This window comes from Streptomyces sp. NBC_01381, from assembly GCF_026340305.1.
Classification (GTDB): domain Bacteria; phylum Actinomycetota; class Actinomycetes; order Streptomycetales; family Streptomycetaceae; genus Streptomyces.
This window is the reverse complement of sequence record NZ_JAPEPI010000003.1, coordinates 273,572-330,794: the sequence shown is the minus strand read 5'-3', so window position 1 is coordinate 330,794 and position 57,223 is coordinate 273,572. Positions and strand designations below refer to the sequence as shown.

The window sequence follows — 57,223 nt, the reverse complement described above, 5'->3', positions numbered from 1 at the left end:
CGGCGACCAGCTGTACGAGGCGATGCGCCAGGTCAAGCGGCTCTTCGACCCGCACGGCGTACTCAACCCCGGAAAGATCGTGGACGCGCCGCCGATGACCCAGAGCCTGCGCGACGCGGCCCTGCCACCCGCCGAACCCCTGCGCACCCGGCTCTCCTTCGAGGTCGTCGGCGGGGGCGGCATGCGCGCGGCGGCCGACCGGTGCATGAACATCGGCCTGTGCCGCAAGAGCGGAAGCGGCGCCATGTGCCCCTCGTACATGGCCACCCGCAAGGAAGAGGACTCCACCCGCGGCCGGGCCGGCGCCCTGGTCAAGGCCCTGTCCGAGCCCGACCCGAAGGCCGCGCTCGGCGACGAACGCCTGCACGAGATCCTCGACCTGTGCCTGATGTGCAAGGCGTGCAAGAGCGAATGCCCGCTCGGCGTCGACATGGCCACCCTCAAGAGCGAGACCCTCTCGCACTACCACGACGTCCACGGAGTGCCGCTGCGCTCCCGCCTCTTCGGAGCGATCCGTACGCTGAACCGCCTGGGCTCGGCGACCGCGCCGCTGTCCAATCTGCCCGGGCGCATCGCACCGGTGCGCCGCCTCATGGACCGCGTGGCCGGCATCGCACCGGCACGGCCGCTGCCGGTCTTCGTGCGCCACAACCTGCTGCGCTGGTTCCGCCGCCGCACACCGGCCACGCACCCCGTCACCCACCAGGGCACCGTCACCTATCTCGCCGACTCCTTCACCACGTTCACGGAGCCGGACATCGGCAGGGCGGCCATCGAGCTCCTCGAACGGGCCGGTTTTCAGGTCAGGTTGGAGAGCGGCGGCTGCTGCGGCAGATCCAGCCTCTCCAAGGGCCTGGTGGACGACGCCAAGAACAAAGCAAGCCACCTGGCCCGCACCCTCGCCGACACGACCGACCCCGGCTCGCCGATCGTGGGGTGCGAGCCCTCCTGCCTGATGACCCTGCGCGACGAGCACCGGGCGCTGCTGCCGGACGACACGGCCGTCAAGGATGTCGCGGGCCGGGTGCGCCAGGTCGAGGAACTCCTGGTGGAGGCCATCGACGAGGGGCGCCTGCGGCTGCGCGAGGACTCCTGGCTCGCGGGCCGCAGGCTCCTCTACCACGGCCACTGCCACCAGAAGGCCGAGGTCGGCACGGCCGCGACCGTCGCCCTGCTCAGCCGCATCCCGGGCGTGACGGTGAGCGAACTGGACGCCGGATGCTGCGGAATGGCGGGATCCTTCGGCTTCGAATCCGAGCACTACGACGTGTCCATGACGGTCGGGCAGGACCGTCTCTTCCCCGCGATCGCAGCGGAATCCCCGGACACGGTGGTGGTCGCCACCGGCGTCTCCTGCCGCCAGCAGATCTTCCACGGCACGGAGCGCAACGCCTGGCACCCGGTCCAGCTCCTGCGGGAGGCGGCTACAACAGTCAGCTAGTGCGGGTGTAGGTGAGGAACGCGGTCCCGCCGTCCAGGATGGTGTGGTCCGTGAGGTTCCAGACGTGCGGGTCGAAGGCGGTCGAGCGGCCGAACAGGGGAATGCCGGCGCCGGTCGTCAACGGGGCCAGTTTGACGATCAGTTGGTCGATCTCGGCGTACAGGGCGCCCGCCAGTTCGCCGCCGCCGATCAGCCAGATGTCCTTGCCCTCCTCCTGCTTCAGCTCCCGTACCTTCGCCACCGCGTCGCCGGTGACCAGCTCGACGGACGGGTCGGGGCTCTCGGTGAGCTTGGTGGAGAACAGCAGGTGGCGCAGGTGCGGGTAGGCGTTGGTGGTGCCGGCGGCCAAACCGATCTCGTACGTCTTGCGCCCCTCGATGACCGTGTCGAAGTGGGTGCCCTCTGCCGTGATGGACAGTGCTGCCCTGGCCGGGGCGGGCAGGGTCTCCGGATACTCCGCGGCCAGGTGCTGCACGTAGTCGGCGGGGATCGGCCAGAAGCCGTCGGGGCCCGTGGGGTCGGCGCCGTCGGGCCCGGCGATGAATCCGTCAAGGGTGACGGCTATGAAGTACACGAGCTTGCGCATGAGGCCTCCTGTGAAGTGGCAGGTCGGTCAGCCCGCCGACCAGTCGGCCGACGGGCGCGTCGAAGATCGACTGACCAGGCACAGTACCCGGCCGCCGTCATGCACGGGCTGCTCCGGCCGCGGGGATGCGCTCAAGGACGCCGCTCGCGAAGACGTCGTACAGCGGCAGCGTCTCCAGATGGCGCATCACGCGGAAGCCGGTCGCCCTTCCCCGCTGACGATGTCGATCAGCAGCTTCGCGGTGACCGTCGCCCCGTCGGTGCGGAACATGCCGGCCACGGCAGTTGCCCGTGCGCCGGTCTCGGGAGCCAAGGCCGTCTTGAGCGCCGTCGACAGGGACTCGAAGGTCGGCGTCGGACCGTCGTGCGCCGCGCCGATGCCCAACTCGGCCACCCGGCCCGCGAAGTACGGCTGGTCGCCGAACTGGGGGACCACGACCTGAGGCGTGCCGGCCCAGGTGGCCGTCGTCGTGGTGCCCGCGCCGCCGTGGTGGACGACGGCGCCCACGCGGCGGAACAGCGCCTGATGGTTGACCTCGTCGACGACGAAGCAGTCGTCCGCGTCGTCGATCAGGGCGAGGCCGGCCCAGCCCCGCCCGACGACCGCGCGGCGGCCCTGCGCACGGATCGCCTCGATGGCAGCCCGGGCGACGTCCTCCGGATCGCGCATCGGAATGCTGCCGAAGCCCACGTACACCGGCGGTGCGCCCGCGTCCAGGAATGCCACCAGGTCGGCGGGCAGCGGCCGTTCGTCCGGCAGGACCCACGCGCCGGTCTGCACGACTTCGAGGTCCGCCGGCTGCGGCCACGGCGCCAGGACCGGGTCCGTGGCCAGCCACGGGCGGTCGGTGAAGACATGTTCGCGGACGTTGTCCACCAGCGGCAGGCCGACCGACGCCCGGTGCGTGTTGACCGCTTCGCCGAACACCGCCTGAGCGTCCAGGGCTTCTTGGTCCCACAGCGCTTGGTTGTCGGTCACATCCTCCGGGAGCGGATGGCCCGGCCGCGCGAGCGGCGGGTGGTGCGGCGACGGAAGGGTGACGGGCTGATGGCTCGCGTACACGTAGCGGATGCCCAGCTTCTCGGCGGCCGACTTCACACCGGCCACAGCGGGCACGATGCCCGTCGCCACCACTACATCGACATCGCACCCCTCGGCCGCGGCGATGGCGTTGTCATAGAACGCGACGACCAGTTCGGCCGCGCGCCGGGGAACGCCTGCCGCCGTCGGCCGCGTCTTACCGGTCGCCAGTGCGCGCACCGACTTGCCCGTAGGCACCATCTCCACGCCGACTCCGGCAAGCCGCTGCGTGAACTCCTCGTCCGGCGGCGCACACACCAGCACGTCCGCGCCGAGTTCCCGCAACCGCACCGCGAGCCCCACCAGCGGTTCGACGCCCCCGCGTGAATCATAGGCGGCCAACAACACGCGCATTCGTACTCCCATTTGCCGTTCCCGCGGAATCTTGCTCAGGGCGCAGAATCTTGCCCAGGCCGGAGATTCTGCGGTACGACCGGGGCCTTGCCGCAAGCCCCATGGGGCGGTATAAGTTGAGAGTGGCAAGGAGCGAGTGCTCTCCTTGCCTTTTTCCGTTCTCAGAGGGCTCAGAGGCCCACGTACCCTGGCGACGTGACCATGCACAGAAGCGCCGATGTGAGTGTCGACGCGATGATCGATGACCTCAGGACACTCGTCGAGATCGAGTCTCCGTCGCGCGATCTGGAGGCCTTGACGGCATCGGCCAAAGCTGTCGCCGCCGTCATCGAGCACCGCATCGGCGGGCAGGCCGTCCTCGTCGAGAGTGAAGCCGGGCCGCATGTCCACTGGTCGGGCGGCGGCGATCCGCGCGTGCTGATCCTCGGTCACCACGACACGGTGTTTCCGCTCGGCACCCTCGCACGCCGTCCGTTCAGGGTCGAGGACGGGAAGGCGACAGGACCCGGGGTCTTTGACATGCTCGGCGGCCTCGTACAGGCCATTCATGGTCTGGCGGCGCTCGATGACCGGTCGGGCGTCGAGATTCTGGTGACCGCCGACGAAGAGGTCGGCTCCCATTCCTCTCGCGCTCTGATCGAGGAACGAGCCCTTGCCTGCGGCGCGGTCCTCGTCTTCGAAGGTGCCGCCGACGGCGGGGCCCTGAAGACCGGTCGCAAGGGCTGCGGCACCTTCCAGGTCTCCGTCACTGGCCGGGCCTCGCACGCGGGCCTCGAGCCCGAGGCCGGGGTCAACGCCCTGATCGAGGCGGCGCATCAGGTACTGGACATCGCGGCGCTCGGCCGGCCCGAGATCGGTACGACCGTCACCCCGACCGTCGCGTCGGCGGGAACCCTGGACAACGTCGTGCCCGCGGAGGCGACCGTCGTCGTCGACGTCCGCGTCGAGTCGGCCGACGAGACGGAACGGATCGAGTCCGCCTTCGCGTCACTGGTCCCGCATCTCGACGAGGCGGAGATCGCGGTTGAGGGCGCCGTCGGCCGGCCCCCGATGCCCGAGTCCGCGTCGACCGAACTCATCGCCCTGGCGCGGGAGTTGATTCCCGGCATCGAGGGCAGGGCGGTCGGCGGCGGCAGCGACGGCAACTTCACCGCCGCGCTTGGCGTGCCGACACTCGACGGCCTCGGCGCGGTCGGGGGCGGCGCGCACGCCGACCACGAATACCTGGTGATCGACGCCATGACCGAGCGGGCGAACCTTGTCACCGGCCTGGTGAAGGCACTGCGCTGCGGTTCGGGCCCGGCGAGCACCGCCTAGCGGTTCGACGGCCTCCCGCTAGCATGCCGACATGTCTGGAGAAACCGACCTGGCGAAGCTGCTGAGCGGCATGCGGCCCCAACTCAATCCGGGACGCTACGTCTTCACCCTCGGCCCGGGGCGCACGGTTCCCCCGGGTGTCGAGCCGGTGGTCACGGTCTTGGAAGAGGAGGGGCTGACGCTGGTGCTGCGGCAGGAGGAAGCGGACGGCGCAGGGCTCCCGTACGACTACGTCGCGGGCTGGATCACCCTGCGCGTCCACTCCGCCCTGGAGGCCGTCGGCCTCACCGCCGCCATCGCCGGTGAACTCGCCGGGGCCGGGCTGAGCTGCAATGTCGTGGCCGGTTTCCACCACGATCATCTCTTCGTGCCCCACGAGCGGGCGGCGGAAGCCGTGCGTCTGCTCCAGGGCATGGCCCTGCGTGGCCGATCTGGAACCTGATCACAGTGTCGTGCGTCGTTGCAGGCATGCAGCGGGTGGAGAGCGGTGCGGCGCCGCGGGAACGGCGTACAGACGGTGCGGCGCCGCAGGAACGGCGTGCAGACAGCGGGGCGTGGCTGCGGCGCATCGGCCGGCCGCGTTGGGGAACGGACGCGGCAGGCAGGTCGTCCTGGCAGCGCGGCCGGGTGCTCGCCGGCCTCGCCGTGCTCACCGCCGGGCTGCTGGCGTTCCCCTCCGCCGTGCCCAACGCCGTCGGCCGTGTCGGAAGCCTGCTGGAGACGTTTCTTCCCTGGCTCGGTCTCGCCGTTCCGCTGCTGTTCGTGCTGGCGCTGCTGCGGCGCTCGGCCACCGCGCTGGTGGCGCTGCTGCTTCCCGTCGCCGTCTGGGGCAGCCTGTTCGGCGGGCTGCTGTTGCCGGCGGACCGCGGCGCCCACGACATCACGGCGGTCCAGCACAACGTCAGCGACGTGAACGCCGACCCGGCGGGCACCGCACGCGCCCTGATCGAGGCCGAACCGGAACTCGTCGCCCTGGAGGAGCTGACACCGTCCGCCCTGCCGCTCTACGAGAGGGCGCTGGCAGCGACGTATCCCTACCGTGCGGTCGAGGGCACGGTCGGCCTGTGGTCGAAGTACCCGCTGTCGGACGTCCGGCCGCTGGACATCAAGCCGAAGGGGATAGGGGAGGGCTGGCAGCGCGGGATGCGGGCGAGGATGGGGACGAAACAGGGCGATGTCGCCGTGTACGTCGCCCACTTGCCCTCGGTCCGCGTCGGCTGGAGCGGGTTCACTTCCGGGCGGCGGGACGAGAGCGCCGGGCTGCTGGGCGCGGCCCTCGCCGCGGAGCGCCTTGACCGGGTGATCCTGCTGGGTGACCTCAACAGCACGGCGGACGACCGGGGGCTGGACCCGGTCACCTCACGGATGGACCCGGTGGGGCGGGACTTCGCCTTCAGCTGGCCCACGGCCTTCCCCGTGTCCCGGATCGACCACGTCATGACCCGGGCGGCGACCGTCACCCACGTCAGGACGCTGCCCGCCACGGGCAGCGACCACCTGCCGATCGCCGCCGACATCAGGCTTCAACCCTGATGCCTCCGGGGGCGGTCGGCTCTCCCCCCGGAGGATTCCCTATCGCCCGGCCCTGCTGCGAAACAGCAGATGCATGAAGTACGGCGTTCCGACGACCGCCGTCATGAGGCCGGCGCCCAGCTGCGCGGGTGCGATCAGCGTGCGCCCCAGCAGATCCGCGACGCCGACGAGAGCCGCCCCGAGGAGCATGGCCACCGGCAGCACCCGCACATGCCGGCGTCCCACGAGCGCACGCGCCGCATGTGGTGCCACAAGGCCGACGAAGCCGATGGTGCCCGCGGCGGCGACGGCGGTCGCGCTCAGGAGCACGCTCAGCAGGAGGAACCCGAGACGTCCGCGGGACAGTTGCAGCCCGAGGAGCCGGGGGGTGTCGTCGTCGAGGGAGACGAGGTCGAGTTCCGTGCGCCGTGCGAACGCCACGGCCACACCGACGGCGAGCACGACGGCGAGCGGGGCTATGTCGGTCAGGCTCCGCCCGTAGGTCGAACCCGACAGCCAGGTGAGCGCCTTGGTCGCGTTGAACGGGTCGGTGAGGACGATGAGCAGGCTGATGAGCGCCGTCGTCCCGGTGGACACGGCCATGCCGACGAGGACGAGACGGTTCTGCTGGAATCCACCCCGGGCGGCCAGGCCGAAGACGAAGGCGGAGGCGAGCAGGGCGCCGGTGAACGCCGCTCCCGCGATGCCCCACGAACCGGCGAGCGGCACGGTGGTGACGAGCAGTACGGCGCCGAGCGCCGCCCCGCCCGACACACCGAGAATGCCGGGCTCGGCCAGCGGATTACGGGTCACCGCCTGCACGAGCGTCCCCGACAGGGCGAGCGCCGCGCCCGCGGAGAGTGCGGCGAGCACCCGCGGAATCCTGGTGTCGAGCACGAAGGTGATGGTCTGACCCGCCCGGCCCTGGGCCCAGTTGACCACGTCGCCAAGGAGCAGCTTGGCGTCGCCGAGGAGCACGGAGGCGACGGCCAGGCCGATGAGTACGGCGACCAGCACGACCAGGGTGATCAGGAAGGCGGCCCGGCTCGGGATGCGCAGCCGGTCCATCGTGTCGGCGGCTCCCGTGTCCCGCACCCGCACGGCCATCACCATGAGGAAAACGGCTCCCACCAGGCTGGTGACGACTCCCGTGGGCACCGAGACTGCGATCTGGGCGGTGATCAGGGCCCGCAGGAGCACGTCCGAACCGAGGACGAGAGCGGCGCCGACGAGGCCGGCGACCGGGATGGTCCCGCGCGCCCGCACGAAGCCCTTGAACCTGCGGCCGAGTGGCCGCACCAGCGCGGGGGCGCAGAGCCCCACGAACCCGATGGGCCCGGCGAGCGTCACCGCCGCGGCGGAGAGCAGCGCCGCGAGCACCACCACCGTGACGCGGGTGGAGCGGACCGGGACGCCGAGGCCGCGGGCGGCGTCGTCCCCCAGGGCCAGGGCGTCGACACGGCGGGCGAGCAGCAGAAGACCGACGAGTCCTGCCACGGCGATGGGCGCCATCTGGAGTACGCCGTCGAAGCCGTTCTGCCCGATGCTGCCCTGGTTCCACTGGTAGAGGCCGTCCGTCTCCTCGGGGTACAGCAGGAGCAGCGCTTCGGTGATGGAGCCGAGGCCGAGGGTGAGGGCGCTTCCGGCGAGGACGAGGCGAACGGTGCCGGTGCCGAGCCCGGACAGGCTGAGCACGACCGCCGCGGCAGCGAGCCCGCCGATGAACGCGACCCCGGAGGAGGCGAGCAGCGGCAGCGACGTACCGGTGATGGCGAGCAGGCCGAGCCCCAGGTACGAACCGGCGTTCACCGCGAGGGTGTCCGGCGAGGCGAGCACGTTGCGGCTGACGGCCTGCAGTGCCGCGCCCGCCATGCCCAGGCAGATGCCGACGAGCAGACCGGCGGCCATCCGGGGCAGGCGCGATGCGATGACGACCGAGGAGTCGCCCGCGTCGGCCTGCCCGGTGAGCGCCTTGACCACTTCGTGCGCGCCGACGTCGGCCGTGCCCTGCGTGATGTCGACGACGGCGAGGACGGCGACCACGAGCAGTAGTCCGGCCGTCACCGCGGCCGCGCCCGTCCTGGACGCCGTCGACGCGCGGGTCGCGGTGGTGGGTGCGGTGACGGCCATGGCGCTACTTCGTCAGGGCGTCGGTGAGGGCGTCGATGTACGCGCCCATCGACTCGGGTCCGCCGAACATCCAGATGCCGTCGGGCAGTTGGTGGACGTCGCCGGCCTTCACGAACGGCAGGGACTTCCAGACGGCGTTCTTGGTGAGGTCCTTTGCGAACGGGTCGCGGTCGCCGCTGCTCTCGCCCCCGATGTAGGCGAACTGGACGTCCTTGCCGAGGCCGGTGAGGCCTTCGACGTCGGTGGTGGCGAGCCCGTAGTCCTTGTCGCCCTTGACCTTCCAGGCGTTCTTCAGGCCGAGCCGCTTGTTGACGTCGCCGATGAGGGAGCCGTCGGTGTAGGGGCGGATCGAGACCTGGTTGGAGGCGACGTAGCCGTCGGCGAAGGCGATCTTCGTCCCGGCGAGGCCGGCCTTGTCGAGCTTCTTCTTGCCGGCGGCGATCTTCGCCTCGAACTGCTTGTTGAGGCCGGCCGCCTGCTTCTCCTTGCCGGTCGCCTTGGCGATGAGGTCGAGGTTCTCCGTCATCTGCCCGATCGGGTCGGACGCGTCGGCGGGGCGCACCGTGAGGACGGTACCGACCTTCTTCAGCTGCTTCACCGCGGAGGCCGGCAGGTCGGTCGTGGCGAGGATGAGGTCCGGCTTGAGCGAGGCGATCGTGTCCATGCTCGGCTCGCCACGGGTGCCGATGTCCTTGGGGGTGTTCTTGAGCGGGACGACGGTGTCCCACGTCTTGTAGCCCTTGACGTCGGAGACGCCGACGGGGTCGACGCCGAGGGAGACGAGGCTCTCGACGACGTTCCACTCGGTGCCCACGACCTTCTTCGCGGGGCCGTCGAGGGTCACCTTCGCGCCGGTCGCGTCGGTGAGCGTGATCTGCTCGGAGGCCTTGTCCGAGCCGTCGGACGCGGGCTCGGTCGTTCCGCAGGCGGCCAGCGAGAGGGCGGCGGCGGTGACGACGGCCGCGGTGCTGATGAGGCGTCTCATGAGGTGGTGCGGAGCCTTTCGGTGCGAGTGTGGTGGCGGCCGATGGCGCGGGTGCGCAGACGGCCGGTCAGCGGGTCGGTGTCGACATCGATGCGGATGCCGTACGTGTCGGTGAGGCGTTCCGGCGTCAGTACGTCCTCGGGGGCGCCGTCGGCGATGATCCGCCCCGCGTGGAGCAGGGCGATCCGGTCGGCGACGGCCGCCGCCTGGTCGAGGTCGTGCAGGACGACACCGACGGCGATCGCGTGGTCGTCCGCCAAGTCGCGGATGAGATCGAGGAGTTCGACCTGGTAACGCAGGTCGAGATAGGTCGTGGGCTCGTCCAGGAGGAGTACGCCGGTCTCCTGGGCGAGGCAGCTCGCGAGCCAGACGCGCTGGAGCTGCCCTCCGGAGAGCTGGTCGGCGCCGCGCCCCGCGAGGTCCTCGACGCCCGTCATGCGCAGCGCCCGGTCCACCGCGTCGGGTCCTTCGGGATCGGCCCGGCCCCACCGGCCGCGGTAGGGATACCGCCCGAACTCGACGACGTCCCGCACGGTCAGCCCGCTGGGCGTGGGCCGCGCCTGGGTCAGCAGGGCGACGTGCCGGGCGAACTGCCGGGAGGTGAGGGCGAGCCCGTCGGTGTCGCCGTCGAACGTCAGCGTGCCGGTCCGGGCGCTCTGCAGCCGCGCCAAGGCGCGCAGCAGCGTCGACTTGCCACTGCCGTTGGGCCCCGCGAGCGCGGTCACTTCACCGGGCCTGAGGGAGACGGCGGCATCGTGCACGACGTCCACGCCGTCGTACGCCACGGTCACATCTTCGGCGGCCAGTTCATGCCCACGCGAACGTGCGGAACCGACTCCTTGCTCACCAGCTTTCACGGGCAGAAGGTTAGCCTAACCTAAGTGGCTTGAATGTCATGGGTTCAGAACCCGGTTCTGGGGACCGACCGCGCTGGCCGGCCCCCAGGAAGCGGGGTTCAGCGGCAGAGGGCCGTGTCCACGACGTTCTCCGCGTGGCGCATCGTCGCCTTGTCGGGTGGCTGGATGGTCACCGCGACGTTGGCGGCGCGGCCGTCGCCGGTGGCGCCGCCCCGGGTCTCGTAGCCCGTGGTGCTGCCGCCGTGGCCCCAGTAGACGCCGCCGCACGACAGCGGTTTGCTCACCAGGCCAAGGCCGTAGCGGGCTCCCGGGCCGAAGTACTCGGCGGGGACGGTGGTGCGCATCTCGGCGAGCTGGGCCGCCGGGAGGAGGCGGCCTGCCAGGAGCGCGGAGAGGAACTTGTTGAGGTCGGAGCTGGTGGAGACCATCTGGCCCGCGGCCCAGCCCCAGGAGGGGTCGAATTCCGTGACGTCGAGCGGGGCGCCCGTCGCATCCCGGTCGTAGCCCTTGGGGTGGGGTTCCCGGATGGTCGCGTCACCGGGGGCGGGGAAGTAGGTGTGGCGCAGCCCGATGCGTTTGATGACGCGCCGGTCGATCTCCTCGGCGACGGAGTGGCCGGTGACCTTCTCGACGATCAGGCCGGCCAGCACGTAATTCGTGTTGCTGTACTCCCATTTCTTCCCGGGAGCGAAGTCCGCCTTGTGCTGGAGGGCGAGGTCGAGGAGCTCGTGGGGCGCGTAGTACCGGGGTTCGTCGGCGAGGTACTTGACGTAGTTGGGAAGTCCGCTGGTGTGCTGCAGGAGCTGACGGACGGTGATGCGACGTCCGTCGATCCCCTCCCCGCGGACGAGGCCGGGCAGATGGGTGTCGACCCGGTCGTCGAGGCCGATCTTTCCTTCGCCGACCAGTTGCAGCACGACCACCGCGGTGAACGTCTTGGTGTTGCTGCCGATCCGCACCTGTCCGTCCCTGGGCACCTTCGCGCCGGTGGCCAGGTCGCCGACCCCCGCGGTGTACGTACGGGTGTGGCCCTCGCGGTCCGTGACGCTCGCCAGCGCGGCCGGTACGCCGTCGGACCCGACCAGCGCGTTCAGACCCTGCCGTACCTCGTCCGGCCTCGCCGCAGCGGACGCCGCCGGCGACGCGAGGACACCCGCCGCCAAGGCGCCGACGGCCACCGCGGCCGCGGCCCGCACGGCTCTGCGCCGGCCACCGCGCTGCCGCTCGGAAGGCGGCTCGGAAGGCCCCTCGGAAGGTCCAAACCTCTGCCATGTCTGCTCACGCACGGGCCAACTCCTACGGAATCGTCGGGACATCAGCGGCATATGCCGGGACCCAGCATTTCCGGCGACGGCAGCCCGGGACGATCCCGCTGGCAGCCCACTCCGGGGTAGGGGTAACCCCCCATTGCCGACCTGCGAAGACGGTGAGGACTGGCGGGCGCGGCGAGCGGAGGGATGATGGAGTGGAACCCGGCCCCTGAGGGAGGCAGAGCACGAGGTGGACGAAGAGATCCTGCCCTTCGCTCCGGTGCACCCCGGGCTGCCGTTCGCCGATGGGGCCGCCGGGGCGCTGCTCGACGCAAAGGGCCGGATCATCGGGTGGACCCCGACGGCGGAGGAACTCTTCTCCCTGCCCGCCGCCAGGGTCTACGGTCGTCGCCTCCGTGAGCTGCTCAAGGATCCCGGCGCCGAGCCCGGGCCATCGTCCGAGCTACGGTCGGGACCTTGGTCCGGAGAGGCCGTGGTGCGTACCGGCGAAGGCAGGGAGCTGAAGGTCGAGTTCCAGGTCCTGCCGCTCAGCGACCTCGGCCCGAGCGCCGGGGCTTCCACGGGGCAGCCGGCCCGGTACTTCGTGCTGGCCGCCCCCGCGAGGACCGCGGACCGGTGGCGGCAGGACCGGGCGTTCACCAGGGAGCTGTTCCTGCAGGACCGGCTTGGCCTGGCCGTCTTCGACGAGGAGCTGCGGCTGGTCAGGACGAACACCCATCTGCTCCCGTACACGGGCCTCCCGCAGGACCTGCGAGGGCATCGCCTTGGGGACTTCCTGCAGGCCAAGGACGCCGCGGCCGTCGAGCAGCGGTTGCGGGATGTGCTGCGGACAGGGCTGCCGCTCGTCCGGGTGGAGGAGACCGTCCGGACCATCGAGGACCCCGGGCGCGGCGCGGTGATGGCCATCTCGGCGTTCCGGCTGCAGGCCCCCGACGGGCAGGTGTTCGGCGTGACCGCGCTGTTCACGGACGTCACCGAGGTGCGCCGCGCGGGCGAGCGCCTGGCCGTGCTGCAGCGTGCGACCGCGGCCGTCGGCGCCTCGCTGTCGGTGGCCGGCACCGCCGAGGACCTGGCCGCCGCACTGGTGCCCGCGCTGGCCGACTTCGCCGTGGTGGAGATCGCGGAGGCCGTGTTCACCGGGGAGGAGCCGGCCCCCGCCCCGGACGGCAGCATGCCCCTGCGCCGCACCGCCGTGGCCGGGCGGACATCGGCGGAGGCCCCCCTCGACAGTCCGGCCGGGGATCCCCTCGGCAGTCCGGCCGGTGCTCCCACCGACAACTCGGCCGCGGCTCCCCTCGACAGCGTCGTCCTGGCCAGGCCCGACGATCCGGCGAAGCCCGCCGATCCGCTCACCTCGATGACCGTCCCGCTGAGCGCTCGGGGCAGCGTGCTCGGACGCGTGGCCGTCCACCGCGAGACAGGCGAAACCCCGTACGAGGAAGCCGACTTGGACCTGCTGCGGGAGATCGCCGGACATGCCGCCCTGGCCCTGGACAACGCCCGCCGCTACACCCGCGAACACCGCGCGTCCGTGGGCCTGCAACGCAGCCTGCTGCCGCCCTCACAGGCCGAGACCGTCGCCGTCACCACCGCGGGCGTGTATCTGCCGGCGGACACGGGCACCGGCGTCGGCGGCGACTGGTTCGACGTGATCCCCCTGTCGTCCGCCCGTGTCGCCCTGGTCGCGGGCGACGTCGTCGGCCACGGCCTCGCGGCCACGGCCACGATGGGACGACTGCACACCGCGGTCCGTACCCTCGCCGACCTCGATCTCGAACCGGACGAACTGCTCGAGCACCTCGACGATCTCGTCTCCCAACTCCGCGTGGAGACCGACGAACCCGAGCAGTCCGATGACGCGGCGGAACGCACCCGCCCCCGGCCCGACCCGATCGGCGCCACCTGCCTGTACGCCGTCTACGACCCGGTGTCCCGGCGGTGCAGCGTGGCCTCCGCCGGGCACCCACCGCCCGCCGTCGCCGCGCAGGACGGGACCGTCACCTTCGTCCCCGTGAACCCCGGCCCGCCCCTGGGCGTCAGCGGCCTGCCCTTCGAAGTGGCCGAGGTCGACGTGGAGCCGGAGAGCATCATCGCCCTCTACACCGACGGCCTGATCGAGAGCCGGGAGCGCGACCTCGACGAAGGCATGGCCGAGCTGACCCGCCGTCTTTCACGGCCCGGCGTCTTCGACACCCCGCTGCGGGAACTCGGCCTGGACATCGTCTCCGCACGCCCCTCGCACCATCTGACCGACGACATCACCCTGCTGCTCGCGCGCACCCACGTGCTGCCGCCCGAGGACCAGGTGGTCTGGCCGGTGGCCGCCGACCCGGCCGCCGTCGCCGACGTACGCGAGGCCACCGCCCGGCAACTGGACGTCTGGGGCCTGACGGACCTCGCCTTCACCACCGAACTCGTGCTGAGCGAGCTCGTCACCAACGCCATCACCTACGCCGGCGGCCCGGTCGAGGTACGCCTCATCCGCGCGGGCCACCTGATCTGCGAGGTCTCCGACCCGAGCGCCACCCAGCCGCGCATGCGCCGCGCCCTGCTGACCGACGAGGGCGGCCGGGGCCTGTACCTGGTCGCCCAGCTCACCACGCGGTGGGGCTGCCGCTACACCCGGCAGGGCAAGACGATCTGGGCCGAGCAGGAGATCCCCGACGGGGAGGGCGGCGGCTTCTCCCGCTGATCCATCAGTTGCCTTCCGTGGAGTCACGGCGCCGCAGCAGCTGAGCGGTGACGAAGGCGGTGACCGAGGCGGTGACGATCAGCGGCATCTGGTCGTACGCGTCGCCGCCGAGCAGCAGGACCGCGAGGACGGCGCTGGTGAGCGGCAGTCCGGTGATGCTCGCGGCCGCGGCCGCGAGACCGAGGGCCAGGCCCGGTGTCGTACCGAGTCCGGGGAGCCCGGAGCAGGCGATGCCGAACGCGGCGCCGATGAGCGTGGCGGGGAAGATGGCGCCGCCGCGCATGCTGCCGAGGCTGATCCCCCAGGCGAGAGCCTTGCACACGACGAGTGCGAGCAGTGCCGCCACCGACCAGTCGTGCGGCTCGGCGGCCAGCCGGCCGAGGGTTGCCTGCCCCGACAGGGCGGCTTCCTCGGGCGAGCGGCCGGTCAGCAGGGCGTACGCGCTCAGGCAGCAGCCGACGGCCAGCGCGCACAGGATCGTCCGGCGGACGGTGTGCTTCGACGTCCATGTCGCCGTGCGGTAGCCGAGGCCACGGCCGACGGTGAGCACGGCGGCGATCAGGACGGCGGCGGGGACGCCCCACAGGAAGTCGCCCGCGTCCGGGTTGACGTTCGGTGGCAGATGGGGGAGCCGCAGTCCGCCGACCGACAGGCCGGTCCAGTGGCCGAAACCGGTGAAGACGAGCGCGCCCGTCGCGGTGGCGAGCAGGCAGGGCAGCAACAGGACGACCAGCTGGGTGCCGCCGAGCCCGGCGGCCTCGACGACCATCACGGCGGCCACCACCGGACCGCCGAGGATTGTCGCGATCGCCGCGGTGGAGCCGCTGGTGGCGAGTACGGCGGAGGCCCTGGGGTCGGGCGCGTGCCGGAAGGCGCGTACGGAGAGGAGGGCCAGCGCACTGCCGAGCGCCATGAGCGGCGCCTCGGGACCGAGCACGATGCCGAGCGGGAGGGTCGCGAGCGCCGCGATGGCGACGCCCGGCAGTTCAGCGGGCCCGATGGGCGCACCGCCCGCCAGACCACGGACCGGAAGATGGCCGCCGCCTCCCCGCATGCGGGTCACGACGGGCGCGAGGATCAGCCCGGCGAGCAGCAGCGCGGGCAGCGGCCACCACCACGGGGCGCGGTCGTATCCGAGGGCCTCGGGCAGCGCCTCCCACACGGCCTGCTGCAACTCCTGCTGCAGGCTCACGAAGAAGAAGCAGGCAAGCGAGATCGGCACCCCGAGCAGCACACAGAGCAGCAGCAGGCTCCGATAGCCGCGGCTGAGCAGCGTGGCGCGCAAGGTGGCGACGGGCTGATCGGGCTCGGCGGCCGCGGGGGTGCTCGTCCGACCGACGGCGTCACCCATGCAAGGCCCCCTGGACTTCGCCGTACGGCGGTTGGCAGCAGATGGGCCTCAGTAAAGAATGAGAGCGCGACCCGCGCATCTCGGGGAGCTCCTCAGTGCGCCGCCCCCGGCCAGCCGTTGCCGCACGGCCCGCCGCCCGTCGCCGCGGCCACGGTGACGTCGGACCCGTCCGGTGCCACCAACGGCAGGTACCACTGGGCGATCTCCACGGAGGTCTGCGGTACGTAGTGGAAGATCAGCGACATGCGGAAGCGGTCCTCCGTGGTGTTGGGCAGCGAGCCGTGCACCAAGCTGCCGTGGAAGAACAGGACATCGCCGGCGCGCATCACCGTCTGCACGGTCGTCAGGCCTGCCGGGGGACGCACCAGACCGGTGGTGAACGACTCCTGGTCGTCGGCCGTCTCGGGGCACACCACCTCCATGGTGTGCGAGCCGGGGACCACGGACAGCGCGCCGTTGGCCGCGTCGCAGTCGTCGATCGCGATCCAGGCGGCGATGCACGTCTCCGGATGGGCCCGGAGGAAGTAGTTGTCCTGGTGCAGCGCCTGGCCGCGTGCGGAGGGCGGCTTGAAGTAGAACATCGACTGCGCGCCGAAGGCCGGGCCGATGAGTTCGGTGACGATGCCCAGGAGGCGGGGGTCGGTCATCAGCCGGCGGGCGATCGACCCGACTTCCAGGTCCGGGTGCCGGTGCGGCTGCATGAAGCGCGGGAAGCGGGCCAGGACGTCGTCATCGGCAAGGCCGTCCCGCGCGCCCAGGCGGTGCCGGTCCCGTACGACCTGATCCATGAACGCCGAGCGGATCGTCTCGGCCTCGCCGGAGTCGAGCAGGCCGTCGACCTGGACCATGCCGTCGGCGGCGTAGCGCTCGGCCCGTTGCGACGCCGGTGCTGTATCGAGTGTCATGTTCTCCATCGTGTGCACCGGCCCTGTGGCCGGGAATCGGACTTCGAGGACTTCACATGGAAGATGCTGCCGCGGGGGGTGACGCCAGGAGGTGTCCGAGTGGCGCGCGGATGCGTCCGCAGGTCGTCGCCACGTCCGAGAACCGGGTCGTCGCGGGCCGGCTCGCGGCAGGACGCGACTACCGGACCGTGCGGCACGCCGGTACGGACGACTGGCTGCTGCTGTTCACCTGCCGGGGGCGGGGCCGGATCAGGAACGAGGGGGCGGCCGACGTACCCGCCGACGGCAGGTCCTTCGTCGCGATCGCGCCCCGCACGCCCCACGATTACGGCACCGACCCCGCGGCCGGGGACTGGCTCCTGCTCTGGGCCCATGTCCAGCCGCAGCCCGAGTGGCTCGCCCTGCTCGACTGGCCGCGGGCCGCGCCCGGCGTGGGACGCGTGCTGCTGCCCGACCCGCTCGCCGACCGCGTGGCCGCCGCGCTGACCCGGGCCGTGTCCCTGAGCAACAGCGCGCTGGCGAACTCCGCGCTCTTCGGCGTCAACGCGGTGGAAGAGGCGCTGTTGTGGTGCGACACGCAGAATCCCCGAGGCGAGCGGCTTGACCCACGCCTGCTGGCCGTCCTTGAGCACCTGAGCACCTGCCTGGCCGCCCCGCACACCGTCCGCTCCCTGGCGCGCGTCGCCGGCCTCTCGGAGTCCCGCCTCTCCCGGCTGTTCACCGCCCAGTTCGGTACGAGTGTCATGGCGCACGTCGAAGAGCGCCGCATGGACGTGGCGTGCCGGCTGCTGCGCCTTTCGTCCCTGCCGGTGCGCGATGTCGCCCGGCAGGTCGGGTACAACGACCCGCTCTACTTCTCCACGCGGTTCCGGCGTGCCCTGGGGTGCTCGCCGTCGGCGTACCGCGATGCCGTCTGAACCCTCGGCGTTGCGTCTGCGGGCCGGCCTCACGCCGGAAATTCGGGTGCCCCCGCGATCCGGGCGCGTTACCGTCGGCCCTATGAACGTCACCGGCCCAGGCACCACCGCGACCGCGCGAGCGACCAGCTCGCCGGTTGCCGCCGTCTGACGTACTTCCCCCTCTCCACCGGCGACCGGAAACGGTCCACCGGTGCTTCCGTGGCCCTCCCGCCCCGTGCCGTCGTGCGGACCGTCCTCCGGCGCCTCCCCGCTGCGCACGCGAAGGAGCCACCCCATGAACACCGAACAGATCGTCCGTACGTTCGTCGAGTACTTCGAGGACCGCGGTCACCGCCGGATCACCGGCTCGACGCTGCTGCCACCGACCGGTGACCCGGTCCTGTTCACCACCTCGGGCATGCATCCCCTCACCCCGTACCTGGAGGGGCGCCCGCATCCGCTGGGCAGGCGGCTGGTCAATGTGCAGCGCTGTCTGCGCACCACGGACCTGGACGAGGTCGGCGACTCCACCCATCTGACGGTCTTCGAGATGCTCGGCACCTGGTCCCTTGGCGACTACGAGGGCCCCATGAGCCTCGACTGGGGCTATGGGCTGCTCACCGAGGGATTCGGCATCGATCCCGGTCTGCTGTACGCCACGGTCTTCGGCGGCGACGATCAAATCGGCCTGGACACCGCCTCCTTGGAGCTGTGGCAGGAGCGCGGGGTGCCGGTGGAGCTCACCGTCGAGGACAACTGGTGGTCCAACGGGCCGACCGGCCCGTGCGGCCCCGACTCGGAGATCTTCATCTGGACCGGCGCCACCCCGCCCGAGTCGACGCCGACGGGCGACGACCGCTGGGTGGAACTGTGGAACCACGTGATGATGCGTCATCGCCGGCTCGCCGACGGCTCGCTCGTGCCGCTCCCGCAGCGCAACATCGACACCGGGCTCGGCCTGGAACGGCTTGCCTCCCTGCTCCAGGGCCGGACATCGGTGTTCGAGTGCGACCTCTTCGACCCGTGGCGGCGTCTCGTGCCGACCCTGTGGCGACTGGACGAACCGTCGCTGCGGCTGGTCTGCGACCACCTGCGCTCGGCCATGGTGGTGATCGGCGACGGGGTGCGTCCGGCCAACACCGGCCGCGGCTATGTGCTGCGCCGGCTGGTACGCCGCGTACTCACCGTGCTGTGGCGGGACGACCCTTCGCGCGGCCTCGGAGACCTGCCGGACGAACTCGTCCCGCACACCCTCGACCACTTCCGCCAGGAGATGGACACGCACGAGGTGCGCCGCGTGCTGCTCGAGGAGGAGCGCCGCTTCAGGCGGCTTCTGGAGCGCGGCCGGCAGGTGCTGGCCCGGCCCCGGTTCCGCGGCCCGCTGGACGAGGAGGACCTCCACTACCTTCACGACACCCACGGACTGCCGCGCGACCTCGTCCTGAGCCTGCGCCCGGAGTGATGCGGGGGGGTATCCGGAAGGAGCGTACTGGGGCTGTCCCCAAGGGAGTTCGGCCCGGTAGCCCGATGGTCGGGTGCGGTGCGCGTTCCTAGCGTAGTGATCGATTTCTTCGGCCGGTTCGGCCGAGCCGATCGGTCCAGTCGATCCAAGGAGCACGATGCGAGCCGCCTCAGCAGTCACCGCAGGCCTGGCCCTGGCCGGATTACTCGCCGGAGGAGTGGCCGCCGCCACCCTCCCCGATTCCTCCGAACAGCCCCGCCAGAAGCTCAGTTGGGGCCGCTGCTCCGCCGACCAGAAGGCGTTGAACGAGGCGGGCGCGCAGTGCGCGAAGGTGACCGTCCCGCTCGACTACGCCGACCCCGGCGGTCGTACGATCAAGATCGCGATCTCCCGCATCAAGGCGAAGTCGCCGGGCGAGCGGCGCGGCATCCTGCTCTCGAACCCCGGCGGCCCCGGCGGGACCGGCTTGGCCAACACCCTCGCCCTGCGCCCCGCGCTGAAGGATGTGGCGGACCGCTACGACCTGATCGGCTTCGACCCGCGCTTCCTCGGCGAGAGCACCCCCGTCACCTGCGGCAAAACCCCGCGCCCGACGCCGCCCCCGGAATCCACAAGACCCCGCAAGGACTTCGAGGCAGCGGTGCGTTCCGCGCGCGACACCGCACGCCGCTGCCAAGAGCACGGCGACAACGCCCGGTTGCTGCCCCATGCCTCGACCCGCAACGTCGCCCGCGACATGGACGCGATCCGCGCGGCACTCGGCGAGCGCACGCTCTCGTACTACGGCATCTCGTACGGCGCCGACCTGGGCGCCGTCTACACCCAGCTCTTCCCGCGCCGGGCCGACCGGTTCGTCCTGGACTCCTCGACCGATCCGGCGGCCACGCAGTACGAGCTGTTCCAGCGGTCGGGCGCGCCCGCGGAGGCGGCCTTGGACGGTCAGGCGGGTCAGGTCAGGTCGGACGTACGGAAGTTGCTCGACCGGGCCGAGCGCCGTCCCATCGCGGTAGACGGTCAACGGCTCAACGCTGCGTTGCTGCGCATCGTGTTCAAGCAGCTAGTCCAGCACGAGGAGAGCGACCCTCAACTGGCCGGTGTCGTCGGCGACTTGAAGAAGGCCGCCGCGGGCGAGCTCGACAAGCCGGGGCCCGCGCTCGCCGCGCTCCTGGAGCTCCTTGTCTCGCCCGATCTTGAGAGCAGCATGGTCGGCGGCGCGATCTTCATGTGCGGCGACGGGGGCTGGCCCGCGGGCGGCTGGCCGAAGAACCCGGAGACGTACTGGAAGAACATGCAGCGCAGCCGCGCCACGGAGCCGGTCTTCGGTCCGTACGTCAACGGAATGATCGCCCCGTGTGCGTTCTGGGGAGCCGCGCCGCGCGAACCCGGCACAAAGATCGGCAACGCCGTCCCCGTCCTGATGCTCCAGGCCCGCTACGACAACAACGTTCCGTACGACGGCGCCCTCGCCCTGCACCGCAAGCTCACCGGCTCGCGGCTGCTGACGGCCGACATCCGTTCGCACGGCGTCTACGGGCGCGGCAACGACGGCCTCACGCCCGTCGCGTGCGCCGACCGGACCGTCAACGCCTATCTGCGCGACGGAAAGCTGCCCGCCGCCGACTTCACCTGCCCCCGCCCGACGGACGAGGCAGCGAAGAACGAGGGGGAGCGATGAAGGCGAACACCCCGATGGCCCCGACGGCCCCGATGGTCAGCAGGCGCACCGGCCTGACGGCCACCGCGGCCGCCCTGCTCACGGGAGTGGCCGGCGCCCCCGCGGCCACGGCGGCGCGGCGCACGCCCCACGCGGCTTCTTCGCTCCAGAAGGACGTCGACGCGATCCTGGCCACCGGGGTGTCCGGCATCCTCGCCGAGGTGCAGGGCGCGCACGGCCGGACGACCGCCCGTGCGGGCGTCGCCGATCTCGCGGCGAAGGGGCCCGTGCCCTGGGACGCGTACTACCGCATCGGCAGCGACACCAAGACCTTCACCGCCACCGTCGTACTCCAACTCGTCGGCGAGGGACGGCTGAAGCTCACCGATACGGTCGACCGATGGCTGCCCGGAGCGGTCCGTGGCCACGGCAACGACGGCCGCCGCATCACCGTCGCCAACCTGCTGCGGCAGACCAGCGGCCTGAACGACTACTTCGCCGCGGACGCCGGTGACCTCACCGCGGAGAGCTACCGCCGCCACCGCTTCCGCCCGCAGACGCCTGCGGAACAGCTGGCCGCGGCGCTGAGCAAGCCGCCGCAGTGGCTGCCCGACGCGAACGATCCGGCGCAGGAACGGCGTTGGGGGTACTCCAACACCAACTACGTCGTTGCCGGAATGCTCATCGAGCAGGTCACCGGACACCCCTGGGCGCAGGAGGTCCACGAGCGGATCATCGAACCCCTCGGCCTGCGCCACACGCTCACCCCGGGCACCTCCTCGTATGTGCCCGGGCCGACGGCCACCGCGTACACGCACTTCCCCGGCGACCCGCGGCCGACCGACACGACCCTCAACTTCGGCGGGGGAGCGGACGGCGGAATCATCGCGACGGCACGCGACCACGGTGTCTTCCTGCGCGCCCTGATGAGCGGCCGGCTGCTGCGTCCCGCCCAGCTGGCGGCGATGAGACAGACCGTGCCGGCCGCCGATCTGAGCCCCGTGCCCGGTGTCCGCTACGGCCTGGGCATCGCCTGGCGGCCGGTGGCGGGGCGTGGCGACGGCATCTGGTTCCACGGCGGGACCAGTCTCGGCTGTGTCTCCGAGTGCGGTGTGACGCCGGACGGCTCCACGGCCGTGACCAGCGCGGCCTTCACCCTCAGGCTCGGCGGGCCGCAGGCGGATGCGCAGGCCGCGCGGACCCTCCGGATGGTCGATGCGGCGCTGCGTGCCGACTCCGGGGGAGGCTGGGTGAACCGGCGGCTATCTTGCTCGGGCAAGGACCGAGCCCGGCAGGGCAGCGTCGCAAGGAGTTGAAAAACGTGGACGCACCGGACGCACTGGACGCACCGGACGCGCAGGACACGGCCAAGAGGCTGCGGACGGTCTGCGACGAGTTGTCGGACCGTTTCTACGAGCGGGCCGACGTGGTGCGGACCCTGGTGGTGACGCTCCTTGCCGGGCAGCACTCGTTGGTGCTCGGCCCTCCCGGGACGGCGAAGTCCGAGCTGGCCCGGGAGCTCACGGGCCGGGTCGACGGCGCGTCCTACTGGGAGATCCTCCTGTCGAAGTTCACCGCGCCGACGAGGATGTTCGGTCCCGTCGACGTCGCCGCGCTGGCCAGGGGCGAGTACCGCCAGGTCTACGACGGCCGCGCCACGACCGCGCACGTCGCGTTCATCGACGAGATATTCAAGTGCTCCACGGCGGCGCTGAACGAGACGCTGGGCTACCTCAACGAGCGGATCTACCACCCCGAGAGCGGCGGCGAGCCGATCCGCTGCCCCCTGATCGGCGCCATCACGGCGAGCAACGAACTGCCTGCCGGGGAGGACACGGCCGCGATCTACGACCGGCTCCTTGTCCGGATCGAGGTCGGATACCTGGCCGACCCGTCCAACTTCGCCGCGCTGGTCCGCTCCGCCGTCGGCCGCCCGGCGGCACCGCATCGCACCACCGTCGAGCTGGCCGCGCTGCAGCACGCCGTGACCGAGGCCGTCCCTTCCGTGGACGTCCCCGACGGGATCGTGGATGCGGTGTGTACGCTGCGGGCCGCGCTGCGCCGCAAGGAACTCGTCGCATCGGACCGCCGCTGGCGGCAGGCGGTGGGCCTGCTCCAGGCGTCCGCGTACCTCGACGGCCGCCCGGCGGTCGCCGAGACCGACCTGTCGGTCCTTACGCACGTGCTGTGGGACTCACCGGCCGAGCGCCCGACCGTCGAGCGCGAGGTGCTGCAACTGGTCAACCCCGACGCCAAGGAGGCGCTCGAACTGGCCGATGCCATCGAGGAGTTGGAGGCCCAGCTCGACGCCATGGCCGGGCAGTCCCGCGAGGCGCTGAGCGAGTGGGTCATCAAGAAGGCCCACAACAAGCTCGCCATGGCGGGGAAGCGGTTGGAGAAGCTGCGCGATGAGGCGGTGGGCGCCGGCCGCTCCACCGCCGCCATAGACAGGGTCACCGGCCGCCAGCGCGCCGTCCGCGCCCGGGTCCTCACCGAAGCCCTCGGCATGGACGCGAGCATGGTGCAGGCTCAGCTCTGACCACCGGGGGGATCAAGCCGTGGGCGAAACGCCGGGCAGGCTCGACGAGTTGGCGGGCAGGGCAGGGAAGTGGCTCGGCCTGTCCGCCGCCGCTCCCGATCGGCACACCGCGGCCGTGGTCGCGGACCGGTTCGAGCAGATCGCCTGGCGCGACACCTACGCGCAGTCGGCCGGACTGCGCGACCTCGCCGAGGAGCTGAACGAGCGTCACCCCTACGCCACCGACCTCCTCACCGACGCGTTCCTGGCCGCGTACAAGGTCAGCCCGCGGCTGCGCGAGCGCGCGGACATGGACCCGTCCCGGCTGCTCAACCACCAGGTCATCTCCTCACTGCTGGAGTCGATGGAGTTCGCCGAGCTGCGCCGGGAGACGGCCGGCGACCCCTACGCCGCCGCCATGGCCGTGCTCGCCCAGGCCCCCGCGCTGCGCCGAATCCTTGAGAGCTCCCGGGATGCCCAGGACCAGGCCGAGCGGGCGAAGAAGGCACAGGAGGACGCCGAAGGCGCGGCGACCGCCGTGGCCGAGGCGCTCCGGCGGTTCGCCGACGAGGACGGCACCTTGCCGGCTCCGTCCGCCGACGAGGATGGCACCGTGCCGGCCCCGTCCGCCGACACCGTCCACCAGGCGATCGCCGCGGCCGAGGCCGCAGAGGCCGCCGCTCAGCGGGCCGCTCGGGACGCCGGGCAGGTCCTCGCGGTGGCCGCCCCTGGTATCGGCGCCGCCGCGCGGAACTCGGCGGCGAAGGCGGCCAGGGCTGCGCGTGAGGAGGCCGCCCTGATGCGGGCGTGGGGCGTCGGTCCCGGCGATCTCGAGCGGCTGGCGTTCGGCCGGCGCGCCCGGCTCGCCGAGCGGCTGCGCACCGGCCGGCTCGCACAGTGGGCCGAACTGATCGGCCGCTTCCGGCAGATGGCCGGAGCCGAGCGCGCCCGCAAGGTGGAGAACACCGCCGGGGAACTGGTCGGCGTGACGCTCGGCAACGACCTCTCCCGCGTCATCCCCTCCGAACTGGCCAACCTCGGCCTGCCCGAGCTGCGTGCGGTGTTCGCCGCGCGTTACGCCGCCGGGGAGCTGATGCTCTACGACAGCCAGGGAGAGCAGGCCACCGGCAAGGGCGCCGTCATCGCCTGCGTGGACACCTCGCACTCCATGTACGTGGAAGGGCCCGGCGGAGTCACCCGGGAGGCGTGGGCCAAGGCGTGCGCCCTGGCGCTCCTCGACCAGGCCCGCGACGCCGGGCGTGACTTCGTCGGCATCCTGTTCTCCGCTGCCGACAAGCTCCAGGTCTTCCGCTTCCCGGCCGACCGCCCCGCCGGCATCGACCGGACGCTCGACTTCGCGGAGACCTTCCTCGGCGGCGGCACCAGCTACCAGACGCCCCTGACGGCGGCCGCCGAGCTCCTGGGGGACGAGTTCAACGACGCCGCCCGCAAGCGCGGCGACATCGTGCTCCTCACCGACGACGAATGCGGCGTCACCGAGGAGTGGATGCGCGGCTGGAACGAAGCCAAGCACCTCCTGGGCTTCCGCGTCTTCGGCGTGGCCATCGGCGCCCCGCCCGCCGCCGAAGCAGGCTCGGTCCTGGACGCCCTGTGCGACAACCTCCGCTCCATCGAGGACCTCACCGACGTCCACGCCGCCGCCGACCTCTTCCGCGTGATCTGACCCGGCCTTCGCGACGCGGGCAGGTCAGCCGACCCCGTACGTCCTGGCGAGTACGTCGACCGTGTCGGCCATGGCCCGGCGCAGTTCCGAGGGCGCGACGACCTCGACGTCGACACCGAGCCGCAGCAGCTCGACGAACCGGACCGCTTCGTCTGGCTGCGCGGATTCCGGGACATGGCGGCACGGCAGCGCGCGCTGGCGGCCTTCTACGACGGCCCCGTCTGGGCCAAACACGGCCCCCAGGCCAACGCCACCATGCTCGACTCCGACGACGTACTCCTCCTGCGTCCCCTGTCGGAGGGGAGCGGCTTCGCCATCTCCCCTTCCCGACGGCCCCAGGTCGGCGCTCCGGCACCGGATCGCTTCGTGGCCGCCACGGTGTGGTCCTTCCCTCCCGGCCGCCAGGACGGCATCGCACTGATCCGGGACGGGACTTCTCCCCGTGCTGCACAGGACGGGCCCCGCGCCACTGGCCGCCCTCACCACCGAGGCGGCGCCCAACACATTCCCCCGACTGCCCGTCCGCACCGGGGAGAACGTCGCCGTGGTCGTCACGGCCTACCCCGACGAGAGCACGTACCGAGCGCACCTGGCCGCTGTGCAGGCGGACCCCCTCGCCCGGGACGAGATCTTGCCGGGCATCGAGCGGGCACAGACGACAGTGGCCAGGACCCTGCGGCTGGCGCCGACGGGCCGATCGGGCAGCTGATCGGGCAGCCGTGTCACATTTCGCGGAGCTGTTCCGTCGGAAGGGTGTAGGCACCCGCAACGACACTGGAGCGCATCATGGAAGCCCGCCTGAACTTCTTCACCAGCCCGGTCGCAGCCAAGTTCGGCAAGCACCTGGTCGCCGCCGGCAAGGTGCTCGCGGAGTCCACGCTGCCGGCCGCGACGCAGGAGCTGGTGAAGCTCCGCGCCAGCCAGATCAACGGCTGCGGATTCTGCACCGACATGCACACCAAGGACGCTGCCGCCGCCGGTGAGACGTCCCTGCGCCTCAACCTGGTCGCGGCCTGGCGCGAGGCGAAGGTCTTCAGCGACGCCGAGCGCGCGGCGTTGGAGCTGACGGAGCAGGGCACCCGTATCGCGGACGCGGCCGGCGGGGTCACCGATGAGGCCTGGGCGAACGCCGCCAAGCACTACGACGAGGAGCAGTTGGCCGCCCTGGTGTCGACCATCGCGCTGATCAACGCCTTCAACCGGGGAAACGTCATCGTCCAGCAGCCCGCGGGCGACTACCAGCCCGGCCAGTTCGCATAGCCAGGGCTGTGGTCAAACGGAGGTCCCTAGCCATGGAAGGCCGTGGTTGACGCGAGCGAGGACCGCTCGGTGGTGATCCGGTTCACCGGGGCGGCCTCGTCGGCATAGCCGAACGAGATGCCCAGGAGCAGCTTTCCTTCGGTCACGCCGAGTTCGGCGCGGACGGTGTCGGCGTAGAAGCTGAGCAGCCCCTGCGGGCAACTGTCCACGCCGTACGCGGTCATCGCCAGGAGCAGCGTCTGCATGTAGGCGCCGACATCCGCGGCAAGGCGGGCCCCGCCGTCTCCGGTGACAAACAGGAACGCGGCGTGTGGCGCGCCGTAGAAGCGCAGGCTCTGCGCGTCGTAGGCCGCGCGTGCCGCGTGGTCGTCGGGACCGATGCCCAGCGCTCCGTACAGCTCGCCGCCGAACGCCGCCCGGCGCGCCTGGTGAGTCGGCGAGTACATCCCTTCGGAATACGGGAAGTCCGCCGAGACGCGCTTCTCGGCATGGGCCGCCCGCAAGGCGTCCGCCAGTCGCTCACGCGCCGCGCCGCTCACCACTTCCACCTGCCATGGTTGTGCGTTGGAATTGGACGGCGCGGCGCCGGCCAGCGAGAAGATCGCATGCATCGTGTCCTCGGGCACGGCTCCCGGACGGAACGCCCGGGTCGCGTGACGGCCACGGACCAGCTTCTCCGCGCAGCCACTCAGCTCTGTGGGCACCGGCTTGCTCATAGGGACTCCTCCTCAAGGCCGTTCATTTATGTAAACGGGTGCGTTTACTTGGGAGGGACCGTAGCAGTGCGCACCTTGGGAAGTAAACGCGTACGTATACTTGCCTCATGAGTGCGACGGCTACGACATCTCAACGGCGGGGGCGCGGAGGGCGGGAGCGGATTCTGGCTGCCGCCGCACAGCTGTTCGCGGCCCAGGGGATCAACGCGACCGGCATGGAGCAGGTCGCGGAGGAAGCGCCGGTGTCCAAGCGGACGCTCTACGCGCACTTTCGGACCAAGAACGACCTGGTCATCGCCCACCTGCAGGACCTCGCGTCGTCGGGTGCCACGCTGGAAAGCGTGCTGACCCGCGAGGACATCCCCCCGCGGGAACGGATCCTCAAGCTGTTCGAGCAGCCCGCGGGGGACGCGAATCCGGTACGGGGGTGTCCGTTCATCGATGCCGCCGCGGAGTTCCCCGACCCGGAGAGCGCGGCCCACTCCTACGCCCGTGAACAGAAGCTGCGGATGGTGCAGCTGATCGCCGCACTGGTGACGGAGCTGGGCTGCCGCGAACCGGTCGCCCTCGCCGAACAGCTGGCCACCCTCGCGGACGGGGCGGCCAGTCGCGCGATGGTGCTGGGTGACGCGGACTACGGCCGACACGCACGGGCGGCGGCGGAGGTTCTCCTCGAGCGGGCGGAGCGAGTGGGCTCGCCGGGCTGAGCCGCGGTGCGGCGACTACCGTTATGGCCCATGAGCGCCATTTTGCCCAGTTCCGCGGTCCCGCGGCTGAGCAGCGCGGTGGTCGTCGGGGCTGTCGCCGGCGTGGTCGTGGGCATCGCGAGCGGCATTCCCCTTGGCGTGCTCGCCGGCATCGCCGTGACGGAACTGGCCTTTGTCGTGGCGGGCTGGATGGTGCTGTGGCCGATGGATGCCAAGGCCACGCGCGACAATGCCCGCCGCGAGGACTTCCGGCCCGTCATCGAGGAGCTCGTGGTCGTGGCCACCGCCCTGTGCGGACTCGTCGCCATCGTGCTGTTGCTTCTGCTCGGTGACACCGACAGCGGCCATGCCGGGGCCGCGGTCGCACTCGGCGGCGTGTTCATGTCCTGGGCGGCGCTCCATCTGATGTACGCGGCCCGTTACGCGTACATGTACTACACCGCATCGGGCGGGATCGACTTCAACTCCGGTGACCCGCCCGCGTACCGGGACTTCCTCTACTTCAGTTACAACCTCGGCATGACCTACCAGGTGTCCGACACCGACGTGTCGAGTCCGACGATCCGCTCGGTCGTCCTGCGGCACTCGGTGCTGGCCTACGTCTTCGGCACCAGCATCCTCGCCACGACCATCAACCTCGTCACGGGAATCGTCACCGGTTGATCGTCACCGGCTGATCGTCCCGCCGGCCAGAGCCGCCGTGTTCCTTGTGGTCACCATCAGATCGGGCGGTGAGGACACGGTCTGTGGCCTGCTGGAGGACGTATCGGCTCTGAAGCGCTCGGTGGCCTTCCGTGCGCCCGAACGACCGGCTGAGCTGCGTCGTCGGCATCGGCTCTGAGGCCTGGGACCAGCTCTTCAGCGGACCGCGACCCCAAGACCTGCATCCCTTCGTGGAGTTGGCCGGTCAGCGCCACCGCGCTCCGGCCACCGCCGACGACCTCCTCTTTCACGTACGCGCCCAACGCATGGACCTCTGCTTCGAACTGGCCCGTCCGATCACCGCGATCTGCTCGGCTTCGTCGACGGCAGCGAGAACCCCGAGGGGAATGCCGCCGACGCGGGTGGCCGGCCGGGGCTGCACGACCGGATCCTCGAATTCTCCACGGCGGTCACCGGATGCCTGTTTCATGTGCCGACCGCTGATTTCCTCGATGACCTCCCCGCCGCGCCGGGCGATGTGATGTCCACCGATGGCTCCCTGGGGATCGGCAGCCTGAAAGGAGTCCGATCATGACCACGCCCACCGGCATGAACAACCTGAACCGCGAGCTCGCCCCGATCACCCCCAGTGGTGACGCTCAGCCCGGATACGAGCGGCTGAGCAGCCCCTCAATTCTCGTTCCCGCCTGCATTTATCTCCGCTTGCAGAGCAGTGGACATCGCGTTTCAGTTGTACAGATCCCCCTCGGTACCAGGAGCTGCGATGTCGATGTCCTTCGGTTCAGGGTTCGGTTCCTCTGACCCCTTCAGCGAGATGTTGAATCGGTTTTTCGGAATGTCCCCGGCATCGTCGCCACCGGCCGTTCAGCGCGTTCCCATCGGGCGGCTCCTGACCGATTCCTCGCAGGAACTCCTGAATCTGGCCGCGCAGCGAGCGGTCAAGGACGGAACCCCCGACCTCGACACGGAGCACCTGCTCTGGGCGTCCGCACAGGTCGACCCCGCGCGCAAATTGCTCTCCCAGGTCGGCGTGAATCCCGACAAGCTCGCCTCGGAACTCGACGCGGTCCTGCCAAGGGAGTCCGGTGAGCCGTCCGCGGAACCAGGACTGACACCGGCGGCCAAGCGCACCCTGGCAACCGCCTACGCCCACTCGCAGGCCGCCGGGGTTTCGTACATCGGGCCCGAGCACATTCTCAGCGCGCTCCTCGACGGCGCCGACTCGGGCGCCAACCGGCTGCTGCGCGCGGAGGGCCTTGACCCGGAGCGGCTGTCGGGCCTCGCGGACCAGGCGGCCCGCTCGGACGGATTCCCGGCCGACGCGAAGAAGGAGAAGCCGGCCACGACCCTGGACGAGTTCGGGCGGGACCTGACGGAGGAAGCGAAGGCCGGAAAGCTCGACCCGGTCGTCGGGCGGTCCGATGAGATCGAGCAGACCGTCGAGATCCTCTCGCGGCGATCCAAGAACAACCCTGTGCTCATCGGCGAGCCCGGCGTCGGCAAGACCGCCATCGTCGAAGGCCTGGCGCAGCGGATCGTGGCCGGCGAAGTCCCGGCGACCCTGAAGGACAAGAGGGTCGTCTCGCTCGACCTCTCCGGCATGGTGGCCGGCGCACAGTACCGAGGCCAGTTCGAGGAGCGCCTGAAGAAGGTCATCGAGGACGTCCAGGAAGCCAGCGGCGACATCATCCTGTTCATCGACGAACTCCATACGGTCGTGGGCGCGGGCGCCACCGGCGAGGGGTCGATGGACGCGGGCAACATGCTCAAGCCCGCGCTGGCACGCGGAGAGCTGCACGTCGTCGGCGCGACGACCATCGACGAGTACCGCAAGCACATCGAGAAGGACGCCGCCCTGGAGCGCCGCTTCCAGCCCGTACTGATCCCGGAGCCGACCGTGGAGCAGACGGTGCAGATCCTGGAGGGGCTGCGGGACGCCTACGAAGCCCACCACCAGGTCCGCTTCGCCGACGGCGCCCTGGCGGCGGCGGCCGAGCTGTCCGACCGGTACATCAGCGACCGGTTCCTGCCGGACAAGGCCATCGACCTGATGGACCAGGCGGGCGCCCGTGTCCGCCTGCGCAGTACGGGTCGCTCCACCGAGGTCGTCAGCCGCGAGGACCGCATCGCCAAACTCCGCCGCGAGCAGGCTCATGCGGTGGCCGGTGAGGACTTCGAGAAGGCCTCCGACCTCAAGCGGCAGATCGCCGAGGCGGAAGGCGAACTCGCGGGCATCGAGGAGCGCCGCGAGGGCGTCGTCTCCGTCACCGCCGACGACATCGCCGATGTCGTCTCCCGCCGCACCGGGATCCCGGTCTCCCAGCTCACCGCGAGCGAGAAGGAGAAGCTCCTCAAGCTCGAAGAGGAGATGCACGCCAGGATCGTCGGCCAGGACGAGGCGGTCACCGCCGTCTCGGAGGCCGTACGCCGCAACCGTGCGGGCATGGGCGACCCCAACCGCCCCGTCGGCTCGTTCCTCTTCCTCGGCCCCACCGGCGTGGGCAAGACCGAACTCGCCAAGACGCTCGCCGAGTTGCTGTTCGGCGACGAGGATCACATGATCCGCTTCGACATGAGCGAGTTCCAGGAGAAGCACACCGTCGCCCGGCTCGTCGGCGCCCCGCCCGGATACGTCGGTTACGAAGAGGCCGGCCAGCTCACGGAGAAGGTCCGCCGGCAGCCCTACAGCGTGGTGCTGTTCGACGAGGTGGAAAAGGCCCACCCCGACGTCTTCAACACGCTGCTGCAGATCCTCGACGACGGACGTCTTACCGACGCCCAGGGACGCACCGTCGACTTCCGGCACTGCGTCGTCATCATGACGTCAAATATCGGCGCCCATCGCATTCTCGCGCACGAAGGCGATGTGTCCGAGATCAAGGACGAGTTGATGGGGGAACTGCGGACGCGGTTCCTGCCCGAATTCCTCAACCGCATCGACGACATCATCATCTTCCACAGCCTCACCGAGGACGACCTGTCGCAGATCGTGGATCACCTCCTCGACCAGAGCAAGCACCGGGTGCACGCCCAGGGCATCAATCTGGAAGTCACCGACGCGGCCAAGAAGTTGCTCGTCGCCCATGGCCACCAGCCGGAATTCGGTGCCCGTCCGCTGCGCCGCACGATTCAGGCCGAGCTCGACAACCGCATCGCCTCCTTCCTGCTCGGCGGTGAGGCGGACCCGGGCGACACCATCGTCGCCGACGTGGAGAACGACACGCTCCATTGCACCGTACGCAAGGGAGCCGCCGCGGATCCCACGGAATCCACCGACGGCGACCGGTAAGAACACTCAGGCAAGGAGGACACATGGCGGGTCACCACAAGTCCAACCGGAAAGTCGAAGGCAACCCGGACACGGACCACAGCCGAGGAATGCCCCTGCGACCCGACGAGGAGCAACTGGAGCGTCGCACGCGGGAAGACGAGCGGGACGCGGGAATTCCCGTGAAGAAGCGGGAGAGTTCCGAGGCACAGTACGAAGATGCGCAGGCCGAAGTCGACCGCGAAGTCGACCAAGGCGACATGCCGACGGGCAAGAAGACCCGTGCGCAGCGTGATGCCTTTCCGCCGAGTGACTACGAAAGCTGACAGTTCACGGGAGCAGTGATGAACGGAGATCCCCGACCGATCGGTGCCGGCGCTCGTCGCGCGCTCGAGAAGGAGCTCGCAGACCTGCGCGCCGAACGGAAAGCGGATGCCGCGACGCTGCAGGACACCAACGAAACGGGCGACCGCGCCGACCAGGCCGACGAGTTGCGGCGGCTGGCCGTCATCGGACGCCTCGACGACCGCATCACCGAGATCACCCTGCGGCTCCGCCAGGCGGACGACGCGGGTCCGCCATCGACCGACGAGGTCGGGATGGGCAGCACGGTCACCGTGCGGTTCTCGGACGGCACGGAGGGGACCGTCGAGATCGGTGAGGTCGCGGAGCCGCTGGACCCGACGATGGTCACGTACGACAGTCCCATGGGTTGTGCGCTGCTCGGCCACCGCGCGGGTGACAGCGTCAGCTACAAGACGCCCGGTGGAGAGTCGGCCGTGACGATCGTGTCGCTGGGCGGGACGGGCGCTGCGGGGGAGGGCTGAGGCACCAGCCACTCCGGCTGCCACGGCGAGCCGCCGATTGCGACGAGGACCGTCACCCCGGCTGCGGCACCATCCGGTGCAGGCCCTTGCGGTCGTAATAGCGGGTCATGGCGAAGCCGAACACGAGCGCGGCGACGAAACCGACCGCGATCATGATCCAGCCCCGGGTGAGTCCGGCGTCGGCGCGGGCGTCGAAGTAGACGATCGCCCGGACGCCGGCGACGAGTTGGCGCATGGGTTCGAACGTGGCGAGGAAGCGGTAGAAGCCCGGCGTGGCTTCCAGCGGGACCGTGGCGCCGGACGACGGGAGCGCGAGCGCGATGAAGACGAACATGGCGACCAGCTGGCCGATGCTGCCGAAGGCGGCGTTGATCGCCTGAACCCCGAGGCCGACGGAGAGACTCGCACAGCAGGAGAACACCCACAGCAGCGCCGGGTGCGGCGCGTCCATGCCCAGGATCGAGACCGTCGCCACCATGAGAAGCGTGGTCGTCAGGAGCGAGAGACCCGCGGTCATGACCATTTTCAGGAGCAGCATCTGGGTGCGGCTGATGGGAACGGTGGGTTGCCGGGAGTGCCAGGGGCCGATCTCGCTGTCCGCGTAGCCGAGTGAGCTGTCGACGGTGTTGTGGATGAGGTTGGCGGCGAGGAATCCGGTCAGGACCAGCAGCAGGGTGTAGTAGAAGGCGCTCAGGCCCAGACCGGTGTGCGTACCGATCGGGTGGCCGACCTTGGTGCTCACCGCGACCGGGTCGGCGAGCAGCACCCGCGTGGTGGAACTCGCCTTGGCGACTTCCGGTGACGACACCAGCTGCTTGCCGATGCCCGTGGAAGCCTGGTGCGCCGCCCGTTGGGTGATCTGCCCGGCCAGGGACGAGCCGAGGCTGCCCATTCCGGGATTGGTGAGCGTCGTCAGGGTCGGCTGGGCAGTGGCTTTCCCGGAGGCCAGCGATCCCACGGCGGACGTGAAGCCGGAGGGAATCTCCAGCGCTCCGTAGACCTTGCCGGAGGCCAGCTCGTCCTGAGCCTCTGCGCGGCTGATCCTGCGCCAGTCGACATCCCCACGCGGAGTGGAGGAGACGATGCCGGCACTCACCTGGGAGCCGAGATTCTCCTGCTGACCCGGCAGCGGCTTGTCCGTGTCCGAATTCACCAGGGCGATGGGCAGCCGGTCCAGATGGTCGGCGGGCGTGAGGATGCCGCCCATGTACAGCAGGGAAAGGGCGAGTGCGACAAAGCCACTGAGCACACCCGGAACGATCCACAACTTCCAACGACGCAGCAGCAGCCCCGCCTTCACGTCCTGGGCGGAAGCGTCGCGCGGCGGAATCCCGGTGGCCATAAATATCCCCTTTGACTCCCGAATGACCATAGGGCGCGGATGAAGAAGGGGGGCGCCACGACACCTGGTTCCGGCATACCTTCGCGTTCGTTCCCTCCTGATTCGTACGAGACGCAGAGGCTGACCCCATGGGCTTCATAAAACCCCGGCTGGTGCCCGTCGATGCCGGCGCCTTCCGCTCCCTGCCGCGCCGTGAGCGCCTGGAGATCCTGACCCGGCACTGGGTCGAGCACGGCTTCGGCAGCCCCTACGGCGTGTTCCTGTTCTATTTGGTCAAGTGCGTGCTCTACGTCGGCGGCGTGGCCCTCGTGATCTCGCTGACGCCCGGCCTGGGTACCGTCGGCGACGTGGGCTCCTGGTGGTCCGAGCCGATCGTCTACCAGAAGCTGATCGTCTTCACGATCCTGTGGGAGATCGTGGGCCTTGGCTGCGGATCCGGCCCGCTCTCCTCCCGCTTCAACCCGCCGATCGGCTCCATCCTCTACTGGCTGCGGCCCGGCACCATCCGGCTGCCCCCGTGGCCGGACAAGGTGCCGCTGACCCGCGGCGACCGGCGCACCGCCGTCGACGTCCTGCTGTACGCCGCCGTACTCGCCTCCGGCGGCTGGCTGCTGAGCCGCCCCGGCGACGGCACCGGCATCGCGGACTTCGGTCACATCGGCCTCGTCGAACCCCTTGCCGCCTTACCGCTCATCGCGGGCCTGGCGGTGCTCGGCCTGCGCGACAAGACCGTGTTCCTCGCGGCGCGCGCCGAACAGTACGGTCTTTCGCTGCTGCTCTTCTTCTTCCCGTACAACGACCAGTTCATCGGCTTCGAGCTCGTCATGCTGGCGCTCTGGTGGGGCGCCGCGACGTCCAAGCTCAACCACCATTTCCCGTTCGTGGTGGCGACGATGATGAGCAACGCGCCCCTGATCCCCTCGGGCCGCATCAAGCGGATCTTCTACCGCGACCATCCGGAGGACCTGCGCCCTTCACGCCTGTCGTTCCTGCTCGCCCATGTCGGCACCGCCACCGAGTACGCCGTCCCGCTCTACCTGGTCTTCTTCGGCGACGGCGGCTGGTGGACGTGGGCGGCGCTGCTCTATATGGCCGTCTTCCACCTCCACATCCTCTCGACCATCCCGATGGGGGTGCCGCTGGAGTGGAACATCTTCTTCATCTTCTCGCTGTTCTACCTGTTCGGTGCCCACAGCGACCTCACCGTCCGGGACCTGGACTCGCCCTGGCTGCTCGCCGTGATCCTGCCGAGCCTGCTGTTGCTCCCCGCCCTCGGCAACATACGGCCCGACCTCGTCTCCTTCCTGCCCGCGATGCGCTATTACGCGGGCAACTGGGCCACCAGCGTCTGGGTGTTCACCGGTGACGCGGCGCAGCGCCTGGAAGCGGGTCTGACCACCGCGACGCGGCTCGCCTCCAACCAGCTGGCGCAGCTCTACGACGCCGACACCGCCCTGCTCATGGCCGCCAAGGTGGAGGGCTGGCGGGCCATGCACTCCCACGGGCGCGCCCACAACGGACTGATCGCCCGCCTCACCGACGGCCAGGACGACGCCATGGTGATCGACGGAGAGATGGTCGCCGGGTTCGCGATCGGCTGGAACTTCGGCGAGGGCCACCTCCACGACGACCAGCTGCTGCGCGCCGTCCAGGCCCGCTGTGGCTTCGCCCCCGGCGAGGTCCGGGTGATCTGCCTGGAAGCCCAGCCCATTCACCGGCAGACTCAGGACTATGAGATCCACGACGCGGCGCTTGGCCTGCTCGAGCGGGGCCACGTCAAGGTGCGGGACATGCTGATCCGCCAGCCCTGGCCGACCGACGGGCCGGACTACCCCGTCCACGACGTGGAGTCGCTGCATCCGTTGCGGCCCCTGTCCGCGGACACCGAGTCATGACGTCCGCGGTCGTCGTGGGCGGCGGGCCCAACGGGCTCGCCGCCGCGGCACTCCTCGCCAAGGCGGGGCTCGACGTCACCCTCCTGGAAGCCGCCCACGAGGTCGGCGGCGGCACCCGCAGCCATGAGGCCATCGTGCCCGGACTGCTGCACGACCACTGCTCGGCCATCCACCCCATGGCCGTGGCCTCACCGGCGCTGCGCGCGCTGGGCCTCGAACAGCACGGGCTGCGCTGGCGCTCGGCCGACATCGACTGCGTACACCCGCTGGACGACGACACGGCCGGCGTACTGCTGCGCTCCGTGGCGGAGACCAGCCGCATGCTCGGAGCGGACGGCGACCGCTACCGGGCGCTCTTCGCACCTTCGGTACGCCACTGGGACGCGCTTGCCCCGGACACGATGGGCCCCCTGCTGCGCGTCCCGGCGCACCCGCTGCTGCTCGCGCGCTTCGGCCTGCCGACCGCCCTGCCCGCGACCGCCCTCGCACGCCTCTTCAAGACTCCTCAGGCGCAGGCCCTGTGGGCCGGTGTCGCGGCCCACAACTTCCGCCCGCTGTCCCGTCCCTTCACCTCCGCGATCCCCCTCGGCATCCTCACCGCGGGCCACGCGGCAGGGTGGGTCGTCGCCGAAGGCGGTTCGCAGTCCATCGCCCGCAGCATGGAGCGGGTGCTGCGGACGCACGGCGGCACGATCGAGACCGGGGTTCGCGTCACGGACCGCGCACAGATCCCGCCCGCCGACGTGACCCTCCTCGACCTCGACCCGGCCCAAGTCGCCGCCCTCTACGGCGACTTGCTGCCGAGCCGGGTACGGGCGGCCTACAAACGCTTCCGCCGCGGACCCGGCGCCTTCAAGCTCGACCTGGCCGTCGAAGGCGGCGTGCCCTGGACGAACGAGCACGCCCGCCGCGCCGCCACCGTGCACCTCGGCGGCCCGCTCGCCGAAGTCGCGCACACGGAGCGGGAAGTGACCCGCGGGAGAATGCCGGGGCGCCCCTTCGTCCTGGTCGGCCAGCAGTATCTGGCCGACCCGTCGCGGTCGGCCGGTGACGTCCACCCCGTGTGGACGTACGCCCATGTCCCGTACGGCTACGACGGCGACGCCACCGAGGCGATCCTCCGGCAACTGGAGCGCTTCGCCCCCGGGGTGCGCGAACGCATCGTGGGCCGGCAGGTCACCCGGCCCGCCGACTTCGCCGCCGCCAACCCCAACTTCCGTGGCGGCGACATCCTCACCGGGGCCAAGACCGTCCCGCAGCTGCTCCTCGGGCCGCGCCTCGCACTAGACCCGTACGCCACCGGCCTGCCCGGGGTGTTCCTGTGCTCGGCGGCCACCCCGCCAGGCCCCGGAGCGCACGGCATGTGCGGGGCAGGGGCGGTGGCGTCGGCCCTGCGCCATCTCGGCATCCGGGCTGCCTGATGCACCGTCACCAGCCGTGCGGGTGACGGGCATTCACTGGGGACCCGGGTCTCCGGGAAGGCGTTCCAGGGCGGCGGCCACATCGGTCTGCCGGGCGGTTTCCGTGAGGGCCTCCTGGCGGTGCGCGACACCCCGCTCTCCCTGGAGGAGGTGGACGCGGCCGTCGGCGACGACACCGCGGGCGGCACCGCCGTCTTCGTCGCAGGTCGGCTCGCTCAAGCAGCCGGGCCGATGGTGACCTTGACGTGCTTCATGATCGGCTGGTCGCTCTGGGTGCTGTAGTCGACCAGCGCGCACAGGATGTTCATCTCGGGCATGTAGCCGGCCGCGCAGCCGCGCGGGATGTCGTAGGGGATGGCGAGATAGCCGTTGAGATGACGCTTGCTGCCGTCCTTGGCGGTACTGGTGATGTCGACCGGGTCGAACTCCTCGATGCCGCGTTCGCGCATGTCGTCCGCGTTCATGAAGACGAGCGTGCGCAGGTTCTTGATGCCGCGGTACCGGTCGTTGTCGGAGTAGATCGTGGTGTTCCACTGGTCGTGGGAGCGCATCGTGCCGAGCGCCAGGGTTCCGGCGGCGGGCACGACGTCGGGCAGCGGGGCCGAGGAGAACTCGGCCGCTCCGGACGGCGTGAGGAAGACCAGCTCGCGGGCCGGCTGCTTGATGCGGAAGCCGAGCGGCAGCCGCACCCGGCGGTTGAAGTCCTCGAAGCCGTCGAGGGCTTGGGCCATGGTGTCGCGGATACGGTCGTAGTCCTCGATGTACGACTCCCAGGGGGTGTCGCTGTCGGGGAGTGCGGCACGGGCCATGCCGGCGACGATCGCGGGCTCGGACAGCAGATGCGGCGACGCGGGGCGTTTCATGCCGACCGACAGATGCACCATGCTCATCGAGTCCTCGACGGACGTGCTCTGGAGGCCGCCCCGCTGCTGATCCTTCTCGGTGCGGCCGAGGCAGGGCAGGATGAGCGCCTGGCGTCCGTGCACGATGTGACTGCGGTTCAGCTTGGTGCTCACCTGGACGGTGAGTTCGCAGTTGCCCAGGGCCTCGTAGGTGTACGGGGTGTCCGGCGCCGCGAGGGCGAAGTTGCCGCCCATCCCGATGAACACCTTCACATCGCCGCGGTCCATCGCCTGGATGGTGCCGATGGTGTCGAGGCCGTGCTCGCGGGGCGGGTCGATCTTGCAGACCTCGGCGAGGCGGTCAAGGAACTCCGGGTGCGGGCGGTGGTCGATGCCGCAGGTGCGGTTGCCCTGGACGTTGCTGTGTCCGCGGACGGGGGAGGGGCCCGCGCCTTCCCGGCCCAGATTGCCGCGCAGCAGAAGGAGGTTGACGATTTCCCGGACGGTGTCGACGCCGTGCTCGTGCTGGGTGACGCCCAGGCACCAGCTGACGATGCTGCGGTCGGCATCGCGGTAGACGCGCGCCATCTTGAGGATGTCGCCGCGGCCGACCCCGGACTGGAGCTCGATCTCCTCCCAGGGCGTGGCCTCGCACACGTCGCGGTACTTCTCGAAGCCCCAGGTGTGGCGGTCGATGAACTCCTGGTCCAGCGCCTTGGGATCGGTCCTGGACTGCTCGAGGACCGCCTTGGCCATGCCCCGCATGAGCGCCATGTCACCGCCGATGCGCGGCTGCACGTTCAGCGTGCTCGTCCTGGTCGTCTTGAACAGGGCCATGTCCATGATGTCGTGCGGGACGATGGTGCGGGTGGCGGCCGCCTCGACCAGGGGGTTGATGTGCACGATCTGGGCGCCGCGGTGGTGGGCCTCGGCGAGCGCGGTGAGCATCCGCGGGGCGTTGGAGGCCACGTTGACGCCCATGATGAACAGGGCGTCGGTGGCCTCCCAGTCCTTGAGGTCGACGGTGCCCTTGCCGGTGCCCAGTGACGCCTGCAGCGCGCGGCCGCTGGCCTCGTGGCACATGTTGGAGCAGTCGGGCAGATTGTTCGTGCCCAGCTCACGGGCCATCAACTGGTAGAGGAACGTCGCTTCGTTGCCGAGCCGGCCCGATGTGTAGAACGAGGCCTGGTTCGGGTCGTCGAGCTCGCGCAGCGCGCGGCCGACCATCGCGAACGCGTCCTTCCAGCTGATGGGTACGTAGTGGTCCGACTCGAGGTCGTACCGCATCGGCTCGGTCAGCCGGCCCTGGTCCTCCAGCGCGAAGTCGCTCCACCGGGACAGCTCGCTCACCGTGTGCTCGGCGAAGAACTTCCGGTCGACGCGCTTGCGGGTCATCTCCCAGGTGACGTGCTTGATCCCGTTCTCGCAGATGTCGAGCTTGAGGCCCTTGGTGTCGTCCGGCCACGCGCACCCGGGACAGTCGAAGCCCGTGTTCTCGTGGTTCATCTTCATGATGGCCCGTGGACCGTCCACCAGCTCACGCTCACGCAGCAGGAACCGGGTCACGCTCTTTGCGGCGCCCCATCCGGCGGCGGGGTGGTGGTAGGGGTGGAACTCCGGCTCGGCCTCGGGCGCGGGACCCACGCTGCGCTCCAGCTGTTCCTGGTCCTCATTCGACGGGCTCAAGACTCGTACCCTTCCGCCACGCGGACGCGCGCTGTGCTGGACGACGCTTTTGGCCAGGCTAGGTCTGCGGTTCTGGCCATGCCACTTGGCTGCGCGTCGCGTAGGTGAGGAGAAGCCGGGCCGCCGTACGCCGTTCGGTCCAGGTGCTGTGGCGGGTGCCGGGGAACCGAGTGGAGGGTCGAGCATGACCGAAGCGCCGCACGACCCCCGCACACCGCACCCGACGCCCCACGACGGCGACCACGACCGGCCGCCGGGCCCGCTCGGCAGCCTCGCGAAGTCCGCCTGGCAGGTCGTGATGGTCGCGGGTGTCGCCTCGCTGATCCTGGGCGTCCTCGTCCTCGTCTGGCCGGGTGCGTCCCTGTGGGCGGCAGGCGTCCTCTTTGGCCTCTACCTCCTGGTGAGCGGCATCTTCCAGCTCATCGCCGCCTTCGGTACGCATGTGTCGGCCGCGATGCGGGTGATGGCCTTCATCAGCGGCGCCCTGTCCGTACTGCTCGGCCTGTTCTGTTTCCGAGGACAGATGCAGTCGATCCTGCTGCTCGCCCTGTGGATCGGCATCGGCTGGCTGTTCCGCGGCATCACGCAGACCGTCGCCGCGGCCTCCGACCCGAACATGCCGGCTCGCGGCTGGCAGGCCTGCCTCGGAGTCATCAGCGCCCTGGCCGGCATCGTCCTGATCGTGTCGCCGTTCGAGTCGGTCGCCGTCCTGACCCTGGTCGGCGGCGTGTGGCTGCTCGTGGTCGGCGTGGTCGAGATCGTCACGGCGTTCCAGGTCCGCTCCAGGGCGCGACGGATCCCGCCGGGCGTATAGGGCGGGCCGGCGGGGGCTATCCGGTCCGGTTGGTGCCCCGGCAGTGCTCCTCCACCGAGACCAGTGCCGCGATCTGCGACCGGGAGGAGAAGCCCGGCTTCGCCAGGATGTGCTCCACGTGCGCGTCCGCCAGGCCCAACCAGTGGCCTGCCTCGGCGGGTTGGCCACCGCACAGCCAGAACGGCCACATGGCGGCGGCCGTCGGCAGCAGCGCCTTGTACAGGGGCGCCTGATCCGAACTGAAGAACCGGTCCGCGAAGTGGTCAAGACGGCTTCGGCAGTAGGCGGTCAGTCGGCGCCTGACCGCGGCGGTCTCCTCGAGCTTGTCCAGCCACTCGACACCGAACTCGCGGATGGTGTCCAGGAGTTGGTGGCTGTCGCCGTGCCGAAGCACCACCGACTTGTCGACCAGGCCGATTCAGCGGGCCCACCGCGGCGCCCTTGGGTGACTGGGGGTCGGTGCACACGGCCTCCACCGCGGCGAGATCGAAGTCACCGGCGAAGACCGAAGCCGGGCCCGCAGCAGCCGCTCCGCCGGTGAGCACAGCTCGTGGCTCCACCCGATGGTCGTACGCAGTGTCTGATGCCGCGGCAGTGCGGCCATCCACCCGCCGTCGAGCAGGGCGAAGCTGTCGGTGAGCTGGGCGGCCAGGTGCTCAAGGGGCAGCGCCCGAAGCCGTACGGCGGTCAGCTCGATGGCCAGCGGGATGCCGTCCAGGCGGTGGCACGGGGCGGCGGCGATCCGGCACGCTGCTCGAAGAGTCAGCAGCCGGGCCTGCCCCAACAGTCCGCGCACCTCGGCCAGTTCGCCGACGTGCCCGACAAAGCTGGTCAGTTCAGTCGGCAGCTGCCGGCTGCCCCGGTCGCCGCCATGAGAACCCCAACTCCATGGGGAAACCGTCCGCTCCGCGAGCCTTCCCGCGGCATGTGATGTGTGAAATGGTACTGCCCACGCGCTGGGCGTGCTCACGACAAAAGGTGCGTCCGCGACAGGCAACGAATCCCCCACAGGAGAACCGCAATGAGCCGGAACGAACGAAGAAGCTCGTTACGTGCACGCGTCGTCCGAGCGGCCGGGGCCGGAGCCCTGGCCCTCGCGCTCGGCATCGGCGCCGCCCCGCTCAGCGGCGGGACCGCCCAGGCGGCGACGGCCGACAAGGGAACCGGCCCGCAGCCCGCGGTCGCGGCGGCGGAGGCCGAACATGTGCGGGACGGCCGGCTCGCGGTCGACGACCGCGCACCGCTGTCCGCCTCCCAGGACGCGCTGCGGCAGGACTACGACACCCCCACGAAAGACCCCTCGCACAAGCGGCCCTCGATGCTGGCGGCCAAGAAGAAGGGGAAGGGGAAGGCCAAGGCGGCGTGTTCCCCGGGCGACTTCGCCCAGACCGGCGACGCGCTGGTCCGGCAGATCACCTCGTCCACGACCGACTGCATCAACACCCTGTTCCGCCTCACCGGCGCGGACGCGGGCGGCGCGTTCCGCGAGGCGCAGATGGTCACCGTCGCCAACGCGCTGCGCAATGGCTCCGCCGCGTACCCCGGCGACGGCACCACCGGCATGCCGCAGATCGTGCTGTTCCTGCGGGCCGGTTACTACGTGCACTGGTACCACAAGCCGGACGTGGGCGAGTACGGGCCCGAGCTGAAGTCCGCGATCCAGGCTGGCCTCGACGCCTTCTTCGCCTCCCCGCACTCCGGCGACGTGACGGACGCCAACGGCGAGACCCTCGCGGAGGCGATCACGCTGATCGACAGCGCGGAGGAGAACGCCCGCTATCTCGGTGTCGTCCAGCGGATGCTGCAGGGCTACGACAGCTCGTACAACGACAAGTGGTGGATGCTCAACGCCGTCAACAACGTGTACACGATCCTGTGGCGCGGGCATCAGCTGCCGGAGTTCGTCCAGGCCGTCCAGAGCAACCCGGGCGTCCTCGACACCGTGCACCGGTTCGCCAAGGACCATCTCGACCTGCTCGGCGGTGAACGGTCCTACCTCACCGCCAACGCGGGCCGCGAGATGGGCCGGTTCGTCCAGCACGCCGGGCTGCGGGACAAGACCCGCCCGCTGATGAAGGACCTGCTCGGCGTCACCGACATGACCGGCAAGACGGCCCGGCTCTGGGTCGGCGTGGCCGAGATGGCCGACGCGTACGACAAGGACAACTGCGCCTACTACGGCGTCTGCGACCTCAAGGAGCGCCTGAAAGCGGCTGTCCTCCAGGACAAGAACGCGTGCAGCGACAGCATCGCGATCGCCGCCCAGGACATGGACGCGGGCAACTTCTCCTACGCCTGCAACAGCCTCAACGGCCAGGACGCGTACTTCCACCAAGTCGCCAAGGACAGCGGCCCGGTGAAGGACGACAAGAACACCAAGATCGAGGTGGTGGTCTTCGACTCCAGCGCCGACTACCAGACCTACGCCGGCGTGATCTACGGCATCGACACCAACAACGGCGGCATGTACCTGGAGGGCGACCCGTCGGCGGACGGCAACCTGCCCCGCTTCATCGCCTACGAAGCGGACTGGGTGCGGCCCGACTTCCAGATCTGGAACCTGAACCACGAGTACACCCACTACCTCGACGGCCGCTTCAACATGTACGGCGACTTCGAGGCCGGGATCTCGACCCCGACGGTCTGGTGGATCGAGGGCTTCGCCGAGTACGTCTCCTACTCGTACCGCGAGCTGCGCTACGAGGAAGCCATCAAGGAGGCAGGCAAGAAGACCTACCCCCTGAGCCAACTCTTCGACACCACCTACCAGAACACCGACACCACCCGCACCTACCGCTGGGGCTACCTGGCCGCCCGCTACATGCTGGAGAAGCACCCGGACGACGTGGCGACCGTGCTCGGCTCCTACCGCACCGGCGACTGGGCCACCGCCCGCACGCACCTGACCCAGAACATCGGCTCGCGTTACGACCAGGACTGGTACGCCTGGCTCGACGTGTGCGCTGGAGGCTCTTGCTGATCTGCTGATCCATGCCTACGGGGGCGGCGGCCGGGCACACCTGTGTCCGGCCGCCGACGCATGGGGAACAATCGTGTCCGGCCCTGTGGGCCACGGCGACGATGCCGGCCCGGGGATGGGGGAGGACCTGACAGTGGTGGAATGGCGGCAGGTGGCCAGTGGTGCGAGGGCTGTTCCCGAGCCGGTTCCGACGCCCCTCATCTGGGCGGGGGCTTATGCGGGAGCGTTTGGTCTTGTGAGCCTCTTCGACCTGCTCGGCGTGCTCGATCGCACGGGGTTCGCGCTCGCCGCCCTGTCGCTGCTCGCCGCCGTGCTCGGGGTGCGGAGCCGGCTCGCCGCGGCGCCCGGAACGGCTCTGTTGTGCTGGGCCCTCTTGAACATCTTCGCGGCCGCCCCCACCGGCGAGATCTCCTGGGCCGGGCACCGCGACCCCGAATGGATGGCCTGCCTGCTGGCCGCGACTCTCCTCGGCGCCGCGACAGGCCGCGTCCTGCACGCCCGCGCCGCCTACCGCCGCATCACCCCGCGCGACGGAACCGGCCGCCGTTGAGAGTGGATCGGCTCCGGCCGTCTCCACGGGAATCTCCGCCGGCGGAAGTGAGTTGCTGATTTCTGCAGCGATTTCAACGGGGTGGGCCGCGTCCACCGCTGGGAGGGGACGGCAGCCGATGAGCCTTCGTCAGTACGAGTACGCCCTGGCCGTCGCGGAGGAGGGCTCGGTGACGGCGGCGGCGGAGCTGCTGCACGTCGCTCAACCGTCGCTGTCCCAGCAGATCCGCGCCCTGGAGCGGGAATTGGGCGTGGAGCTGTTCGCCCGCACGCCGACCGGCCTTGTGCCCACCGTGGTCGGCCGTGCCTTCCTGCGGGAGGCGGAGGTCGCGGTGCGCGCGTCGCGGCGGGCGAGGGCGACGGCTCGGGCCGGTGCCGACGAGCTGGTGGGCGAGCTGGTGGTCGCGGTGCAGCTGGGCTTCGGCACGCGGCAGCTTCCGGGCGCCCTTGCCGCGCTGCGGCGCCGCTTCCCCCGCCTTGAGGTCACCGTCTTCGAGGAGCCGAGCTCCGCCGAGCTGGAACGGCTGTGCCGCCGGGGCGTGCTGAACCTCGCCCTGATGGCGGAATGCGAGCGGAGCCCCGCCGACGCCCACCACCTCGGCGACGAGGAGTTCGTCGTGGCGTTGGGCGCCGGGCACCGGCAGCTCGCCGCCGACCGGGTCGAGCTGCGCGACCTTGCGGGGGAGCCGTGGGTGAGGTTCGACCGCGACAGCGCGCTCGACGCCGTACTCCTGAATGTGCTGCGGGACAACGATCTGGCCCCGACCACGGCCGCCCGCGTGTCCCAGACCGCGACGGCCGTGCGCTGGGCCGCCCACGGTCTTGGGGTCACGCTCGTCCCGGCCTCCGCGGTGCCCCACGGTCACGAGCACCTCGTCCGCCCGGTGTTCCCGGTCGTCTCGCAGCCCGTCATCGCCGTGGTCCGGCCCGGCATGGGCCCGGCGGAGACGGCTCTTCTCGAATTCCTCTGTAAGGAGACCTGGTCAAACCTTGCGTTGTGGAATTCCTGAATTCCGTCGGCGTCAGCCCCTGGGGAATTCGCCGCCGTCCACGACGAGATTGCTCCCGGTCAGCCAGCTCGCCCGGTCGGACAAGAGGAACAGCACCGCGTGGGCGATGTCGTCGGGCCGGCCATCGCGGCCCAGCGGCACGTTGGTGTTGTTCTGGCCCTGCGCCGGGTCAAGGCGCGCCCACTGCTCCCGCGTCGCTTCGCCGCCGGGCGTTGCGACCCGGCCGGGAGTCACGGTGTTGACCCGGATTCCGAACGGGGCCAGCTCCGATGCCAGTCCGCGGCTGTAGTTCTCCAGCGCCGCCTTCGCCGCCGTGTAGTGCAGGAACGGCGGCGGAGTGAGGGGTACCGCGGCGGAGGAGACGTGCATGATCACCCCCGAACGCCGTTCCCGCATCGCCGGTACCAGCAGCGAGTCCAGCCGTACCGACGCCAGGAAGTTCAAGTCGAGCGCGTCCTGCCACTCCTCGTCAGGGATGGCCGACGTGCTCTCGTACGGCCCCGCCCCACCCGCGTTGTGGACCAGCACGTCCACCCCGCCGAGCATCTCCCGCGCGGCCGCGGCGAGCGCCTCCGCGCCGGCCCGCGTCCGCACGTCGGCCGCCACGAAGGCGGCCCCCTCCGGCACCGTGCTCGTCGCCGACCTGGCGGTCGTGAGCACCTCGGCGCCCGCGTCCAGGAGTTGGCGCACGACGGCCGCTCCGATTCCGCGAGAACCCCCCGTGACCAAGGCGCGCTTTCCCGCGAGTTCTCGCGTTCCCGATTCATTCTCGATCGTGGTCATGCCACCGGTCCTCTCGAATACGTAATTGTCCGCTCGGCGAATCGGCGAGCTGTTTTACGGTACGTACGGAGAAGAATGAGAGGCAAAGACGAAATATCAGCAGGCGCTACAGGGAACTCCTATGGCACCCGCGGCCGGCTGATGAGGCGGCAGATGTCCGTGTCGGTGCAGGAGGCCGGGTCGGTGTCGGCGGCGCGTTCGGCGAGGCCGCGGAGAGCGGTGCGGGTCTTGCGCAGTTCGGAGATGCGCCGGTCGATCTCTTCGAGGTGCTCGTCGATCAGTTCGCTGACGTGGTCGCAGGGCGCTTGGCCGCTGTCGCGCAGGGCGAGGATGCCGCGGATCTCGGCAAGGGTGAGCCCGGCGTGCTGGGCGTCACGGATGAAGGCGAGGCGGGTGAGGCTCTCGCCGGGATAGTCGCGGTAGCCGCTGGATGTGCGGGGCGGTTCCGGTACGAGACCGGCCTGCTCGTAGAAGCGGACGGTCTTGGTCGTGACTCCGCTCGCGGTCGCCAGCTCCCCGATGCGCATGTCTCCAGGTTAGCCGTTGACCTTCCAGTGCACTGGAAGGTCTAGCGTCGGTGGCAGACGGCAGCGACCTGGGAGGACGGCGGCCATGCGGATCACGGTACTGACGGTTCCGGACTGCCCGAACGCGTCCGCGGCGCGGGAGAGGCTGCGTGCCGCGCTGGCCGGGCGTGCGGCCGAGGTGGTGCAGGTCGAGGTCGTGCAGGTCGAGGTGCGGGACGAGGCGGAGGCGGCTCGGTGGGGCATGACGGGCTCGCCCACGGTCCTGCTCGATGGAAACGACCCCTTCGCCAGGCCCGGGGCGGCGCCGAGCGTTTCATGCCGGATCTACCGCCACGAGGACGGCGCCGTGGACGGGGCACCGGCCGTGGCCGAACTGCGCCGGGCCCTGACCGCTGCCGGCCTGCCCGACGCCGTGAGCGAGGACTGCTGCGAGGAGGACCTGCTCGACCCGGTCGGCCGGGCCGGACGCGGCCGCCGGGCACCTGCCGAGCGTGGTCTGCGCGCGGTGCACCAAGCGGTGCTTCGTCACTTCGCCGCGTCCGGGCAGGCGCCCCCGACCGCCGCGCTGGAGACCGTCGCGGCCGAGGCGGGACGGTCCGCTGCCGAGGTGCTCGCGGAGCTGGCGCGCGAGGACTTCCTGACGCTGGACGAGGGGGGTCGGATCCAGGCGGCCTATCCGTTCTCCGCGACGCCGACCGCACACCAGGTGACCTTGGCGAGCGGGACGCGGGTGTGGTCGATGTGCGCGATCGATGCCCTGGGCATTTCGGCGATGCTCGCCGAGGACGCGGTGATCACCTCGTCGGACCCGGTGTCGGGCGAACCGGTCACCGTCACCGGCCGAGGCGGCCGCATGCGGTGGGAGCCCGCATCCACCGTGGTGATCGTCGCGCGCCGCTCCTGCTCCGGCCCGGCTGCAACGGTGTGCTGCGACGCGCTGAACTTCTTCACCTCCGCGGCCTCGGCCCGGTCCTGGCTCGCCCAACACCCGGACGTACAGGGCAAGATGGTCGACCAGGCGCGTGCCGAGGAGATCGGGCGGCAGACCTTCGGACCGGTACTGGCCGCCGGCTGAGCCACACGGCCGTGGAGGCGGGGAGGCGCGCAGGCGCGGAACAGATCTTCACTCCACTGGCGGCATCCCACTGTCGCAGGGACAGGGGCGGGCAGAGGCTGGATGCCATGAACACTCCCCTCAAAGCCGCTTTCATCTCCGGCGTCCTGGCCATCACCTCTCTCGGCGCGGCAGGTGCGGCCCATGCCGAAGGACCCCCGAAGATCACCACCACCGTCGCTCCTGCGGCCACCCCCACCGACAACATCCTCTGTGACCTCCTCGGAGGTCTCCTCGGAGGTCTCCTCGGCCAGGCTTGCAGCCACAGCTCCCAAACTGTCAAAGTCTCGATCGCTGACGACGGCTTTACCACCGCCGAAATCCCGAGGGTCAACAGCCAAATTGGCACCCTCTGGCAGCGGTAGCCTGTTCATCCGCGGCCTGACCAGCGAAGAGGCCGCAGGGCTCCATCCCCGGGCAAAGGGGATGGGGCCCAATTCATTGGTAAGGCACTCCGTTGCGCTGGAGTGCGAAACCCTTCCCAAGGATCAGGAAGCCGGCGGAGGCAGGCGGCAACCAGTAGGGCTCTGTCCTGCGAATATGGGCAGATCGAGGCAAGACCAGGAGGGGCGGCCGGAAGGCGCGGAACAGATCACCACTCCGTTCCGCGCCCCCCTCACCGCAGCCGCAGGCCCCTCAGCCCGGCGGCGGACCCGGGCCCCTCAGCCCCGGTCGTAGGTGTGGAACCCGCGGCCGCTCTTGCGGCCGAGCAGCCCCGCTTCCACCATCCGCTGGAGCAGCGGCGGCGGTGCGTACAGGGGTTCCTTGAACTCTTCGTACAGAGATGCCGCGATGGCGGCGAGCGTGTCCAGGCCGATCAGGTCCGCCAGTCTCAGCGGGCCCATCGGGTGCGCGCAGCCCAGCTCCATGCCCGCGTCCACATCGGCGGCGGTGGCGAAGCCGGACTCCGTCATCCGGATCGCCGAGAGAAGGTAGGGGACGAGCAGCGCGTTGACGACGAAGCCCGCCCTGTCCTGGGATCGGACGACCGTCTTGCCCAGAGTGTGTGTGGCGAAGTCCCGTACGACCGCGACCGTTTGAGCGGAAGTGTGGAGTGAGGAGACCACCTCGACCAAAGGCAGGACGGGGACCGGGTTGAAGAAGTGCAGCCCGACGACGCGGTCGGCGCGTCCGGTGGCCATGCCCAGACGCATGACCGGGATGGAGGAGGTGTTGGTGGCGAGGATCGCCTCCGGATCCTCGATGACCTTGTCCAAGGAGGCGAAGAGCTCTGTCTTCGCCGAGGTGTCCTCGACGACGGCCTCGATGACGAGCTGACGGTCGGCCAGATCGTCGAGGCTGCCCGTGAACACCATGCGGGCCAGTGCGTCCTCGGCGCTCAAGCGGTCCAACTTGCCGCGCTGGACGGCGCGTTCGAGCGAGACGGCCACCCGCTCACGCGCGGCGCCGGCGGCTACCGCGTCGGCCTCGCAGACCACGGTGTCCAGGCCCGCGCGGGCGCACACCTCGGCGATTCCGGCGCCCATCTGGCCCGCGCCCACGACCCCGACCCGTCGGATGGCTGTGCTCATGACTGTCCCTCCGGTGACTGCCCCTCCAGTGACTGCCCTTCCGGGCGGTGAGCGAGGTGGCGGGTGTAGGCGTCAAGCGTGAAGAAGGCGGGCAACTCCCGTGCCAGGGCTGTCCGTTCGAAGAGGCCACGGACGTCATCGACGGGGGCCCACGGATACTCCGCGCCCAGCGCGGCGAGCTCGTCCTCCAGCAGCTCCACGACCGTCGCGCGCTCGACGACCCGGTGGCGCAGCCACTGCCAGATCTGCACCCGGGCGATCTCGGCCGTGGCGGCGTCCTCCATAAGACCGTCCAGGGCGACGGCTCCCTGTCCGTTCAGCCATGCGGCGAAGTAGCGCAGGGCGACGGCGATGTTGATGCGTACGCCCTCCGGCGTGGGTGGCGCGCTGACGCGGCGTACGGACAGCAACTGGGCGGCCGTCACCTCGACGTCGTTCCGGGTGCGGTCGATCTGATGCGGGCGGGTGTCGAGCACTCCGTCGAACACCTCGCGGCAGACGGGCACGAGCGCGGGGTGGGCGACCCAGGAGCCGTCGAAGCCGTCCTCGGCCTCACGTTCCTTGTCGAGCCGCACCGTGGCCAGGGCCGCCTGGTGGGCGTCCGGGTCCCTGCCGGGTACGTGGGCGGACATGCCGCCGATGGCGTGCGCGCCCCGCTTGTGGCAGGTGCGCACCAGGAGTTCGGTGTAGGCGCGCATGAAGGGGGCGGTCATGGTGACCTTCGCCCGGTCGGGAAGGAGGAAGTCGGTGCGGTGCCCGAAGGTCTTGATGAGGCTGAAGAGATAGTCCCAGCGGCCGGCGTTGAGCCCGGAGCTGTGCTCGCGGAGCTCGTAGAGGATCTCCTCCATCTGGACGGCCGCCGTGATGGTCTCGATCAGGACGGTGGCCCGGATCGTGCCGCGGGGGATGCCGAGGAGGTCCTGGGCGAGGATGAATACGTCGTTCCACAGCCGTGCCTCGTCGCGGCTCTCCAGCTTCGGCAGATAGAAGTACGGGCCGTGCCCCGCGTCGATCTGGCGCTGGGCGCAGTGGAAGAAGTAGAGGCCGAAGTCGACGAGGGAGGCGGGCGCCGGACGGCCGCCGATCTCCAGATGATTCTCCGTCAGATGCCAGCCGCGCGGGCGTACGACGATGGTCGCGACCTGCTCGCCGAGCCGGTACCGCTTGCCCTCCGGCGTGCTGAAGTCGATCCTGCGCTCGATGGCGTCCAGCAGGTTCAGCTGACCGCCGATGATGTTGTCCCAGGTGGGCGCGGTGGCGTCCTCGAAGTCCGCCATCCACACCTGCGCACCGGAGTTGAGGGCGTTGACCGCCATCCGGCGTTCCGGCGGTCCGGTGATCTCCACCCGGCGGTCGGTCAGGCCGGGGGCCGGCGGCGCCACCTGCCAGGAGTCGTCCGCGCGTATGCCGGCGGTGGCGATGGAGAAGTCGAGCGGGGAGCCGGAGGCGAGCCTGGCCGCCACCCGCGTCCGCTCCTTGAGGAGGTCGAGGCGGCGGTCCGCGAAGGCGTCGACGAGACGCCCCACGAAATCCAGGGCCTCGGGAGTGAGGATCTCGTCGTGCCGGTGTCCCGGTACCGGGAGGACCTGAGCACGGCTGGTCGGAGCGGCGATGGACATGCGGGTCTCCTCAGCGGGCGACGGGCGACGGGCGACGGGCGACGGGCGACAGGCGGTGGGCGGTGGGCTACGGACGGGCCCCGCTGCCGGGGCCCGACGGCGGCCTAGTGGAACTGCTCTTCTTCGGTCGAGCCGCTCAGCGCGGTGGTGGACGAGGCGGGGTTCACGGCGGTGGAGACGAGGTCGAAGTAGCCGGTGCCGACCTCGCGTTGGTGCTTGACCGCCGTGAACCCGTGCTCCTGGGCGGCGAACTCCCGCTCCTGCAGGTCGACATAGGCCGTCATGCCCGACTCGGCATAGCCGCGCGCCAGGTCGAACATGCCGTGGTTGAGGGAGTGGAAGCCGGCCAGCGTGATGAACTGGAAGCGGTAGCCCATCGCGCCCAGCTCCCGCTGGAACTTGGCGATCTGGTCGTCGTCCAGGGCCGCCTTCCAGTTGAACGACGGCGAGCAGTTGTAGGCCAGCATCTGATCCGGGTACTGGGCGTGGATCGCCTCGGCGAACTCGCGTGCCTGGCCCAGGTCGGGGGTGCCGGTCTCCATCCACAGCAGGTCCGCGTACGGGGCGTAGGCCAGGCCGCGGGCGATCGCCGAGCCCATGCCGTTCTCTACCCGGTAGAAGCCCTCGGCGGTGCGCTCACCGGTCACGAACCGGGCGTCGCGCTCGTCGACGTCGCTGGTCAGCAGGTTCGCGGCCAGCGCGTCCGTGCGGGCGACGATCAGGGTGGGTACGTCGGAGATGTCCGCGGCCAGGCGGGCCGCATTCAGGGTGCGCACGTGCTGGGCGGTCGGCACCAGGACCTTGCCGCCCAGGTGGCCGCACTTCTTCTCCGAGGCGAGCTGGTCCTCGTAATGGATACCGGCCGCGCCCGCCTCGATCATCGCCTTGGTCAGCTCGAAGGCGTTGAGCGGGCCGCCGAAACCGGCCTCGGCGTCGGCGACGATCGGGGCCAGCCAGTCCACCGACGAATCGCCCTCCGCCGTGGCGATCTGATCGGCGCGCAGCAGCGCGTTGTTGATCCGACGCACCACCTGCGGAACGGAGTTGGCCGGGTAGAGGGACTGGTCGGGGTAGGTGTGCCCGGCCAGGTTCGCGTCGGCCGCCACCTGCCAGCCCGACAGGTAGATCGCCTGCAGCCCGGCCTTCACCTGCTGCACCGCCTGACCGCCGGTCAACGCACCCAGCGCATGGATGTAGTCGCGGTCGTGCAGCTGACGCCACAGCCGCTCGGCGCCGCGCCGGGCCAGCGTGTGCTCCTCGCGGACGCTGCCGGAGAGCCTGACCACATCCTCGGCGGTGTGGGTGCGCTCGATCCCCTTCCAGCGGACGTCGGTCGCCCAGCGCTGCGCCAGCTCCTCGGCCGTTGCCGTCGTCGTCCCTGCCTGTGCCATGACCGTCTCCCGGATAGTCGTGAACCATGCCAATGCCTGGCACTAAGTGCCTTGCCAATATGGGGTGCGGCCCGCGAACTCCATGGGTGAGCAATCGGAGCAATGTCGCCGAGGCGGCCGGAAGGGCCGGGGTCTCCGACGTCAGGGCATGAATCGCGCCCGGTTTCCGGTTCCGCCCGCCGGAGTTCGGCGGGCCGCAGTACGACTCTCGCAGCGGCACTCAGTGCCAACAAGCGTGGAAGGCTGCCAACTTCTGCGCATCTTTCACGGCGCTTTTGCCAACTCTGTTAATGCCACAAGGCCGGTTCGCATGGCTACCATCGCGAACAGTGCCGACGATCGTGACCGGACGGGAGCACACGTGACCGGAACAGGAGCACATGGGTGAGCAAGACGTACGCGGGGGCGCGGCTGCGACGGCTGCGGGAGGAACGGCGCATGAGCCAGGCCGACCTTGCCCGGTCCCTGGCCATCTCGCCGAGCTATCTGAACCAGATGGAGCACGACTCACGGCCGTTGACCGTGCCCGTACTGCTGCGCCTCACGGAGGCGTTCGGCGTCGACCCGGGCTTCTTCTCCGAACGTGACACCAGCCGCCTTGTGGCCGATCTGCGGGACGCCCTCACCGGCGAGGTCTCCGCGGGCCGCGTCTCCGCATCCGACCTCTCGGACCTGGCATCCCGGCTGCCCGCCGTGGCCACCCTCCTGGTGGACCTGGGCCGGCGGAACCAGCACCTCACCGAACAGCTCTCCGAAACCGCGGAGGGCCGGGGTCCTGGAACAGCGGCACAGCCTCGCTCGGCACACGAGGAGATCCGCGAGTTCTTCTACCGGCGCCAGAACTACCTGAACGACATCGACCTCGCCGCCGAGCGGTTCGCCACCGAGATCGGCGTACGCCCCGGCGAGGTCGTGGGCGCCCTGTCCACACGCCTGTCCGAGCGCCACGCCGTGCGCATCGCCGCGGACTCCGGCCGGCTCCTGCACCACTACGACCCGAAGACCCGGGTCCTCCACCTCTCCAGCCGACTGCGCCCCGGCCAGCAGGCGTTCCGGATGGCCACCCAGCTCGCACTGCTCGAGTACGCGGACGAGATCTCCGCCCTCGCCTCGGAGGACTTCGACCCGCAGACCGCGGCCTGGCCGCTGGCCCGCATCGGCATCGCCAACTACCTCGCGGCCGCGCTGATCCTGCCCTACCGCCGCTTCCACGCGGCCGCGGAGGAGTTCCGCTACGACATCGAGCGGCTGACCGACCACTTCGGACTCGGCTACGAGACGATCTGCCACCGCCTGAGCACCCTGCAGCGGCCCCGGCTGCGCGGCGTGCCCTTCTCCTTCGTCCGGGTCGACCGGGCGGGCAACATGTCGAAGCGTCAGTCCGCCACCGCGTTCCACTTCTCCCGCGCGGGAGGCACCTGCCCGCTGTGGAACGTGTACGAGGCGTTCGCCTCGCCCGGCCGCATCCATGTCCAGGTCGCCGCCATGCCGGACGGGCAGCGCTACCTGTGGACCGCCCGGGCGGTCACCCGGCACCGCGGCGGCTGGGGAGAGCCGGGCAAGACCTTCGCGCTCGGCCTGGGCTGCGAGATCCGCCATGCCGCACGGCTCGTCTACTCCGACGGCCTCGACCTGGACAACGCCTCTTCCGCCGTCCCCATCGGCATGGGCTGCCGCCTCTGCGAACGCACCGACTGCCCCCAACGGGCCGTACCACCCCTGGACCGCCGCCTTGCGATCGACGAGAACAGCAGCACGTTCGTCCCCTACCCCGTGGCGGGGGAGCGGGCGGGCGACGGCTGACGCGGCGACCGCGCGAGGGGCGGAGCCGAGGGGCAGGCACGCAGGCGCCGGTCGAGCAGGCCGCGCAGACGGGCCGAAGCTCCCCGGAGGGTGCCGAGTCGCCGCGCCGGTGTGCTCCGCCAGCAACCGAAGAAGCCGGTTGTCGTTCCAGGTGCTGTCACGGGCCCCACACAGTTCGATCAAGGCATCGGGCGGAGGTGGTCGGCAGGCGTGTGCACGGTCCTTGGCCTTCGGGATCGCCGGAGCCTCCATCGTGTCATCAAGGCTCCGGGATCCCGGCGGCTGCCTCGGTGTGTCAGCGCTTGACCTGCCAACTGAGCGAGCCGGTCAGGGACTTGCGGAGCTTCGGGTCGCGGACCGCCTTGGTCGGGTCCGTGGCGCGTGCCGTGACGGTGTGCGGGCGGCCGTCGGCGGGCACCCCGAGCCGCCTCGGGGTCACACTGCTCGCGTCGCGGGCCTGCCGTGCCTCGCGGCCGTCGACGTACCAGCGCACCTGTGCGCGGGAGGACGCCTCGACGCGGATCCGATCGCTGCCGTGCACCTGCCGGTCGGTGGGTGTGACGGCGGTGAGGACCGGGGCGTGCTGATGGAAGCCCGCGATCATCGCCTCGCGTCCTGGCAGATTGAACTCACGGCCCAGGGTGCGCATGATCGAGTCATCGGTGGGGCGGTTGAGCCCGTGGCCGTGATAGCCGCCGCCCTCGTACGCGCCGACGGTGCCGCCGTCGGGTGACTCCTGGCCGAGCCACCGGTGCCACTTCGCCTTCTGCGCGGCCATCTCGTCGGCGCTGAGCTTGGTGAGGTTGGACTCGCCCGGCTCGGGGCCCGTGTACGTGCTCTCGTCGTACCAGTACTCGTCGGCGAGCTTGCCGAAGGAGTGGCCGGTCTCGTGGACGGCGACCTGGTCGGAGTCGGGGTGGTCGGAGGATGCGGTGCCGATGCCGTCGTACCCGGACGGCGAAGTGATGTCGTTGTAGCCGGCGCCGCCGTACTTGGTGGAGTTGCCGAGCACGATCACGAGGTCGGGGTCGGCGGCCTTGCTCGCGTACGCCTCGACCTTGTTGGTGTCGACGCACAGCAGCCGCTCGATGCCGTCGCAGAAGAACGCGGAGTTCAGGGCGGTGTTCTTGGTGACGTCGCTCGTCGGGTCGCCCGAGACGCCGGAGTCCTGCGAGTGGGCGTCGACGGCCCAGACGTTGAACAGGTCCTGGTACTCGGCGTACGGCTCGACGGCGGACATCTCCTTCCACTTGGTGCGCACGTCGGTGTGGAAGTCCTCCTGCTGGGCGGCGGTGTAGCCGTCGCCGATGAAGACGACGTCGACCTTGGCGTCGCTCGGCCCGGCCTCCACGATCGGCACGACGTCGCCGTCGTCCTTGACCGTGGCCCGCTCCTTCCTGGTGAGCGGGGAGGACGACGAGACCTCTGTGTGGCGGGGGTGGCCTTCGGGGCCGGTGAAGTACTCGACCTTGACGCCATCGGCGGAGCCGGCGTCGCGGCCGGCGGGTTGAGCGGCCGGGGCGTTGTCGCCCGTGCCGGGGTCCGCGGCGACCGGAGCGGTGACGGCGAGCGCCGCCGCCAGGACGACACCGATGGCGATGCCGAGTCGCTTGCGGGATATGTGGGATGCGTGTCTACGCATGGAAGATCTCCCGAGTGATCTGCACGGAGGCGGCCGGGATCGGCAAGTCCGTGACGTAAGTGGGGGGTTAAGGGAGCTTAAGGTGGGGTTCAATGTAGGGGGCGTGGGGAAGCAAGGCAATGCCTGGGGCGCAAGGTGACTGTGGGAGTGGGGAGTTCACGCCACGTAGTCACAAGTCCTTTCGCTCCAGGCCCGCATGGACTTGGCTCGGACCTGGAGGCGGAGAGATGTCGGACAGTGGATCTGGGGGCGTTCGGCTCGACGAGCCCGCGGTGATCGGGCGTCGAGTCCTGCGCCTTCGTACGGAACTAGGGCTCACCCAGCGGCAGTTGGCCGAACCCGCCTACACGCCCGCCTACGTCTCCACGCTGGAGTCGGGCAAGGTGAGGCCGTCCGAGGCGGCGCTGCGGCACCTGGCCGAGCGTCTCGGCGTCACGTCCGAGGAGCTCGCGACGGGCCGCCCCGCCCGCCTCGCCGCCGAGCTGCGGCTGCGCCTGACCGACGCGCGGCGCGCGCTGGCCACCGGAGCACCCGAAGATGCCGCCCCCCTCTTCCGGGCCCTGCACGCCGAAGCCGTCGAACACGCTCTCCCGGGGGAGCAGGCCACCGCGCTCCTCGGCCTCGGCGACTGTCTTCTGGAGTCCGGGGAACTCGACGACGCGCACGAGTGCTTCGCCTCGGTGGAGCGGCTGCTCGCCGACGAGCCGCTGCCCCGCCGCGTCCCCGCCATCCGCGGCCGCGCCAATGCCCACCGGCTGACAGGTGAACTCCGTTACGCCTGCTACCTGTTGGAGACGGCGCTCGATCAGCTCAACGCCTCCGGACTGCAGGACCCCGACGCGCTGCTCCTCCTCTACACGGCATCCATCGCCCCGTACATGGACATGGGCGCACACGAGCGCGCCGCGCACGCCGCCGAACTGGCGATCGCGCTCGCGCCGCGCGTGGACGATCCCGCCCTGCTGGCCGGGATGCACCGCGGGGTGGCCCGTACGCTCATCGCCCAGGGCCGCATCGCCGAGGCCGACGCATCGCTGGCCAAGGCCCAGGATCTCTACCGGCAGCTGCACATCCGCACCGAACTCGCCCACTGCCACTGGATGCGCGGCTACGTGCACGCCCAGGACGGCGACCTGGCGCGCGCCGAGAACGAACTGCGCACCGCTTACGACATGCTCACCGCCAAGCGGGCCGCGCTCTTCGCCGAACAGGTTGAGGTGGAACTCGCCGACGTGCTGCGCCGACGCGGCAAGGTCCAGGAGGCCGAGGCGCTCCTGAGACCGCTGCTGGCCGTCGGCACGGAGGCCGCGGAAGCCGCGGGGCCCACGGACATCCCGGAAGCGCGCTCCCTCAGGGCCGGACGCGGCACGGTGCACGTAGGCGCCGCGCACCGGCTCCTTGGCCTCATCGCGGAGGAGTGCGGGGACACGACGGCCGCCGAGGAGCACTACCGCGCCGCGCTGCCCCTGCTCGAACGGGCAGGCGTGGCAGGGGACTTGGCGGGCCTGTGCTGCCTACTCGGCGACCTTCTCCGCAGGACAGGACGGACGGAGGCCGCCCTGGACGCCTACCGCACCGGCCTCGCCCACCGGGCCACCCCGGGCACGACGACGCTGGGACCCGCGCCCGAGACGAATCCCGCACCGCACGCGGCCATGTAAGGGCGGAGCGCATCAGGGAGACCACACACACATGCAGCTCCCCGCGCCAACCTCCTGCCGCGGCCCAGCTGCCTACTGTTCCGCCACCCAGCTGCCGTGGAAGCCGAGCGGTACCCGGCCGGGCAGGTGGATGCGGGCCAGCGGGTGGCCGGTGAAGTCCTGGGCCGCGAGGATCACCAGGTCGGTCGCGCCGCGGTCGGGGTCGTTCACGTAAGAGAGGATGTAGCCGTCGTCCTCGTCCCGCGCGCCCCGGCGCGGCACGAACACCGGCTCGCTCGCCGCCGCGCCCTTCGGGAAGCGGTGCACCTGCTTGCTGTCGCGCAACATGTCATGTTTCACCAGGCAGTTGGTGAACTTCTCGTCCGGCGGCACCCCGTCGACCGTCTCGTACGCGCGCCACATCTCGGCCGCGCTCGCCGTGTACCCGAAGCGGTGCCGGCGGGAGACCAGGGATTCGTTGACGCGCGGGAACT

General features: G+C 70.5%; 48 protein-coding genes and 4 pseudogenes (2 of these 52 cut by a window edge). 31 read left to right on the top strand and 21 right to left on the bottom strand.

The window, feature by feature from the left end; all coding sequences use genetic code 11:
* Positions 1–1,441, top strand: partial view of an FAD-binding and (Fe-S)-binding domain-containing protein gene (locus OG453_RS39740; RefSeq protein ID WP_266873585.1) — the end only. It extends 1,484 nt beyond the left edge of the window; 1,441 of the gene's 2,925 nt are visible here — the last part of the coding sequence; the start codon falls outside the window, past its left edge; the stop codon is at positions 1,439–1,441.
* Here OG453_RS39740 and OG453_RS39735 read toward each other — a convergent pair.
* Entirely contained in the window at positions 1,434–2,027 is a 594-nt protein-coding gene (locus tag OG453_RS39735) for a dihydrofolate reductase family protein (RefSeq protein WP_266873584.1), read from the bottom strand. The genes OG453_RS39740 and OG453_RS39735 overlap by 8 nt on opposite strands.
* 186 nt (positions 2,028–2,213) lie before the next feature.
* On the bottom strand, positions 2,214–3,461 hold the full coding sequence (locus OG453_RS39730; RefSeq protein ID WP_266873583.1) for a glycosyltransferase: 1,248 nt from the start codon (positions 3,459–3,461) through the stop codon (positions 2,214–2,216).
* 201 nt (positions 3,462–3,662) lie between these two features.
* Here OG453_RS39730 and OG453_RS39725 point away from each other — a divergent pair, with 201 nt between their 5' ends.
* The 3 genes from OG453_RS39725 to OG453_RS39715 all read left to right on the top strand — a co-directional run bounded on the left by OG453_RS39725 (position 3,663) and on the right by OG453_RS39715 (position 6,311).
* Positions 3,663–4,778, top strand: coding sequence for a M20 family metallopeptidase (locus tag OG453_RS39725; RefSeq protein WP_266873881.1), 1,116 nt, complete (start codon positions 3,663–3,665; stop codon positions 4,776–4,778).
* 31 nt (positions 4,779–4,809) lie between these two features.
* Positions 4,810–5,220: an ACT domain-containing protein gene (locus OG453_RS39720; RefSeq protein ID WP_266873582.1), complete on the top strand. Its 411-nt coding sequence runs from the start codon at positions 4,810–4,812 to the stop codon at positions 5,218–5,220.
* Positions 5,221–5,405: 185 nt separating this feature from the next.
* Positions 5,406–6,311 (top strand): endonuclease/exonuclease/phosphatase family protein, encoded by a 906-nt coding sequence (locus tag OG453_RS39715; RefSeq protein WP_266873879.1) that lies wholly within the window; start codon positions 5,406–5,408, stop codon positions 6,309–6,311.
* Positions 6,312–6,350: 39 nt separating this feature from the next.
* Here the strand turns inward: OG453_RS39715 and OG453_RS39710 are convergent, their stop codons facing one another.
* From OG453_RS39710 to OG453_RS39695, 4 genes are all read right to left on the bottom strand, one after another.
* Entirely contained in the window at positions 6,351–8,420 is a 2,070-nt protein-coding gene (locus tag OG453_RS39710; protein ID WP_266873581.1) for an iron ABC transporter permease, read from the bottom strand.
* Positions 8,421–8,424: 4 nt separating this feature from the next.
* Positions 8,425–9,405, bottom strand: a complete 981-nt coding sequence (locus OG453_RS39705) for an iron-siderophore ABC transporter substrate-binding protein (protein WP_266873580.1) — start codon at positions 9,403–9,405, stop codon at positions 8,425–8,427.
* Positions 9,402–10,262: an ABC transporter ATP-binding protein gene (locus OG453_RS39700; RefSeq protein WP_266873579.1), complete on the bottom strand. Its 861-nt coding sequence runs from the start codon at positions 10,260–10,262 to the stop codon at positions 9,402–9,404. The genes OG453_RS39705 and OG453_RS39700 overlap by 4 nt, the downstream gene beginning before the upstream one ends.
* 98 nt (positions 10,263–10,360) lie before the next feature.
* The gene (locus tag OG453_RS39695) at positions 10,361–11,458 is read right to left on the bottom strand and encodes a serine hydrolase (protein ID WP_266873878.1); all 1,098 of its coding nucleotides are present in this window, start codon (positions 11,456–11,458) and stop codon (positions 10,361–10,363) included.
* A gap of 304 nt (positions 11,459–11,762) precedes the next feature.
* Between OG453_RS39695 and OG453_RS39690 the strand changes: the two genes are divergently transcribed.
* A complete protein-coding gene (locus OG453_RS39690; protein WP_266873578.1) occupies positions 11,763–14,225 on the top strand; it encodes a SpoIIE family protein phosphatase in 2,463 nt (820 codons plus the stop codon).
* A 4-nt stretch (positions 14,226–14,229) separates the two neighbouring features.
* Here the strand turns inward: OG453_RS39690 and OG453_RS39685 are convergent, their stop codons facing one another.
* Together OG453_RS39685 and OG453_RS39680 are read right to left on the bottom strand one after the other, a co-directional pair.
* The gene (locus OG453_RS39685) at positions 14,230–15,576 is read right to left on the bottom strand and encodes a chloride channel protein (RefSeq protein ID WP_266873577.1); all 1,347 of its coding nucleotides are present in this window, start codon (positions 15,574–15,576) and stop codon (positions 14,230–14,232) included.
* 92 nt (positions 15,577–15,668) lie between these two features.
* Positions 15,669–16,481: a phytanoyl-CoA dioxygenase family protein gene (locus tag OG453_RS39680; RefSeq protein ID WP_266873576.1), complete on the bottom strand. Its 813-nt coding sequence runs from the start codon at positions 16,479–16,481 to the stop codon at positions 15,669–15,671.
* Positions 16,482–16,591: 110 nt separating this feature from the next.
* Here OG453_RS39680 and OG453_RS39675 point away from each other — a divergent pair, with 110 nt between their 5' ends.
* The 6 genes from OG453_RS39675 to OG453_RS39650 all read left to right on the top strand — a co-directional run bounded on the left by OG453_RS39675 (position 16,592) and on the right by OG453_RS39650 (position 24,698).
* Positions 16,592–17,398 carry a helix-turn-helix domain-containing protein gene (locus OG453_RS39675; RefSeq protein WP_266873575.1) on the top strand — a complete coding sequence of 269 codons (807 nt, stop codon included), beginning with the start codon at positions 16,592–16,594 and terminating at the stop codon, positions 17,396–17,398.
* 277 nt (positions 17,399–17,675) lie between these two features.
* On the top strand, positions 17,676–18,842 hold the full coding sequence (locus OG453_RS39670) for an alanine--tRNA ligase-related protein (RefSeq protein WP_266873574.1): 1,167 nt from the start codon (positions 17,676–17,678) through the stop codon (positions 18,840–18,842).
* Positions 18,843–18,999: 157 nt separating this feature from the next.
* Positions 19,000–20,517: an alpha/beta hydrolase gene (locus OG453_RS39665; RefSeq protein ID WP_266873573.1), complete on the top strand. Its 1,518-nt coding sequence runs from the start codon at positions 19,000–19,002 to the stop codon at positions 20,515–20,517.
* The gene (locus tag OG453_RS39660; protein WP_266873572.1) at positions 20,514–21,812 is read left to right on the top strand and encodes a serine hydrolase; all 1,299 of its coding nucleotides are present in this window, start codon (positions 20,514–20,516) and stop codon (positions 21,810–21,812) included. The genes OG453_RS39665 and OG453_RS39660 overlap by 4 nt, the downstream gene beginning before the upstream one ends.
* 23 nt (positions 21,813–21,835) lie before the next feature.
* Positions 21,836–23,035: an AAA family ATPase gene (locus tag OG453_RS39655; RefSeq protein ID WP_266873877.1), complete on the top strand. Its 1,200-nt coding sequence runs from the start codon at positions 21,836–21,838 to the stop codon at positions 23,033–23,035.
* Positions 23,036–23,054: 19 nt separating this feature from the next.
* On the top strand, positions 23,055–24,698 hold the full coding sequence (locus OG453_RS39650) for a VWA domain-containing protein (RefSeq protein ID WP_266873571.1): 1,644 nt from the start codon (positions 23,055–23,057) through the stop codon (positions 24,696–24,698).
* 24 nt (positions 24,699–24,722) lie between these two features.
* On the opposite strand, the pseudogene OG453_RS39645 reads toward OG453_RS39650, so the two are convergent.
* Positions 24,723–24,830 (bottom strand): annotated as a pseudogene (locus tag OG453_RS39645) (transcriptional regulator); the annotation flags it as partial.
* A 310-nt stretch (positions 24,831–25,140) separates the two neighbouring features.
* Here OG453_RS39645 and OG453_RS39640 point away from each other — a divergent pair.
* Entirely contained in the window at positions 25,141–25,407 is a 267-nt protein-coding gene (locus tag OG453_RS39640) for a hypothetical protein (protein WP_266873570.1), read from the top strand.
* Between the two features lie 77 nt (positions 25,408–25,484).
* Positions 25,485–25,958 carry a carboxymuconolactone decarboxylase family protein gene (locus tag OG453_RS39635; RefSeq protein ID WP_266873569.1) on the top strand — a complete coding sequence of 158 codons (474 nt, stop codon included), beginning with the start codon at positions 25,485–25,487 and terminating at the stop codon, positions 25,956–25,958.
* A gap of 26 nt (positions 25,959–25,984) precedes the next feature.
* Here the strand turns inward: OG453_RS39635 and OG453_RS39630 are convergent, their stop codons facing one another.
* Entirely contained in the window at positions 25,985–26,674 is a 690-nt protein-coding gene (locus tag OG453_RS39630; RefSeq protein ID WP_266873568.1) for a nitroreductase, read from the bottom strand.
* Positions 26,675–26,781: 107 nt separating this feature from the next.
* Between OG453_RS39630 and OG453_RS39625 the strand changes: the two genes are divergently transcribed.
* From OG453_RS39625 to OG453_RS39595, 7 genes and pseudogenes are all read left to right on the top strand, one after another.
* Entirely contained in the window at positions 26,782–27,381 is a 600-nt protein-coding gene (locus OG453_RS39625) for a TetR/AcrR family transcriptional regulator (RefSeq protein ID WP_266873567.1), read from the top strand.
* A gap of 30 nt (positions 27,382–27,411) precedes the next feature.
* Complete coding sequence (locus OG453_RS39620; protein ID WP_266873566.1) at positions 27,412–28,044, top strand: DUF1345 domain-containing protein; 633 nt, start codon at positions 27,412–27,414, stop codon at positions 28,042–28,044.
* Between the two features lie 10 nt (positions 28,045–28,054).
* Positions 28,055–28,618 (top strand): annotated as a pseudogene (locus OG453_RS39615) (Dyp-type peroxidase).
* Positions 28,615–28,845, top strand: a complete 231-nt coding sequence (locus tag OG453_RS39610; RefSeq protein WP_266873911.1) for a hypothetical protein — start codon at positions 28,615–28,617, stop codon at positions 28,843–28,845. Before OG453_RS39615 ends, OG453_RS39610 begins: the two are co-directional and overlap by 4 nt.
* On the top strand, positions 28,808–31,333 hold the full coding sequence (locus OG453_RS39605) for an ATP-dependent Clp protease ATP-binding subunit (RefSeq protein WP_266873565.1): 2,526 nt from the start codon (positions 28,808–28,810) through the stop codon (positions 31,331–31,333). Before OG453_RS39610 ends, OG453_RS39605 begins: the two co-directional genes overlap by 38 nt.
* A gap of 23 nt (positions 31,334–31,356) precedes the next feature.
* Positions 31,357–31,638: a hypothetical protein gene (locus OG453_RS39600; protein WP_266873564.1), complete on the top strand. Its 282-nt coding sequence runs from the start codon at positions 31,357–31,359 to the stop codon at positions 31,636–31,638.
* Between the two features lie 18 nt (positions 31,639–31,656).
* Complete coding sequence (locus OG453_RS39595) at positions 31,657–32,139, top strand: GreA/GreB family elongation factor (RefSeq protein WP_266873563.1); 483 nt, start codon at positions 31,657–31,659, stop codon at positions 32,137–32,139.
* A gap of 52 nt (positions 32,140–32,191) precedes the next feature.
* On the opposite strand, the gene OG453_RS39590 is transcribed toward OG453_RS39595, so the two are convergent.
* The gene (locus OG453_RS39590) at positions 32,192–33,481 is read right to left on the bottom strand and encodes a YhgE/Pip domain-containing protein (RefSeq protein ID WP_266873562.1); all 1,290 of its coding nucleotides are present in this window, start codon (positions 33,479–33,481) and stop codon (positions 32,192–32,194) included.
* Between the two features lie 128 nt (positions 33,482–33,609).
* Here OG453_RS39590 and OG453_RS39585 point away from each other — a divergent pair, with 128 nt between their 5' ends.
* The 3 genes and pseudogenes from OG453_RS39585 to OG453_RS39575 all read left to right on the top strand — a co-directional run.
* Positions 33,610–35,376 (top strand): DUF3556 domain-containing protein, encoded by a 1,767-nt coding sequence (locus OG453_RS39585; protein WP_266873561.1) that lies wholly within the window; start codon positions 33,610–33,612, stop codon positions 35,374–35,376.
* The gene (locus tag OG453_RS39580) at positions 35,373–36,797 is read left to right on the top strand and encodes an NAD(P)/FAD-dependent oxidoreductase (protein WP_266873560.1); all 1,425 of its coding nucleotides are present in this window, start codon (positions 35,373–35,375) and stop codon (positions 36,795–36,797) included. Before OG453_RS39585 ends, OG453_RS39580 begins: the two co-directional genes overlap by 4 nt.
* An 81-nt stretch (positions 36,798–36,878) precedes the next feature.
* Positions 36,879–36,998: pseudogene (locus tag OG453_RS39575) on the top strand (molybdenum cofactor biosynthesis protein MoaE); the annotation flags it as partial.
* 14 nt (positions 36,999–37,012) lie between these two features.
* Here the strand turns inward: OG453_RS39575 and OG453_RS39570 are convergent.
* Complete coding sequence (locus OG453_RS39570; RefSeq protein ID WP_266873876.1) at positions 37,013–39,283, bottom strand: FdhF/YdeP family oxidoreductase; 2,271 nt, start codon at positions 39,281–39,283, stop codon at positions 37,013–37,015.
* A gap of 226 nt (positions 39,284–39,509) precedes the next feature.
* Here OG453_RS39570 and OG453_RS39565 point away from each other — a divergent pair, with 226 nt between their 5' ends.
* Positions 39,510–40,139 carry an HdeD family acid-resistance protein gene (locus OG453_RS39565; protein WP_266873559.1) on the top strand — a complete coding sequence of 210 codons (630 nt, stop codon included), beginning with the start codon at positions 39,510–39,512 and terminating at the stop codon, positions 40,137–40,139.
* 16 nt (positions 40,140–40,155) lie between these two features.
* Here the strand turns inward: OG453_RS39565 and OG453_RS39560 are convergent, their stop codons facing one another.
* Together OG453_RS39560 and OG453_RS39555 are read right to left on the bottom strand one after the other, a co-directional pair.
* Positions 40,156–40,536, bottom strand: a complete 381-nt coding sequence (locus tag OG453_RS39560; RefSeq protein ID WP_266873558.1) for a hypothetical protein — start codon at positions 40,534–40,536, stop codon at positions 40,156–40,158.
* 21 nt (positions 40,537–40,557) lie between these two features.
* Complete coding sequence (locus OG453_RS39555; protein WP_266873557.1) at positions 40,558–40,935, bottom strand: hypothetical protein; 378 nt, start codon at positions 40,933–40,935, stop codon at positions 40,558–40,560.
* A 225-nt stretch (positions 40,936–41,160) separates the two neighbouring features.
* On the opposite strand from OG453_RS39555, the pseudogene OG453_RS39550 reads away from it, so the two are divergent.
* From OG453_RS39550 to OG453_RS39540, 3 genes and pseudogenes are all read left to right on the top strand, one after another.
* Positions 41,161–43,116: pseudogene (locus OG453_RS39550) on the top strand (collagenase); the annotation flags it as partial.
* A gap of 238 nt (positions 43,117–43,354) precedes the next feature.
* A complete protein-coding gene (locus OG453_RS39545; protein ID WP_323178737.1) occupies positions 43,355–43,669 on the top strand; it encodes a hypothetical protein in 315 nt (104 codons plus the stop codon).
* A 118-nt stretch (positions 43,670–43,787) separates the two neighbouring features.
* On the top strand, positions 43,788–44,678 hold the full coding sequence (locus OG453_RS39540) for a LysR family transcriptional regulator (RefSeq protein ID WP_266873556.1): 891 nt from the start codon (positions 43,788–43,790) through the stop codon (positions 44,676–44,678).
* 12 nt (positions 44,679–44,690) lie between these two features.
* Here the strand turns inward: OG453_RS39540 and OG453_RS39535 are convergent, their stop codons facing one another.
* Both OG453_RS39535 and OG453_RS39530 read right to left on the bottom strand, forming a co-directional pair.
* Positions 44,691–45,461, bottom strand: coding sequence for an SDR family oxidoreductase (locus OG453_RS39535; RefSeq protein WP_266873555.1), 771 nt, complete (start codon positions 45,459–45,461; stop codon positions 44,691–44,693).
* 119 nt (positions 45,462–45,580) lie between these two features.
* Complete coding sequence (locus tag OG453_RS39530; RefSeq protein ID WP_266873554.1) at positions 45,581–45,988, bottom strand: heavy metal-responsive transcriptional regulator; 408 nt, start codon at positions 45,986–45,988, stop codon at positions 45,581–45,583.
* Between the two features lie 85 nt (positions 45,989–46,073).
* On the opposite strand from OG453_RS39530, the gene OG453_RS39525 reads away from it, so the two are divergent.
* Together OG453_RS39525 and OG453_RS39520 are read left to right on the top strand one after the other, a co-directional pair.
* On the top strand, positions 46,074–47,063 hold the full coding sequence (locus OG453_RS39525; protein WP_266873553.1) for an alkylmercury lyase family protein: 990 nt from the start codon (positions 46,074–46,076) through the stop codon (positions 47,061–47,063).
* A 107-nt stretch (positions 47,064–47,170) separates the two neighbouring features.
* Complete coding sequence (locus OG453_RS39520; RefSeq protein ID WP_266873552.1) at positions 47,171–47,467, top strand: hypothetical protein; 297 nt, start codon at positions 47,171–47,173, stop codon at positions 47,465–47,467.
* A gap of 297 nt (positions 47,468–47,764) precedes the next feature.
* On the opposite strand, the gene OG453_RS39515 is transcribed toward OG453_RS39520, so the two are convergent.
* The 3 genes from OG453_RS39515 to aceA all read right to left on the bottom strand — a co-directional run bounded on the left by OG453_RS39515 (position 47,765) and on the right by aceA (position 51,644).
* The gene (locus OG453_RS39515; RefSeq protein WP_266873551.1) at positions 47,765–48,634 is read right to left on the bottom strand and encodes a 3-hydroxybutyryl-CoA dehydrogenase; all 870 of its coding nucleotides are present in this window, start codon (positions 48,632–48,634) and stop codon (positions 47,765–47,767) included.
* A complete protein-coding gene (gene aceB, locus OG453_RS39510; RefSeq protein WP_266873550.1) occupies positions 48,631–50,253 on the bottom strand; it encodes a malate synthase A in 1,623 nt (540 codons plus the stop codon). Before aceB ends, OG453_RS39515 begins: the two co-directional genes overlap by 4 nt.
* Positions 50,254–50,357: 104 nt before the next feature.
* Positions 50,358–51,644 (bottom strand): isocitrate lyase, encoded by a 1,287-nt coding sequence (gene aceA, locus OG453_RS39505; protein ID WP_266873549.1) that lies wholly within the window; start codon positions 51,642–51,644, stop codon positions 50,358–50,360.
* Between the two features lie 384 nt (positions 51,645–52,028).
* Between aceA and OG453_RS39500 the strand changes: the two genes are divergently transcribed.
* A complete protein-coding gene (locus OG453_RS39500; RefSeq protein WP_266873548.1) occupies positions 52,029–53,447 on the top strand; it encodes a short-chain fatty acyl-CoA regulator family protein in 1,419 nt (472 codons plus the stop codon).
* Positions 53,448–53,742: 295 nt separating this feature from the next.
* On the opposite strand, the gene OG453_RS39495 is transcribed toward OG453_RS39500, so the two are convergent.
* Positions 53,743–55,089, bottom strand: a complete 1,347-nt coding sequence (locus OG453_RS39495) for a M64 family metallopeptidase (protein ID WP_266873547.1) — start codon at positions 55,087–55,089, stop codon at positions 53,743–53,745.
* 227 nt (positions 55,090–55,316) lie between these two features.
* Between OG453_RS39495 and OG453_RS39490 the strand changes: the two genes are divergently transcribed.
* The gene (locus OG453_RS39490) at positions 55,317–56,750 is read left to right on the top strand and encodes a helix-turn-helix domain-containing protein (protein WP_266873546.1); all 1,434 of its coding nucleotides are present in this window, start codon (positions 55,317–55,319) and stop codon (positions 56,748–56,750) included.
* Between the two features lie 72 nt (positions 56,751–56,822).
* On the opposite strand, the gene OG453_RS39485 is transcribed toward OG453_RS39490, so the two are convergent.
* Positions 56,823–57,223, bottom strand: the final stretch of a protein-coding gene (locus OG453_RS39485) for a carotenoid oxygenase family protein (protein WP_266873545.1). It continues 1,108 nt past the right edge of the window; the window shows 401 of its 1,509 coding nt (coding positions 1,109–1,509); its start codon lies off the right edge, out of view; it ends in the stop codon at positions 56,823–56,825.

Coding starts and splice junctions, on each gene's coding strand:
- OG453_RS39735 (WP_266873584.1), bottom strand. CDS start 2,027: ATGCGCAAGCTCGTGTACTTCATAGCCGTCACCCTTGACGGATTCATC.
- OG453_RS39730 (WP_266873583.1), bottom strand. CDS start 3,461: ATGCGCGTGTTGTTGGCCGCCTATGATTCACGCGGGGGCGTCGAACCG.
- OG453_RS39725 (WP_266873881.1), top strand. CDS start 3,663: ATGCACAGAAGCGCCGATGTGAGTGTCGACGCGATGATCGATGACCTC.
- OG453_RS39720 (WP_266873582.1), top strand. CDS start 4,810: ATGTCTGGAGAAACCGACCTGGCGAAGCTGCTGAGCGGCATGCGGCCC.
- OG453_RS39710 (WP_266873581.1), bottom strand. CDS start 8,420: ATGGCCGTCACCGCACCCACCACCGCGACCCGCGCGTCGACGGCGTCC.
- OG453_RS39705 (WP_266873580.1), bottom strand. CDS start 9,405: ATGAGACGCCTCATCAGCACCGCGGCCGTCGTCACCGCCGCCGCCCTC.
- OG453_RS39685 (WP_266873577.1), bottom strand. CDS start 15,576: ATGGGTGACGCCGTCGGTCGGACGAGCACCCCCGCGGCCGCCGAGCCC.
- OG453_RS39680 (WP_266873576.1), bottom strand. CDS start 16,481: ATGACACTCGATACAGCACCGGCGTCGCAACGGGCCGAGCGCTACGCC.
- OG453_RS39675 (WP_266873575.1), top strand. CDS start 16,592: ATGCGTCCGCAGGTCGTCGCCACGTCCGAGAACCGGGTCGTCGCGGGC.
- OG453_RS39670 (WP_266873574.1), top strand. CDS start 17,676: ATGAACACCGAACAGATCGTCCGTACGTTCGTCGAGTACTTCGAGGAC.
- OG453_RS39665 (WP_266873573.1), top strand. CDS start 19,000: ATGCGAGCCGCCTCAGCAGTCACCGCAGGCCTGGCCCTGGCCGGATTA.
- OG453_RS39660 (WP_266873572.1), top strand. CDS start 20,514: ATGAAGGCGAACACCCCGATGGCCCCGACGGCCCCGATGGTCAGCAGG.
- OG453_RS39635 (WP_266873569.1), top strand. CDS start 25,485: ATGGAAGCCCGCCTGAACTTCTTCACCAGCCCGGTCGCAGCCAAGTTC.
- OG453_RS39630 (WP_266873568.1), bottom strand. CDS start 26,674: ATGAGCAAGCCGGTGCCCACAGAGCTGAGTGGCTGCGCGGAGAAGCTG.
- OG453_RS39625 (WP_266873567.1), top strand. CDS start 26,782: ATGAGTGCGACGGCTACGACATCTCAACGGCGGGGGCGCGGAGGGCGG.
- OG453_RS39620 (WP_266873566.1), top strand. CDS start 27,412: ATGAGCGCCATTTTGCCCAGTTCCGCGGTCCCGCGGCTGAGCAGCGCG.
- OG453_RS39610 (WP_266873911.1), top strand. CDS start 28,615: ATGACCACGCCCACCGGCATGAACAACCTGAACCGCGAGCTCGCCCCG.
- OG453_RS39605 (WP_266873565.1), top strand. CDS start 28,808: ATGTCGATGTCCTTCGGTTCAGGGTTCGGTTCCTCTGACCCCTTCAGC.
- OG453_RS39600 (WP_266873564.1), top strand. CDS start 31,357: ATGGCGGGTCACCACAAGTCCAACCGGAAAGTCGAAGGCAACCCGGAC.
- OG453_RS39595 (WP_266873563.1), top strand. CDS start 31,657: ATGAACGGAGATCCCCGACCGATCGGTGCCGGCGCTCGTCGCGCGCTC.
- OG453_RS39590 (WP_266873562.1), bottom strand. CDS start 33,481: ATGGCCACCGGGATTCCGCCGCGCGACGCTTCCGCCCAGGACGTGAAG.
- OG453_RS39585 (WP_266873561.1), top strand. CDS start 33,610: ATGGGCTTCATAAAACCCCGGCTGGTGCCCGTCGATGCCGGCGCCTTC.
- OG453_RS39580 (WP_266873560.1), top strand. CDS start 35,373: ATGACGTCCGCGGTCGTCGTGGGCGGCGGGCCCAACGGGCTCGCCGCC.
- OG453_RS39565 (WP_266873559.1), top strand. CDS start 39,510: ATGACCGAAGCGCCGCACGACCCCCGCACACCGCACCCGACGCCCCAC.
- OG453_RS39540 (WP_266873556.1), top strand. CDS start 43,788: ATGAGCCTTCGTCAGTACGAGTACGCCCTGGCCGTCGCGGAGGAGGGC.
- OG453_RS39535 (WP_266873555.1), bottom strand. CDS start 45,461: ATGACCACGATCGAGAATGAATCGGGAACGCGAGAACTCGCGGGAAAG.
- OG453_RS39530 (WP_266873554.1), bottom strand. CDS start 45,988: ATGCGCATCGGGGAGCTGGCGACCGCGAGCGGAGTCACGACCAAGACC.
- OG453_RS39525 (WP_266873553.1), top strand. CDS start 46,074: ATGCGGATCACGGTACTGACGGTTCCGGACTGCCCGAACGCGTCCGCG.
- OG453_RS39520 (WP_266873552.1), top strand. CDS start 47,171: ATGAACACTCCCCTCAAAGCCGCTTTCATCTCCGGCGTCCTGGCCATC.
- OG453_RS39515 (WP_266873551.1), bottom strand. CDS start 48,634: ATGAGCACAGCCATCCGACGGGTCGGGGTCGTGGGCGCGGGCCAGATG.
- aceB (WP_266873550.1), bottom strand. CDS start 50,253: ATGTCCATCGCCGCTCCGACCAGCCGTGCTCAGGTCCTCCCGGTACCG.
- aceA (WP_266873549.1), bottom strand. CDS start 51,644: ATGGCACAGGCAGGGACGACGACGGCAACGGCCGAGGAGCTGGCGCAG.
- OG453_RS39495 (WP_266873547.1), bottom strand. CDS start 55,089: ATGCGTAGACACGCATCCCACATATCCCGCAAGCGACTCGGCATCGCC.
- OG453_RS39490 (WP_266873546.1), top strand. CDS start 55,317: ATGTCGGACAGTGGATCTGGGGGCGTTCGGCTCGACGAGCCCGCGGTG.